49 protein-coding genes (2 of these 49 only partly in view) are annotated in these 57,671 nt (G+C 48.8%); 39 read left to right on the forward strand and 10 right to left on the reverse strand.

The features are described from left to right. Positions 1-1,067: the 3' portion of a GH1 family beta-glucosidase gene (locus GWG06_RS12855; RefSeq protein WP_127043214.1), read on the forward strand. It extends 295 nt beyond the left edge of the window; only the last 1,067 of its 1,362 coding nucleotides appear in the window; its start codon lies off the left edge, out of view; the stop codon is at positions 1,065-1,067. Between the two features lie 16 nt (positions 1,068-1,083). On the opposite strand, the gene bamG is transcribed toward GWG06_RS12855, so the two are convergent. Together bamG and GWG06_RS12865 are read right to left on the reverse strand one after the other, a co-directional pair. Continuing rightward, the gene (bamG, locus tag GWG06_RS12860; RefSeq protein ID WP_160713664.1) at positions 1,084-2,313 is read right to left on the reverse strand and encodes a BamG family beta-barrel-assembly machinery protein; all 1,230 of its coding nucleotides are present in this window, start codon (positions 2,311-2,313) and stop codon (positions 1,084-1,086) included. 9 nt (positions 2,314-2,322) lie between these two features. Further along, the gene (locus GWG06_RS12865) at positions 2,323-3,660 is read right to left on the reverse strand and encodes a DUF4270 family protein (RefSeq protein WP_160713666.1); all 1,338 of its coding nucleotides are present in this window, start codon (positions 3,658-3,660) and stop codon (positions 2,323-2,325) included. Positions 3,661-3,907: 247 nt separating this feature from the next. Between GWG06_RS12865 and GWG06_RS12870 the strand changes: the two genes are divergently transcribed. The 5 genes from GWG06_RS12870 to GWG06_RS12890 all read left to right on the forward strand — a co-directional run bounded on the left by GWG06_RS12870 (position 3,908) and on the right by GWG06_RS12890 (position 8,792). Next, positions 3,908-4,903: a Kelch repeat-containing protein gene (locus tag GWG06_RS12870; RefSeq protein WP_202183009.1), complete on the forward strand. Its 996-nt coding sequence runs from the start codon at positions 3,908-3,910 to the stop codon at positions 4,901-4,903. After that, a complete protein-coding gene (locus GWG06_RS12875; protein ID WP_127043207.1) occupies positions 4,896-5,240 on the forward strand; it encodes a DUF4907 domain-containing protein in 345 nt (114 codons plus the stop codon). The genes GWG06_RS12870 and GWG06_RS12875 overlap by 8 nt, the downstream gene beginning before the upstream one ends. A 401-nt stretch (positions 5,241-5,641) precedes the next feature. Further along, the gene (locus GWG06_RS12880; protein ID WP_160713676.1) at positions 5,642-6,721 is read left to right on the forward strand and encodes a sensor histidine kinase; all 1,080 of its coding nucleotides are present in this window, start codon (positions 5,642-5,644) and stop codon (positions 6,719-6,721) included. After that, the gene (locus GWG06_RS12885; protein WP_127043203.1) at positions 6,718-7,428 is read left to right on the forward strand and encodes a LytR/AlgR family response regulator transcription factor; all 711 of its coding nucleotides are present in this window, start codon (positions 6,718-6,720) and stop codon (positions 7,426-7,428) included. The genes GWG06_RS12880 and GWG06_RS12885 overlap by 4 nt, the downstream gene beginning before the upstream one ends. Positions 7,429-7,664: 236 nt before the next feature. Continuing rightward, positions 7,665-8,792, forward strand: coding sequence for a cysteine desulfurase family protein (locus tag GWG06_RS12890; protein ID WP_127043201.1), 1,128 nt, complete (start codon positions 7,665-7,667; stop codon positions 8,790-8,792). Between the two features lie 153 nt (positions 8,793-8,945). Here the strand turns inward: GWG06_RS12890 and glmM are convergent, their stop codons facing one another. After that, complete coding sequence (gene glmM / locus GWG06_RS12895) at positions 8,946-10,325, reverse strand: phosphoglucosamine mutase (RefSeq protein ID WP_127043199.1); 1,380 nt, start codon at positions 10,323-10,325, stop codon at positions 8,946-8,948. Positions 10,326-10,580: 255 nt separating this feature from the next. Between glmM and GWG06_RS12900 the strand changes: the two genes are divergently transcribed. From GWG06_RS12900 to flxY, 30 genes are all read left to right on the forward strand, one after another. After that, the gene (locus GWG06_RS12900) at positions 10,581-12,599 is read left to right on the forward strand and encodes an LTA synthase family protein (protein WP_160713678.1); all 2,019 of its coding nucleotides are present in this window, start codon (positions 10,581-10,583) and stop codon (positions 12,597-12,599) included. 2 nt (positions 12,600-12,601) lie between these two features. Further along, complete coding sequence (locus GWG06_RS12905) at positions 12,602-13,345, forward strand: class I SAM-dependent methyltransferase (RefSeq protein WP_235938309.1); 744 nt, start codon at positions 12,602-12,604, stop codon at positions 13,343-13,345. Between the two features lie 2 nt (positions 13,346-13,347). Further along, on the forward strand, positions 13,348-13,926 hold the full coding sequence (locus GWG06_RS12910; protein ID WP_127043792.1) for a phosphatase PAP2 family protein: 579 nt from the start codon (positions 13,348-13,350) through the stop codon (positions 13,924-13,926). Beyond that, a complete protein-coding gene (locus tag GWG06_RS12915) occupies positions 13,923-14,654 on the forward strand; it encodes a ZIP family metal transporter (RefSeq protein WP_127043791.1) in 732 nt (243 codons plus the stop codon). The genes GWG06_RS12910 and GWG06_RS12915 overlap by 4 nt, the downstream gene beginning before the upstream one ends. Positions 14,655-14,678: 24 nt before the next feature. Then, the gene (locus GWG06_RS12920; protein ID WP_160713680.1) at positions 14,679-15,962 is read left to right on the forward strand and encodes a hemolysin family protein; all 1,284 of its coding nucleotides are present in this window, start codon (positions 14,679-14,681) and stop codon (positions 15,960-15,962) included. Positions 15,963-16,156: 194 nt separating this feature from the next. Continuing rightward, entirely contained in the window at positions 16,157-17,695 is a 1,539-nt protein-coding gene (gene flxA, locus GWG06_RS12925; RefSeq protein WP_127043789.1) for a flexirubin biosynthesis tyrosine ammonia-lyase FlxA, read from the forward strand. 55 nt (positions 17,696-17,750) lie between these two features. Further along, positions 17,751-18,479 carry a flexirubin biosynthesis SDR family reductase FlxB gene (gene flxB, locus GWG06_RS12930; RefSeq protein WP_127043788.1) on the forward strand — a complete coding sequence of 243 codons (729 nt, stop codon included), beginning with the start codon at positions 17,751-17,753 and terminating at the stop codon, positions 18,477-18,479. Positions 18,480-18,513: 34 nt separating this feature from the next. Beyond that, positions 18,514-19,737 carry a beta-ketoacyl-[acyl-carrier-protein] synthase family protein gene (locus tag GWG06_RS12935; RefSeq protein ID WP_127043787.1) on the forward strand — a complete coding sequence of 408 codons (1,224 nt, stop codon included), beginning with the start codon at positions 18,514-18,516 and terminating at the stop codon, positions 19,735-19,737. A 191-nt stretch (positions 19,738-19,928) separates the two neighbouring features. Next, positions 19,929-20,186, forward strand: a complete 258-nt coding sequence (locus tag GWG06_RS12940) for an acyl carrier protein (protein ID WP_127043786.1) — start codon at positions 19,929-19,931, stop codon at positions 20,184-20,186. After that, positions 20,186-21,061, forward strand: a complete 876-nt coding sequence (locus GWG06_RS12945; protein ID WP_160713682.1) for an LpxL/LpxP family acyltransferase — start codon at positions 20,186-20,188, stop codon at positions 21,059-21,061. Before GWG06_RS12940 ends, GWG06_RS12945 begins: the two co-directional genes overlap by 1 nt. A 75-nt stretch (positions 21,062-21,136) precedes the next feature. Beyond that, positions 21,137-21,562: a hotdog family protein gene (locus GWG06_RS12950; RefSeq protein ID WP_127043784.1), complete on the forward strand. Its 426-nt coding sequence runs from the start codon at positions 21,137-21,139 to the stop codon at positions 21,560-21,562. Positions 21,563-21,569: 7 nt separating this feature from the next. Further along, the gene (locus GWG06_RS12955; RefSeq protein ID WP_127043783.1) at positions 21,570-22,307 is read left to right on the forward strand and encodes a hypothetical protein; all 738 of its coding nucleotides are present in this window, start codon (positions 21,570-21,572) and stop codon (positions 22,305-22,307) included. Between the two features lie 131 nt (positions 22,308-22,438). Further along, positions 22,439-22,861 (forward strand): acyl-CoA thioesterase, encoded by a 423-nt coding sequence (locus GWG06_RS12960; RefSeq protein ID WP_160713684.1) that lies wholly within the window; start codon positions 22,439-22,441, stop codon positions 22,859-22,861. Between the two features lie 18 nt (positions 22,862-22,879). Then, positions 22,880-24,016 carry a beta-ketoacyl-[acyl-carrier-protein] synthase family protein gene (locus tag GWG06_RS12965; RefSeq protein ID WP_160713686.1) on the forward strand — a complete coding sequence of 379 codons (1,137 nt, stop codon included), beginning with the start codon at positions 22,880-22,882 and terminating at the stop codon, positions 24,014-24,016. A gap of 112 nt (positions 24,017-24,128) precedes the next feature. Then, positions 24,129-25,190 (forward strand): class I SAM-dependent methyltransferase, encoded by a 1,062-nt coding sequence (locus GWG06_RS12970; protein WP_235938311.1) that lies wholly within the window; start codon positions 24,129-24,131, stop codon positions 25,188-25,190. A 182-nt stretch (positions 25,191-25,372) separates the two neighbouring features. Then, positions 25,373-26,629, forward strand: coding sequence for an NAD(P)/FAD-dependent oxidoreductase (locus GWG06_RS12975; protein ID WP_127043614.1), 1,257 nt, complete (start codon positions 25,373-25,375; stop codon positions 26,627-26,629). Continuing rightward, the gene (locus GWG06_RS12980) at positions 26,622-27,248 is read left to right on the forward strand and encodes a hypothetical protein (RefSeq protein ID WP_160713688.1); all 627 of its coding nucleotides are present in this window, start codon (positions 26,622-26,624) and stop codon (positions 27,246-27,248) included. Before GWG06_RS12975 ends, GWG06_RS12980 begins: the two co-directional genes overlap by 8 nt. 15 nt (positions 27,249-27,263) lie before the next feature. Then, the gene (locus GWG06_RS12985; protein WP_127043612.1) at positions 27,264-27,527 is read left to right on the forward strand and encodes a phosphopantetheine-binding protein; all 264 of its coding nucleotides are present in this window, start codon (positions 27,264-27,266) and stop codon (positions 27,525-27,527) included. After that, complete coding sequence (locus GWG06_RS12990; protein WP_160713690.1) at positions 27,524-28,720, forward strand: beta-ketoacyl-[acyl-carrier-protein] synthase family protein; 1,197 nt, start codon at positions 27,524-27,526, stop codon at positions 28,718-28,720. The genes GWG06_RS12985 and GWG06_RS12990 overlap by 4 nt, the downstream gene beginning before the upstream one ends. 29 nt (positions 28,721-28,749) lie before the next feature. After that, positions 28,750-29,817 carry a beta-ketoacyl synthase chain length factor gene (locus GWG06_RS12995; protein ID WP_160713692.1) on the forward strand — a complete coding sequence of 356 codons (1,068 nt, stop codon included), beginning with the start codon at positions 28,750-28,752 and terminating at the stop codon, positions 29,815-29,817. Next, entirely contained in the window at positions 29,811-30,590 is a 780-nt protein-coding gene (locus tag GWG06_RS13000; protein WP_160713694.1) for a polysaccharide deacetylase family protein, read from the forward strand. The genes GWG06_RS12995 and GWG06_RS13000 overlap by 7 nt, the downstream gene beginning before the upstream one ends. Then, positions 30,583-31,215: a flexirubin biosynthesis/transport protein LolA2 gene (lolA2, locus tag GWG06_RS13005; protein WP_127043608.1), complete on the forward strand. Its 633-nt coding sequence runs from the start codon at positions 30,583-30,585 to the stop codon at positions 31,213-31,215. The genes GWG06_RS13000 and lolA2 overlap by 8 nt, the downstream gene beginning before the upstream one ends. Beyond that, positions 31,193-31,816 carry a flexirubin biosynthesis protein LolB2 gene (lolB2, locus tag GWG06_RS13010; RefSeq protein WP_160713696.1) on the forward strand — a complete coding sequence of 208 codons (624 nt, stop codon included), beginning with the start codon at positions 31,193-31,195 and terminating at the stop codon, positions 31,814-31,816. The genes lolA2 and lolB2 overlap by 23 nt, the downstream gene beginning before the upstream one ends. A gap of 6 nt (positions 31,817-31,822) precedes the next feature. Beyond that, positions 31,823-32,182 carry an ApeI family dehydratase gene (locus GWG06_RS13015; RefSeq protein WP_160713698.1) on the forward strand — a complete coding sequence of 120 codons (360 nt, stop codon included), beginning with the start codon at positions 31,823-31,825 and terminating at the stop codon, positions 32,180-32,182. After that, positions 32,183-33,370: a DUF2062 domain-containing protein gene (locus GWG06_RS13020; protein ID WP_235938313.1), complete on the forward strand. Its 1,188-nt coding sequence runs from the start codon at positions 32,183-32,185 to the stop codon at positions 33,368-33,370. It abuts the gene before it with no gap. A 129-nt stretch (positions 33,371-33,499) separates the two neighbouring features. Then, positions 33,500-37,369 (forward strand): trifunctional MMPL family transporter/lysophospholipid acyltransferase/class I SAM-dependent methyltransferase, encoded by a 3,870-nt coding sequence (locus GWG06_RS13025; RefSeq protein WP_160713700.1) that lies wholly within the window; start codon positions 33,500-33,502, stop codon positions 37,367-37,369. Beyond that, complete coding sequence (locus GWG06_RS13030; protein ID WP_160713702.1) at positions 37,359-38,876, forward strand: phytoene desaturase family protein; 1,518 nt, start codon at positions 37,359-37,361, stop codon at positions 38,874-38,876. The genes GWG06_RS13025 and GWG06_RS13030 overlap by 11 nt, the downstream gene beginning before the upstream one ends. A 2-nt stretch (positions 38,877-38,878) precedes the next feature. Beyond that, positions 38,879-40,558: a C45 family peptidase gene (locus tag GWG06_RS13035; RefSeq protein WP_202183010.1), complete on the forward strand. Its 1,680-nt coding sequence runs from the start codon at positions 38,879-38,881 to the stop codon at positions 40,556-40,558. Further along, positions 40,555-40,938 carry a holo-ACP synthase gene (locus tag GWG06_RS13040; protein WP_160713704.1) on the forward strand — a complete coding sequence of 128 codons (384 nt, stop codon included), beginning with the start codon at positions 40,555-40,557 and terminating at the stop codon, positions 40,936-40,938. Before GWG06_RS13035 ends, GWG06_RS13040 begins: the two co-directional genes overlap by 4 nt. Positions 40,939-40,957: 19 nt before the next feature. Beyond that, positions 40,958-42,250 (forward strand): flexirubin biosynthesis putative acyl-CoA ligase FlxY, encoded by a 1,293-nt coding sequence (gene flxY, locus GWG06_RS13045; protein ID WP_160713706.1) that lies wholly within the window; start codon positions 40,958-40,960, stop codon positions 42,248-42,250. Here the strand turns inward: flxY and GWG06_RS13050 are convergent. The 3 genes from GWG06_RS13050 to GWG06_RS13060 all read right to left on the reverse strand — a co-directional run bounded on the left by GWG06_RS13050 (position 42,247) and on the right by GWG06_RS13060 (position 44,108). Then, on the reverse strand, positions 42,247-42,918 hold the full coding sequence (locus tag GWG06_RS13050; protein ID WP_160713708.1) for a hypothetical protein: 672 nt from the start codon (positions 42,916-42,918) through the stop codon (positions 42,247-42,249). The genes flxY and GWG06_RS13050 overlap by 4 nt on opposite strands. Before the next feature lie 61 nt (positions 42,919-42,979). Then, the gene (locus GWG06_RS13055; protein WP_160713710.1) at positions 42,980-43,150 is read right to left on the reverse strand and encodes a hypothetical protein; all 171 of its coding nucleotides are present in this window, start codon (positions 43,148-43,150) and stop codon (positions 42,980-42,982) included. A 469-nt stretch (positions 43,151-43,619) separates the two neighbouring features. Further along, positions 43,620-44,108, reverse strand: a complete 489-nt coding sequence (locus GWG06_RS13060; protein ID WP_160713712.1) for a DUF6702 family protein — start codon at positions 44,106-44,108, stop codon at positions 43,620-43,622. 69 nt (positions 44,109-44,177) lie between these two features. Between GWG06_RS13060 and GWG06_RS13065 the strand changes: the two genes are divergently transcribed. The 3 genes from GWG06_RS13065 to GWG06_RS13075 are packed head-to-tail and all read left to right on the forward strand — an operon-like array spanning position 44,178 to position 47,907. Further along, complete coding sequence (locus GWG06_RS13065) at positions 44,178-44,759, forward strand: HupE/UreJ family protein (RefSeq protein WP_127037813.1); 582 nt, start codon at positions 44,178-44,180, stop codon at positions 44,757-44,759. 13 nt (positions 44,760-44,772) lie between these two features. After that, entirely contained in the window at positions 44,773-47,091 is a 2,319-nt protein-coding gene (locus tag GWG06_RS13070) for a M1 family metallopeptidase (protein WP_160713714.1), read from the forward strand. Between the two features lie 3 nt (positions 47,092-47,094). Next, positions 47,095-47,907 carry an alpha/beta hydrolase gene (locus GWG06_RS13075; protein ID WP_127037809.1) on the forward strand — a complete coding sequence of 271 codons (813 nt, stop codon included), beginning with the start codon at positions 47,095-47,097 and terminating at the stop codon, positions 47,905-47,907. Positions 47,908-48,092: 185 nt separating this feature from the next. On the opposite strand, the gene GWG06_RS13080 is transcribed toward GWG06_RS13075, so the two are convergent. The 4 genes from GWG06_RS13080 to GWG06_RS13095 form a co-directional block, all read right to left on the reverse strand. Then, the gene (locus GWG06_RS13080; protein WP_127037807.1) at positions 48,093-49,655 is read right to left on the reverse strand and encodes a SusD/RagB family nutrient-binding outer membrane lipoprotein; all 1,563 of its coding nucleotides are present in this window, start codon (positions 49,653-49,655) and stop codon (positions 48,093-48,095) included. A 32-nt stretch (positions 49,656-49,687) separates the two neighbouring features. Continuing rightward, entirely contained in the window at positions 49,688-52,816 is a 3,129-nt protein-coding gene (locus GWG06_RS13085) for a SusC/RagA family TonB-linked outer membrane protein (RefSeq protein WP_127037805.1), read from the reverse strand. A gap of 363 nt (positions 52,817-53,179) precedes the next feature. Further along, positions 53,180-54,802, reverse strand: coding sequence for a SusD/RagB family nutrient-binding outer membrane lipoprotein (locus GWG06_RS13090; protein WP_127037803.1), 1,623 nt, complete (start codon positions 54,800-54,802; stop codon positions 53,180-53,182). Between the two features lie 26 nt (positions 54,803-54,828). Next, positions 54,829-57,671 carry the 3' portion of a SusC/RagA family TonB-linked outer membrane protein gene (locus GWG06_RS13095; protein ID WP_202183011.1) on the reverse strand. It continues 274 nt past the right edge of the window, so 2,843 of the gene's 3,117 nt are visible here — the last part of the coding sequence; its start codon lies beyond the right edge, outside the window; its stop codon occupies positions 54,829-54,831.

Genomic DNA, 57,671 nt, shown 5'->3' on the forward strand with positions numbered 1-57,671 from the left:
CTGTTAACCAGGCGGGTATTGACTATTATCACCGTATCATTGACGCCTGCCTGGAACTGGGGCTGGAGCCCTATGTGACGCTGTATCACTGGGATCTGCCGCAGGCGCTGGAAAACAAGGGAGGCTGGTGCCACCGCGGCGTGGTCTTCGCCTTTGAAGAGTTTACCCGCATATGTACCCGCGCCTTTGGCAACAAGGTGAAACACTGGATTGTGCTGAACGAGCCTTTCGGCTTCACCGCCCTCGGATATATGCTGGGCGTGCATGCTCCCGGTAAATTCGGACTCTCCTACTTCCTGCCTGCGGTGCATCACGCCGTACTGGCACAGGCGGAATCCGGCCGCGTTATCCGTGATGAAGTTGCCGGTGCTGTTATCGGTACGGCACTGTCCTGCTCGCAGATTATTCCTTTTACCAATAATGAAAATGATATGCGCGCTGCCCGCCGGGCAGATGCACTCTTTAATCGCCTGTTCCTGGAACCTGCACTGGGTATGGGTTATCCGGCAAACGACTTCCCGCTGCTGAAGCGTATTGAACGCAGATATGCCCTGTGGCGCGATTGGGACAAGCTCCCTTTCGACTTCGATTTCATCGGTGTGCAGAACTATTTCCCGCTGGTAGTAAAACACAATGCTTTCATGCCGGTGGTCAATATCTCTGAAGTAAAAGCTAAATCACGTAACGTACCTGTTACCGCCCTGGGATGGGAGATTAACGGGAACGGACTATACGAAATACTGAAACAGTTTGCGGCCTATCCGGCTATCCGTAAACTGATTGTTACGGAAGGCGGCGCCGCTTTCCCTGATCTCCGTGCAGAAAACGGCGCTATTGCTGACCACGACCGTATCGCCTACTACCAGGAATACCTGTCTGCCGTACTGCGCGCAAAAAGCGCCGGTGTGCCGGTGGATGGCTACTTCGCCTGGACGCTCACAGACAATTTCGAATGGGCGGAAGGATACCGCGCCCGCTTCGGACTGGTACACGTGAATTTTGAGACGCAGCAACGAACAATTAAAGACTCCGGCTACTGGTTCCGTAAACTGCTGCTGGAGGAATAACGCTGACGGTTATACGCTATTGTGCCAGCCGCTTCATAAACCAGATATCCCGCAGACTGAAATTAAATACGGCATTTACATAGGTTTCCTTTACCAGGCCTCCGGCATTGCCGCCGCGCCTGCCGCCTTCCACTCCCAGGTAATACCGCAGCTGCCCGCCCCGGTTGGGCAGCGAAACACCCAGGCTCCCCGCTATATCATCGGTACGCAATCCTTTAATCACCAGCGGCGATTTGTTGTAGCTGAATCCCAGCTGAAAGATAGCACCCTCGTAGGCACGGTTGTAGTAATTTTTGGTCAGCGCGTATTCTATTCCTGTGGAATACCGCTCTCCGTCTGCATAAGCATAGTTCAGCCCCTTGTTATTCAGTCCGTTCCATAACTCGTGACGGTAGTCGGCCACCCAGGTAATGGTGCCATTGCTGAGCGATATGCCTGCGCCATATTGCGCGGGCAACGTAAAATAGGAAGGGTCCTGCGGTTTGCTGTAGTAGGATGTCTGATCCTGATTCACGATATCCAGCGTATTACGGATCTTCATCGTCGTCTGAAACCTGTATGTGGCGCCGATTCCCAGCTGCCAGTCTTTGGTAAGGCGCGTAGCATACTGCGCGCCTGCAGTGAAATTGGGTTTGAAGGTATAGCCGTTATGCTGGGTGGAAAGGGAATCGCTGCCCAGCGACTGTGCTGTCTTCAGCGGTCCGAATAAAAAGGCGGTGGACACCCCGGCAGAAAAATGTTTGTTCAGCTGAAATCCGTTGGAGATATATGCGCGGTTAAGCCCGCCGCTGCCGGTAGTGGTAGCAGTTACAGGGTTGCCGGTACCGGTACCGAACTGGTTGTTCAGTATTTTATAATCTATAGTGCTGAAAGGAGTAATACCTGCCCCGATGCCCCACCATTTTTTCACTTTGAATCCGGCTGCCAGCCTCGCAAAATCAATATCTCCGGCGTTTTGTGAAATGTTGGCGCCGGAATAATTTACCTGCTGCGCTTTCAGTGATATATCGAACATAAAGTTCTGCATAGGAAGGGCGCTGTAGGAGGCGGGATTCAGTTCATTGAGATAGCCGGAACTGCGCCGGCCGATACCGCTGCTTCCCAGCCCGTAATTGCGGCTGTAATCCCTGGTTTCCAGGTCGCCGATACCGTAGGCGGAGTAGACGGAGTTGATGCCATGCTGTGCCTTTGCCATAGCGGTATGCAGTAGCAGCAGTATGCAGGGAATATATAGTCTGATGCGCATAGTTCCTTTTTATTTATACAGCAGGTAGTATACCTGCACTTTTATTTTTCCTTTGGAGATGAGCTGATCATTGATGACCAGTCTGTCAAGACTGGTTCTGTAGGCGCCGCCGGGTGTAGTGAGCAGCAGCCCTCTGGTGTTCAGTATATCAGCTGTCAGCTGGCTGTTACAGTAACTGGTGATATCGAAAGTATAACCGGTACGTTCATTGTAAAGATTGTCAACGGTCAGGTTGCCGTACGAAAGCGTATCCGTCACTTCATTGGCTTTGTTAACGGCGCATACGGCCAGGTTGGGCGGCAGCTGTTTGCCGCTGGCATAGGAGCCTGCAGCGGGCGTAACGGTGAGTACCACCTTCATCATCTTAAAGAACTGCCCCAGGTTCAGCATATTTTTCAGGTAGGGAATATCAATTCGTGTAGCCACTCCCGTTACAGACTGTATGAACCCGCCGTTGCCGGTGGCGGCAGAAGGGAGTTCCTTTACAGTCGGGCTGAAACCTGCGATAGGCGTACCGCTGCGGTCGGCCGTTACCTGGTTGAACTGGAGGTCGGCCGCATTGAGTTTGAAATCCGCTGACCTGGCCACCGGAATCATTTCCTGCTGATGATAATACAGGCGCAGTACCAGGCCGGTATCCTGTGCCTGGAAGCCGGTAACAGCCTGACTACCGGGTCCGGGGGCTATTTTGAGTCCTTTGAAGAATTCGAGGAACCGGGTGATATCGGTGATATCCGGATGTTTGGTCCGCAGCATGGTAAAGAGCTGGCTGCCCAGCGCATCCGTCATACGGATACGTATAGTCTTGTCTGTATTAGGCCGGATGATGCCGCTGAAAGTGCCGGCTACCGTGCTTTCTGTGCTGAAGTTGCTGTTGTTGTACAGCGAAGAGAAATTTTTTGCGAACTGTATTTTCTGTGTAACGCGTAACACCTGCAGGTGTTGCGGAATGGTGGAATCGCCTGAGACATAGCCGTTCGGGCGCATGATGAGCAGCAGGGAATCGTATTGTGATCCGTTTACCGGAATATCCCAGGTAGCAGGCTGGCCGATCTGGAAGAAAGAGCTGACGGTATATTTCCCGAAGAGGGGATCTGCCCTGAATCCCGCTAGCAGTGTGCCGGTACCGGAAGTAGGTACGGAGTCGTAGCGGATGGTTTTCATGGTAACAGATAAGGTATCTGTAAGTATATAATCAGTCTGCTGGTTATCTACTACATTTTCATAGGTAAACCCTTGTTTCTGGCAGGAGTATAAAGTGGTCAGCAAGAGTATGCCGGACAGGATGCTGCAGCGTGGGTAGTTTCGTTGCAGTAATGTCAGTAATCGGTAAACGGTGTAGTTCATGGTGCGCAATTTTAGACAGGATCGATACTTACAGCGGGTGTAATATGCCAACGGGCAATATTCATCGATGAAATGTGAAATCGGCTCTGTGTGCCGCCAACTGCGGCATAGCGGGCCTTTGGGATCAGGAATCGCAGCTGGCAGATGAAATAACGGTATCTGTCAGATAAAAACAGGGAAGTATCTATTTCCTGTTTGCCGGAATCCTCCTGCGGATAATTTTGGCAGCAGTTAAAAGAACATGCTGATGCGTTATTTAAAAGGTTATAGTTTATTACTGGTCGCTTCTCTGATGGCCTGTTCCAAAGGCTCCAACGAACCCGATAAAATCGGTAACTGGATTTCCCGCGGACAATACGATGGCGTAGGAAGAAGTGGCGCTGCTTCATTCGTAATCAATGACAAGGCTTACGTAGGCACCGGTTATGACGGAGAAAACAGAAGGCAGGATTTCTGGGTGTACGATCCGGCGCTGAACCTGTGGAAGCAGATAGCCTTGTTTCCCGGAGCAGGCCGCAACGGAGCCGTAGGTATGGCAATGGCCGGCAAAGGATATGTAGGCACCGGCTACGATGGATTAAACAAGCTGAACGATTTCTATCAGTATGACCCTGCTGCCAATACCTGGACAAAGAAAGCCGACTTCGCCGGTACTGCGCGTTATGGCGCTGTGAGCTTCGCCTTGCAGGATAAAGGATACATCGCTACCGGCTACGATGGCAACTGGCTGAAAGATAACTGGCAATACGATCCCGCTACCAATACCTGGAACCAGGCGCAGAGCCTTAACAACGGTAAAAGAACCGACGCTGCTGTTTTCATTATCGGCAACAAGGCGTACGTATGCATGGGCATTGCCAACGGCTCTTTTGTGACGGACTTCTACGCATTCGACGGTACTACACAGACATGGTCCACGCTGCGACCCATCGATAACCTGTCTGACGAAAGCTATGATGATAACTACAACTTCAAGGGCAGCAGCGCCGCCTCCTTTGCTATGCGCGGCCTCGGCTATGTGGTATCCGGCAACAAAGGCAGCCTGTCTTCCGCCACCTGGGAATACAATCCTGGTACAGACACCTGGATACAGCGTACTGATTTTGAAGGCGCAGCCCGTACAGGGGCTACCGGCTTCACTTTGAAAGACCGCGGCTTTGTAGTGCTGGGCACCAGTTCCAGCCAGCCTTTCGATAACATGTTTGAATTTGATCCTACAGCGGCATATAACAAGAATGACTAAACGAAAATTACTGATAAGGCTTACTATCCTGCTGGCAGCGCTGTTACTGCTCATCGTCAGATGGCAGCGGAAAGCGGATTCACCGCGGGATGCGTCCCCGCAGCTGGCGGTGGAAACCTTTCCGGCTCACGACGGATGGGGATACAAGGTGCTGATTAACGGGAAGCCTTATATCTATCAGGATATTATTCCCGGTATGGCAGGCAACCGGGCATTCGTATCCAGAACGGAGGCACTGCGTGCAGGCCATGCCGTCATGGAAAAGATTGCGCAACACAAAAACCCTGCAATAACACAGGAAGACCTAAAGAAATTGCAGATCTCCGGACTGCAATAAAGTACATGATTTGTCTGTTCTGATTCTCATCCGGTTATAGTATATAGCCGGGTGAGAGTCGCTATTGGCGCATGTTTGGAGTCCTGATGCAATTTTAACAATCCCTTATACCCGGATTAACAAACTTTAACAGACGTATAACCCGATACCGTTGTAAGTTTATCGCATCAAAATCTGAGATGCTAAACGTCAAACACATTTTAAAGAACCGTCCCGTCGTAATTTCTCTTCATGTCCTTGGCTGGGCGTGTTTTCTGTTCTTCCCTTTTTTCATTTACCGGATTCAGATTTTACACAAGGGTGTTTTCTTTAAAGAACTGATTGATAATATTTTTCTCATCGCAGTATTTTATCTCAACATCTATGTATTAATTCCGCGTTTCTTCAACGGAAAAAAAATAGTGTTGTATTTCTCCAGTGTTATACTGCTGCTGGTTTTTATTACCATACAACAGGCGGCGCTGGATTATTATTTCTTCCGTAACTACCTGGCCCGTCCGGCGATGGTAGCATTACGGCTGGCGAAAAAGGACATTGAAACAGGTGTAACAAGATCGGTTGTCAATCCGTTTAACCAGCACGCCGGTTTTTATGCCAATGTGATGCCGGTACAACCTGTAACAGCCGGTACAATAGCGATACCAGCCATGCCGTTGAATGAAGTGCGGCTGACTACTTTCACGCCAGCTGAAACAATTTCTGTTCCGGCGCTGCCGCCAGGCCGTATGATGCGCTTTATGCGCACTTACGGAGACAGTCCGTCATTCTGGGAATACCTGCTTTTCCCGGATGTATTGCGGCGATCGGGCTTCTTCGCATTGCTCATGCTGTTTATGAGCGGGTTTATAAAAATTGCGGTAGAATGGTTTGAAAGCGAAAAACAACGGGAAGCCCTGCAGGTGGAAAAACTGAATGCGGAACTAAAATTTTTAAAGTCACAGATTAATCCTCACTTCCTTTTTAATTGTCTGAATACTATCTATTCATTGGCGCATAAACAATCGGTACAAACAGAACACGCTATTCTTAAACTGTCTACCATCATGCGCTATATGATTTATGAGTCCAACGAAACAATGGTGCGGCTGGACAGGGAGTTGAAATATCTGCAGGACTATATCGATATACAGCGGCTGCGGCTGCCAAAAGATATTACCGTAGATTATGCCGTGAGTGGAAATGCCGGCGGATTACAGATAGAACCCATGTTGCTGGTACCTTTTGTAGAGAATGCCTTTAAACATGGGATCAGTTATGCTGAACCATCTTTTATCCATATCAATATAGGGATTACGGAAAACATGATCCGGTTAATGGTAAAGAACAGCCTCTTCAGGGAGCGGGTAGCCGAACGGGGAGGAATAGGCTTACAGAATGTATTAAAGAGACTGGAAATGCTTTACGACCAGGAGCATGAGATAGATATCCGGGAAACGGACAACCAGTTTATTGTTGATCTTAAAATAGTTTTGAAAAGATGATCAAGTGTATTGCAGTGGATGATGAGCCACTGGCGCTGGAAATCATAGAGGACTACATCCGGAAGGTGCCCTTTCTGAATCTTGCCGGCAAATTTGAGAATGCAGCCACAGCATTGCATTTCCTCCGGGAGGAGCCTGTGGACCTGGTATTCCTCGATATCAAAATGCCCGACATCACCGGCATTCAGTTCCTCAAATCGCTGAAATATCCGCCCCTGGTGGTTTTTACAACTGCCTACGGCGAATATGCGCTGGATGGTTTCAACCTGGATGTGGTAGACTACCTGCTGAAGCCCGTTCCCTTCGAACGCTTCCTGAAAGCCGCCACCAAAGCCAGCGAAATACTGGCCGTTACCCAGCAGAAAGGCGCCCCGCTGGAAGCCGCCTGGGTGAATGATTACATCTTTATCAAAACAGAGTATAAAATCATCAAGATCAATCTTGAAGACATTCTTTTCATTGAAGCACTCAAAGACTATACGAAAATCTATACACACAACCTGCCGGTACTTACCCTGCGCAGCCTTAAATCATTTGAAACCCGCCTCCCCGCCGATAAATTTATCCGCGTGCACCGTTCCTATCTCGTTTCCCTCAACAAAATCAATTCCGTTGAGAAAAATACCGTGATGATCGCCAATCAGTCCATCCCCATCAGCGACGGCTACCGGGACCGGTTTTACGACGTGATCAACAAAAACTCTTAATATTTTTTTATTTGGTTATTTGAGATTTGGTTATTTGAAATGCAGCGAAGACATACGCGAAGATCTACACGGCATTAAAAATCCGTAAATCAAATCTCAAATAACCAAATAAAAAAATATATTGGTCTCCGCTGTATTTCAAATGACCAGATCTCAAATAAAAAAATAACCAAATTTTTTCCGAACTTCGCCTGCACCAAACCAATACATGCACCATTCATCAAAAACCACCAACATTGGAAAGAATTTATTTTGACAACGCAGCTACCACTTCCCTGGACCCAGTGGTATTAGAAGCTATGCTGCCGTATATGACGGAAAAGTTCGGAAATCCTTCTTCTATTTATTCCTATGGCAGAGAATCCAGGCTGGGTATTGAAAATGCGAGAAAATCAGTGGCTAAGAACCTGAATGCGCATCCGGGAGAAATATTCTTTACCTCCGGTGGCACTGAGAGCAGCAATACTGCTATCCATGCGGCGGTAAAAGATCTGGGTTGCAGGCATATCATTTCTTCTCCTATTGAGCACCATGCTACCCTGCATACCGTAGAGCACCTGCACCATCATGACGGAATAGCCCTGTCCTTCGTAAGGGTACTGCCTTCCGGACATATCGATATGGCGCACCTCCGCGAGCTGCTGGCAGGATCCACAGAGAAATGCCTGGTTACGCTGATGCATGCCAACAATGAAATCGGCAACCTGCTCGATATTCATGCCGTAGGTACCCTGTGTAAGGAGTTCGATGCCATCTTCCATTCCGATACCGTACAAACGGTAGGACACTATCCTTTTGACCTGCGCAATACGCCGGTACATTTCATCACCGGCGCCGGGCACAAGTTCCACGGTCCTAAAGGAGTAGGGATCCTCTATATCAACGAAAATGTAAAAATTACGCCATATATCCAGGGTGGCAGCCAGGAACGTAATATGCGTGCAGGCACCGAAAACCTGTATGGTATCATCGGTTTTGCCAAAGCGCTGGAACTGGCTACGGCACACCACGAAGAGCACAGCAAATACATCAACGACCTGCGTCAGTATATGGCTAAGCTCCTGCAGGAAAATATTCCTGGCGTAACCTTCAACGGCGACCTCCAGGGACGCAGTCTGTACACCGTACTGAATGTTTCCTTCCCTAAATCCGAGAAAAGTGAAATGATCCTGTTCAACATGGATATCAATGGTATCTGCGCCTCCGGCGGCAGCGCCTGCACTTCCGGCGCCAACGCAGGTTCCCATGTTATCAGAGCCATCAACAGCAATCCTAACCAGATAGCTGTCCGTTTCTCCTTCTCCAAAAACAACACAAAAGAAGAGATTGAGAAGGTGGTGGAGAAAGTGAAGGAACTGATTTAAGAGAATTGCGAATTACGAATTGCGAATTACGAATGTAACTCGAAGATAAAAGCAAAGACCGAAGCGATAATACTACCAAGTATCCGCTTCGGTCTTTGCTTTTATCTTCGAGTTACATTCGTAATTCGTAATTCGCAATTCGTAATTCCTGACTTACATGAATTCCTTTATGTCCTGCATAATACGCTTCGCTATGTTATCTGCGGTTGTTTCATTCTGGCTTTCTGCGTAGATACGGATAATGGGTTCCGTGTTGGAGGTACGCAGGTGTACCCAGTCTTTGTCAAATTCAATTTTCAGGCCGTCTTCTGTGTTGAGGGGCTGATTTTTGTATTTGTCTTTTATTTTTCCGAAGATGGTTTTTACGTCTACGCCTTTATCCAGTTCAATTTTATTTTTGGAGATGAAGTAGTCGGGGTAGCTGTTACGCAGGGCTTTGATGCTTTTTTTGCTGTGAGCCAGGTGGCTGAGGAACAGGCCGATGCCGATGAGGGCGTCGCGGCCGTAGTGCAGGTCCGGTACGATGATGCCGCCATTGCCTTCTCCGCCGATAACGGCGTTGGTTTCCTTCATTTTTTTCACCACATTCACTTCGCCTACGGCAGAAGGAGTGTATTGGCCGCCGTTTTTCAGTGTTACATCTTTCAGCGCCTGGGTGGAAGACATGTTGGAAACGGTATTACCGGGGCGTTTGCCCAGTACATAATCCGCTACGGCTACCAGGGTGTATTCTTCCCCGAACATGCTGCCGTCTTCGCATACGAAGCAGAGGCGGTCTACGTCCGGATCTACAGCGATACCGAGGTCGGCTTTGGATTTATTGACTTCATTGGACAGCGCAGTGAGGTTTTCGGCCAGTGGTTCGGGATTGTGGGCGAACTTACCGGTTACTTCCCCGAACAGTACCTGCACATTTTCTACGCCCAGCGCCTTGAGCAACGGTGGAACGAAGATGGCGCCGGTAGAGTTCACTGCATCAATCACGATGCTGAAGTTGCGTTCTTTAATGGCGTCAACATCTACCAGCGGGTAGTTGACTACCAGGTCGATGTGTTTCTGCAGATAGGAGTCATCCTGGGTGTAGGAACCGAGTTTGTTTACATCCGCGAAGTTGAAGTCTTCCTGCTCCGCGATTTCCAGCAGCAGTGCGCCGTCTTCGCCGGAGATGAATTCACCTTCCGCATTCAGTAATTTCAGTGCGTTCCATTCTTTAGGATTGTGGCTGGCAGTGAGGATAATACCTCCTGCAGCGTTTTCCATCTTAACAGCGATTTCTACAGTTGGCGTGGTGGATAGTCCCAGGTCTACAACGTCGATGCCCAGACCGTTAAGAGTGGATACTACCAGGTTTTTCACCATTTCGCCGGAAATCCGGCCATCGCGGCCAATTACTACTTTTCGGTTTTCGGTTTGCCGGCTAAGCCAGGTTCCGTAAGCGGCGGTAAATTTTACCACATCTACCGGGGAGAGTCCTTCGCCGGGCTTACCGCCAATGGTTCCGCGTATTCCGGATATTGATTTGATCAGTGCCACGAGATTCGATTTTTAAGGAAGGCAAATATAAAAGGAGATTTTTGGATTTTCGGATTTTTTGATTTACGAATTTTACATGGCAGGGGATACGTAACTATTTCTTAATGTGTATATATCAATGATTCGTTTATCTCCGCTGCATTCCAAATACCTGAATCAACAAATCCGTAAATCCGTAAATCCGAATTTCCCTCCCGGCCACTCACTTTTCATTATATTTGCAGCTACGCTTTTAAAAAAACAGCTATACGTTACATGCAATACTCCTGGAAGAATGTACCACGGTATATTCGTTATGTGTTTGTTCAAACGCTTTATCTCTTCCTGCTGATGGTGATGTTCAGGGCTATTTTTTATTTTTTCTTTTTTAAAACTACCATCACCGACAGCGCTGTTATTGCAAAAGCATGGTACCTGGGCCTGAAATTTGATCTGCGCCTGGCACTGATACTCATCATCCCGCTGGCGCTTACCGCCGTCATCGCCCGTAACCGCCTGTTTACGTCAAAGGCTATACGCCGGGGCGTGTTTATCTACCTGTTCCTGGTATTTACCCTGCTGACCTTATTATATATACTCGATCTGGGACATTACGATTACCTCGGCATACGCCTGGACCCTTCCATACTTCGCTTTCTGGCGAAAGGAGAACGGGCCGACAACGCCCGCATGGTATGGCAGAGTTATCCTGTGGTACGTGGTACCCTGGCTATTTTCGTATTCCTGTTCCTGTTACATCGCCTGCAACGCCGCACCTGGAACCATTTTGCGGCACAACCGGTAATCCTGCTGCGCAACTGGCCTTTTACCGGCTATGTGACGGGCCTTACCCTGCTCATCGGTGCCGGTATCTACGCTAATTTCGCCTACTTCCCGCTGCGCTGGAGCCAGGCTATGTTCACCCGCGATAACGGCGTTACCAGCCTGGGACTGAACCCTATCCTGTATTTCTTCTCCAATTTCAGCGTGAAAGGAGATACTTTCGACCTGGAAAAAACAAAACAGTATTATCCATATATCGCACAATACCTGAAGGTAGACCAGCCGGATGCAGCTCAGCTGAACTTTGTACGCAGCTTCCCCGGAGATTCTTCCAGGCCCCGCCTCAACGTGGTACTGGTGATGCTGGAATCTACCGGCGCAGCGCCCACCAGCATGTATAACAATCCCATGCAGGCAACGCCCCATATGCAGCGGCTGGCCGACAGCGGCGTGCTGTTCCGCAATTTTTATGTGCCGGCCATCAGCACTGCCAAAACAGTGTTCGGCGTCACTACCGGACTGCCGGATATAACAGCGGTAAAGACCGCCAGCCGTCATCCCAAAATGCTGGATCAGCGGATTGTCATGGATCAGTTCAAAGGATATGAAAAAATGTATCTCCTCGGCGGAAATACCAACTGGGCCAATATCCGCGCGGTATTCACCAATAATGTGGAAGGCATCCGCATCTACGAGGAAGGCATGTATAAATCGCCCAAGGCCGATGTATGGGGGATCTCGGACTATGACCTCATCACCGAAGCCAGCGGAATGTTCAAAGCTGAGAACGATCAGAAAAAGCCTTTCATCGCCTTCCTGCAGCTGGCAGACAATCACCCGCCGTATACTACTACCAGCGGCGCGGGCGACTTTAAAAAGCTGACGGAAAAAGATATTGACATGGAGAAGTTCAAAAAGTCAGGCTTCGTGTCCATCGATCAGTTCAATGCACTGCGGTATGAAGATTATAATGTGGGACACCTGATCGATATGGCCCGCAAGGATGGCTATCTTGATAACACCGTATTTGTATTTTTCGGAGATCATAACTGTATCCTGAATCCGTACACCTTTATGCCGCTGCCAGAATATCAGCTGGCCACCGGCGGGGTGCATGTAACCGCCTTCATGTATGCGCCCGGTCACCTGCAGCCGCAGGTAGTGAACACTCCGGGCAGCCTGCTGGATATTTACCCGACAGTAGCAGGTATGGTAGGAATGCCATACAAAAACTATACGCTGGGCGTAAATTTGTTTGATACTGCCTACGCAAGCAACAAATATGTATTTATGACGTACATCCGTAATCAGCAGCCGTATTATGCAGTAATAGGCGACCGTTACCTGTACGAGATAAATTTCAGTACCAATACACCTGCCTTATACGATCTGCAGGGCGACCCGCTGAAGAATGTGCAGGCACAGCAACCTGATACTGCAAAAAATCTGGATAATTTAACACGTGCCTTCTACGAAAGCACGCGATATTTGATGTTTAATAATAAAAAATAGCCGTGGATATAGATAAATGCTGGTTTAAAGATTGGTTTAATTCTCCTTATTATCATCTCCTGTATAACAACCGGGATGAAAAGGAGGCTGCTGCTTTCATTGATAAGCTGCTGGCATACCTGCAGCCCCCTGCCGGTGCGGAAATGCTGGATGTGGCATGCGGAAAGGGACGTCATGCCCGGTACCTGGCCGATAAAGGCTACGATGTAACCGGTATCGACCTGTCCATCGAAAGCATCAATATCGCCAGGAAGATGGAGAATGAACACCTGAGCTTCTTTCAGCATGATATGCGTTTACCTTTCCGGGTGAATTATTTCGATATCGTCTTCAATTTCTTCACCAGCTTCGGCTATTTTGAATCGCAGCGCGACAATGACAATGCGCTCCGTACGCTCACCAACGCACTGAAACATGGCGGCCGCCTGGTACTCGATTACCTGAACAGCAACTATGTAGCCTCCCACCTGGTATACGACGAGGTAAAGGAGAAAGATAATGTGGTGTTTGATATCCGGCGGGAGATAAAAGACAAAAAATTTCTGAAGAAGATCAGCATACTGGATAAGACGCTGATGCGCCGCGCTACTTTTGCGGAAAGTGTAAATGCCTTCACCCGTGCGGATTTTGAACAGATGTTCGCCAAACAGGGGCTGGTGATCCAGGAAGTTTTCGGCGATTATCATTTTAACAGCTATGATGAAGTGCGGTCGCCGCGGCTGATTATCATTGCAACAAAACCATAGCCATGCTTGAACGTATTTTAAAAGAAGACCTGCGGTTGTTCTTTCATATCAACGGGCAATGGCATAATGCCTTTCTGGATGTAATCCTGCCCTTTGTACGGGAACCCTATGTCTGGGCGCCGCTGTATTTGTTCCTGGGGCTGTTTGTCATTATCAATTACCGCTGGAAGGGACTTTTCTGGATCATGTTCTTTCTGCTGTGCTTCGGGCTGGCAGATCAGAGCAGCCTGTACATCAAGGAGGCGCTGGGGCGGTTGCGGCCCTGCAGGGACCCGCTGGTGTCGCACTATGCCAGGGTGCTGGTGGTACATTGCCCTATGAGCGGCAGTTTCACTTCTAATCATGCGGCCAATCATTTTGCGCTGGCTACATTTTGTTTCTTAACTTTAAAATCAGCTTTTGGCCGGTATACCTGGTTGTTTTTTGCATGGGCAGCTATTATTGCCTATGCGCAGGTATATGTAGGCGTGCATTACCCGCTGGATGTAACCGGCGGCGCACTGCTGGGCCTTTTTATCGGGTTGCTGAGCGGTAGTTTCTTTCAACGCCGCATAAGACTGGAATCCGAATTTGCGTCATGAACTGGAACTATCTGATACTTATTTTTTTGGCAACACTGGCCGGTGGAATCATTCCCATGACTATCAGGCGGGTGAATGCCAATTTTACCATCTATCTGCTGGCATTTACCGGCGCTTTCCTTTTCGGTATCACCATCATGCACCTCCTGCCGGAAGTGTATCATGAGCTGGGCCATACCGCCGGCATCTACATTGCCCTGGGCTTTTTTCTGCAGGTATTCCTGCAGCAGCTGTCCCACGGTATGGAACATGGTCACACGCACCTGCCGGGGGAACACCATCATCATATTGCGGTCACACCGCTGCTGCTGGGGCTTTCCATCCATGCGTTCATGGAAGGTATACCGCTGGGCTTCCAATACGAGGACCAGTCCGCCTTACCTTCGTTGATGCTGGGTGTGGCGGCGCATAAAATACCGGAGGCCCTGACCCTCATTACCGTAATGATGCATGCACACAAGCAGAAACCGGAATTATGGCGCATATTGCTCTTCTTTGCCGTGGTCACCCCGGTGGCTGCACTGCTGGCAGGGTGGATGGGCAGCCGCTTCAATATTGTGTCGCATTACCTGTTATATGTGGTGGCGCTGGTTATCGGGGCTTTCCTGCATATTTCCACCACTATCTTTTACGAAAGTGGCACCAAACATCATGAACTCAGCAGCCGAAAGGTGCTGGCAATAGGAGCAGGGCTCCTGCTGGCATTTCTTACCCTGATATTTGAATAATTTTTTATTTTTAGACTTTGAATCATGGAAGTCGTCATTATCCTCATCCTTATTTTAGTGAATGGCATATTTTCGATGTCGGAAATTGCCCTGGTCTCGGCCCGCAAAGTCCGGCTGGAGCACCTGGCTAATAAAGGGGATGAAAAAGCAAAAGCCGCATTAAAGCTGGCTAACAATCCGGACACCTTTCTCTCTACTGTCCAAATCGGTATTACCCTGATCGGCATCCTGACGGGTATTTACTCCGGCGAAAATATCAAAACCGATGTTATCGCCTGGCTGAATCAGTTTCCTGCCTTACAAGCATACAGCAACCTCATTGCTACTGTAATCATTGTAGTGGTTATCACCTATTTCTCCATGGTACTGGGAGAGCTGGTGCCCAAACGCATCGGCATGTCCAGGCCGGAAACCATCGCCAAAACCATGGCGAAGCCCATGTACCTCCTGTCATGGCTTACCTACCCGTTTATCCTGTTGTTAAGCGCCTCCACCAACCTCCTGGTAAAAATATTCAACCTGCAGCCGAAAGATTCGCAGGTGACGGAAGAAGAAATCAAAGCGATCATCAGCGAAGGCACCACCTCCGGCGCCATCGAGGAAACAGAACAGGAAATCATTGAACGTGTATTTCACCTGGGCGACAGGAACATCACCTCGCTCATGACCTACAGGAATGATATTACCTGGCTGGATATCAATGAAACCCCGGCAGATTACCAGCAGAAGATCCATAGCAGCCTGCATTCTGTATACCCCGTCTGCGACGGCCAGATAGACAGTATAAAAGGCGTTATCTCCATCAAGGATCTCTATGCCGTGGCCGGAAAAGGTACTCCGCTGGCACAGATTATCAAGAAGCCGCTGTTCGTACCCGAAAACAATACCGCCTACCAGGTACTTGAAAAGTTTAAGGAAACGCATATCCATGCCGCTTTTATTGTGGATGAGTATGGCACCTTCCTGGGGATGATTACCCTGAACGACATACTGGAAGCAATTGTGGGAGATATGCCAGAGACGGAGGAAAGCGACGATTACGAAATGGTACTGCGCGATGACGGCTCCTGGCTGGTAGACGCCCAGATTCCGTTCTACGATTTCCTGGCAGAATTTGATAAAGAAGACTGGATGGCGGAATTTGATCAGGATTTTGATACCTTAGCCGGATTTATATTACATCATCTCGAACATATTCCGAAAACAGGCGAGAAATTTTCCTGGAGAGGATTTGAATTCGAAATCATGGACATGGATGCGCACCGTATTGATAAAGTGCTTGTAACACCTTCTCCGGAAGTGGTTTAAGCCGAAAAACCTGGTAATAAGTATTCAGATTCAAAGATACCCCAACGCCAATAAGAGTATCGAAGAGTGCAACGACTGTCATGCCGCCTGTAATGCCAGGCCGGATAACTGGTACTAATTGCTTTTGAATAAATCCATCTTTGTACTATTTTTGAGCACTTTTTTTAATAAATAAATATTTAATTTAATATAAAATGGTTGTATTAGGAAGTAAGTCGCTGACGCTGGATCAAGTGTACAGAGTTCTTTTTGCAGGAGAAGAGCTGTCTTTGGAAGCAGCGGCATTACAGCAGGTGGAAACCAGCTTTTCGTTTCTGAAAAAATTCTCTGCGAAAAAGCTTATTTATGGTATCAACACAGGTTTTGGACCTATGGCACAATACCGGATATCCGATACTGATACCTTCCAGCTCCAGTATAACCTGATCCGCAGCCACAGCACCGGCGCAGGCAAATGCCTGTCACCACTGCACACCAAAGCGCTGATGATTGCGCGTCTGAGCAGCTTTATGCAGGCGCATTCCGGCATACACCCGGAAGTAGTGCACCTCCTGACAGATCTTATCAACAAAAACGTATATCCCTGTGTGTTTGAACACGGCGGCGTGGGCGCCAGCGGCGACCTCGTACAGCTGGCACATCTGGCGCTGGTACTGATCGGCGAAGGAGAAGTATTATATGAAGATAAAATTCAGCCTACGGCAGAAGTATTTGCACGCCTGGGGCTGAAACCTATCGGTATTCACATCCGCGAGGGCCTGGCCATCATCAACGGTACTTCCGCCATGACCGGCGTAGGGCTGGTAAACCTGATAGAAGCCAAGCAGCTGCTGGGATGGTCCGTGACGCTGTCTGCCATGATTAATGAAATCGTGGAAGCATTCGACGATCACCTGTCTGCCGAACTGAATGCCGTGAAGAGCCACACCGGCCAGAACGCGGTGGCGGCGAAAATGCGCGAAGTGCTGCAGGGCAGCAGAATGGTGCGTCACCGCCCTGAACATCTTTACAAAGAACTGGAAGAAGAAATATTCAAGGATAAAGTACAGGAATACTACTCCCTGCGCTGTGTTCCGCAGATCCTGGGACCTGTTTTTGATACGCTTGTCCACGCGGAAAAACTGGTTGTGGAAGAGCTGAACTCTGTCAGCGATAACCCGGTAGTGGATCATGAGCTGGAGAATGTGTTCCATGGCGGCAACTTCCACGGAGATTATGTTTCCCTGGAAATGGATAAGGTGAAGATTGCCATCACCCGCCTGTCTATGCTGGCAGAACGCCAGCTGAATTATCTGCTGAATGAAAAACTCAATCACAAATTCCCGCCGTTCATGAACCTCGGTAAGCTGGGTTTCAACTTCGGTATGCAGGGAGCGCAGTTTACGGCTACATCTACCGTAGCAGAAAACCAGACCCTGTCTTTCCCGATGTATGTGCACAGTATCCCGAATAATAACGACAACCAGGATATTGTGAGTATGGGCTGCAATGCCGCGATCATCACACATAAAGTGATTGAGAATGCATTTCAGGTACTGGCCATTCATATGCTGACTGTGCTGCAGGCCGTAGATTACCTGAATTGCCAGGACAGGCTGGCGGGCTTCTCCCATAAGATATACAGCGAAGTAAGGGCAATTTTCCCTAAATTTATTGAGGACAGTCCCATGTACCAGGACCTCAGGAAAATTAAGGAATACCTGATGAGTCATGAGCCGGTAAAGATGTATTAATACCGGTCAATCATCTTGCAAGAACGGAATTCGTAACCCATAATCTGGAATTCATATGAAATGTGCCTTAATCACAGGAGGTTCCCGCGGCATTGGAAGAGCGATTTGTATAAAGATGGCCGAACTGGGATACCATGTGCTGATCAACTATAAAGGCAATGAAGCAGCCGCACAGGAAACACTGGAGGCAGTAAAGGCCAAAGGCAGTACCGGCGAACTTTTACAGTTTAATGTAGGCGATGCCGCCGAAGTACAGCAGGTGCTGGGCAGCTGGGTAGAAAATAACAAAGAGCAACAGATAGAAGTACTGGTCAACAATGCCGGTATCAGGGAAGATTCCCTGATGTTCTGGATGACCGATACGCAGTGGAATAATGTGCTGAACATCAGTCTGAATGGTTTCTATCATGTTACCAAGCAGGTGTTGAACGGTATGCTGCTGAAACGTTACGGAAGAATTATCAACATGGTGTCTCTTTCCGGGATAAAGGGATTGCCGGGGCAGACCAACTACTCCGCCGCCAAGGCCGGCGTTATTGGCGCTACCAAAGCGCTGGCGCAGGAAGTGGCTAAACGGGGTGTTACCGTAAATGCCATCGCTCCCGGATTTATCAAAACTGATATGACCGCAGCGCTCAATGAAAAGGAGCTGGCAGCGCAGGTGCCGATGAACCGCTTCGGTACTGCCGAAGAGGTGGCTGATGCCGTAGCCTTCTTCGTTTCCAGGTCTGCAGGTTATATTACCGGTGAAGTGCTGAATATCAACGGAGGCCTTCACACCTGATTATACAAGCTATAACAGCTAAAAGCCGCAACACATGATGAATCGTGTAGTGATCACTGGAATGGGAATCTACTCCTGCATCGGAAAGGACATGCAGGAAGTGAGAGATTCGTTGTATAAAGGGAAATCCGGTATTGTGCTGGATCCCGAAAGAAAAGTATTCGGTTACCGTTCCGGCCTGACTGGTTACATCCAACGTCCGGAGCTGAAAGGCATGCTGGACCGCCGTGCCAGGCTGATGATGCCGGAGCAGGCCGAGTTTGCGTACATGGCCACCCGCGAGGCGTTAGCCCAGGCGGGCATGGATCAGGACTATATAGACAAAACTCCCGTAGGGCTTTTATACGGCAACGATAGTTCCGCCAGACCTGTAGTGGAAGCTACAGATATTATGCGGGAGAAGAAAGATACCATGCTGGTAGGCTCCGGATCTGTGTTTCAGACCATGAACTCTACCGTGAATATGAACCTGGCCACCATTTTCAAGCTGCGCGGCGTGAATTTCACCGTAAGTGCCGCCTGCGCCAGTGGTTCCCATGCCATCGGGCTGGGATACATGTTTATCCGCAATGGTATGCAGGACGCCGTTATATGTGGCGGCGCGCAGGAAGTGAATATCTATGCGATGGGTAACTTTGATGCTATCGCCGCTTTTTCCGTGAGAGAAGGTGATCCGGAAAGGGCTTCCCGTCCGTTTGACCGCGACCGCGATGGCCTGGTGCCCAGTGGCGGCGCTGCCACCGTGATCCTGGAAAGCCTGGAATCAGCTCAGCGCAGAGGCGCTACCATCCTGGGGGAGGTGCTGGGTTACGGCTTCTCTTCCAACGGCGGCCATATCTCCAACCCTACCGTAGAGGGACCGGTGCGCTCTCTGCAGATCGCCCTGCAGGACGCAGGCCTGAGTGCAGCCGATATCCAGTATATCAATGCGCACGCCACCTCCACGCCAGCCGGCGACGCCAGCGAAGCCCGTGCCATCAACGAAGTGTTCGGAAGCTCCCGGCCCTATGTCAGCTCCACCAAATCCATGACCGGCCATGAATGCTGGATGGCCGGCGCCAGTGAAATCGTTTACTCCATGCTCATGATGCAGCACGATTTTATTGCGCCGAATATCAACCTGGAGAATCCGGACGACGATGCCGCCAAACTGAATATTGCGACCAAAACGATTGATAAAAAATTTAATATATTCTTATCCAACTCTTTCGGATTTGGAGGAACCAATTCTTCCCTGATTGTAAAAAAGTGGGAGTAAACCAGCGATACCGGCGATAGTGAACAGACAACTGAGAAAATGCGTAGTTATACGCTGCCCGGCAAATGCGTAAATTCACAAATCGTTTAAATCCGTAAATATTTTAACTTTGGAACTGAAATCAGGATCGGTTAGAATATGACTGTAATCGCAACTTATTGTAAAACGACCTATATCTGATTATACTTTTTATGGACATTAAGGAAATTATAACTGTTACGAACAAATTTCTGGTGGAGGAGTTTGAAGCAAACCCTGAAGAGATCACACCGGAAGCAAACCTGAAATCCACGCTTGATCTGGATAGTCTGGATTACATTGACATGGTGGTAGTAATTGAAGATAACTTCGGATTTAAGGTAAAACCGGAAGATTTTCAGGCTATTGTTACCTTCCAGGACTTTTACGATTATGTAACTGCTCGTGTTCAGCAAAAAGAACTTGTATAATGCCTTCCTGGGAAGGAAAGTCTAAGGGAAATAAGCTCGGATACGGCATTTTCATTTTTATTCTCCGCTATGGAGGCGTTTATCCGGCTTATTTTCTGTTGAGATTTGTGGCCTGCTATTATTTTATTTTCTCCTGGAGTTCTTCCAGACCGATCTATCAATATTTTCATACAAGAATAGGTTATGGCAGATGGCGCTCGTTAGTCAATCTGTACCGCAACTATTATATTTTTGGCCAGACGCTGATAGACAAGATTGTGGTGATGGCGGATATGGCCAATAAATTCACTTTCGATTTTGACGGTGAGCATCATCTCCGGGAGATGGTAAGCGGCGGGCGCGGAGGGATACTCCTCAGCGCGCACCTGGGGAACTGGGAAGTAGCCGGGCACCTGTTCAAGCGGCTGCAGACACGCATTAATATTGTCATGTTCGATGGAGAACATCAGCGTATCAAGGAGTATCTGGCCGCTGTTACGGGCGACAGAAATGTGAATATCATCGTGATTAAAGATGATCTGTCACATATCTATGCCATCAACGAAGCCCTGAGCAACAGGGAGCTGGTGTGTATGCATGCCGACCGCTTTCTGCCCGGAAATAAAACGGTAACAGCGCCCCTGCTGGGCCTTGATGCCCGCTTTCCGATGGGCCCTTTCCTGCTGGCGGCTACTTTCAGGGTGCCTGTATGCGTAGTTTTTGCGTTTAAGGAATCAGCCACGCACTACCATTTTTACGCCACAGAACCCCGTCAGTACCACGGAAGACGCAATCAGGGTGTGGAAACCGCTTTACACGACTTTGTGTCCCTTCTGGAAGAAAAGATTCACCGGTACCCGGCCCAATGGTTCAATTATTACGATTTTTGGGAATAATCCGTGTTTTTACTGTGAATAATGTCGTATAATTCGGTTTATTTCGTATTTAATTCTTAATCATAACTTGTGACGATGTTTATTCATTCAGATGATATTACTGCGTATATACCACAACGTACCCCGATCGTTATGATCAGCGGCATACTGGAAGTGGATGGGCCTCTTACCCGCACCGGGCTTCATATTGCGCCGGATAACATCTTCGTGGAAAATGGCGTGCTGACCCCTCCGGGACTCATGGAAAACATAGCACAGACCGCCGCCGCCCGTATCGGCTATATTGCCCGGCAGGAAAATACGCCGGTACCACTGGGTTTCATCGGTGCAGTAAAAGACCTGGAAATATTTGAACTGCCGCCGGCAGGTCAGATGATAGAAACCACCACCGTCATCGGCAGCGAAGTTTTCAACGCCACCATGGTCACCGGTAAGGTCATGTATGAGGGCAGAGTGATGGCACAATGTGAAATGAAAATATTCATCAATCCCCTAACATAAATTTGTTATGCACACCAGAAAATTTTTAACGCTGACAGTAATCGCCTGCAGCTTGTTTCTCACCAACGCCAGGGCGCAGAAACTGAAAAATTTCCTCGACAATTCCGATTCTTCCTTTACCTGGCTGGGTGTGGATTTCACACAGGCGCGCCTCATCGGCGATGCCGGCGCTAATACCGCTGATGCGGTAGACCGCCACTTCGCAGGTATCAATCAGGTGGTTGTCAACGAACCTAAAAAATATGATGTTCCGGGCAACCTGCATCATGAAAAAGTTACCTATGATATCAGCCTCGTCAACAAACGCAACGCCGCTATCAACAAGGATAACATTAAAACTGACAACGTATCTGACGGCAGCCGCCTCAAACCGGAAGATATCAGCACACTCGTGAAAGGCTTCGACTTTGGCGGTAAAAGCGGTATCGGCGCCCTCGTGGTAATGGAAGGCCTCAATAAAACAGCCAACGAAGCTTCCATGTACATCACCCTGATAGATATGGACCGCCGCCGTGTACTGCTCACCGAGCGCTACACCGGTAAAGCCAAAGGCTTCGGCTTCCGTAACTACTGGGCCTACTCCGTATACAAAGCCCTGGAAGACTTCGACGATGACTACAAAAAACTGAAGGAAAAATACGCTGACGCCAAAGATCCGGTAGAAGAAACACCAAAGAAAGAAGGCAAAACAGCTATTGCACAGGATGGAGCTAAAGCGGCAAAGAAGCCAAAGAAGAAAAGCTAATCAGGTGAAATTTTATTATTTTATTATTTGAGATGTAAAATGCAGCAAAGATAATAGCGGAATATCTGCAACAACCTTTGCTGCATTTTACATCTCAAATAATAAAATAATAAAATTTTCAAATAAAGAATATGGTATTAACCGAATGCACCGAATTTCCGGTGAAGTTTAATGAAGCAGATTCGCTGGGCATAGTATGGCACGGCCACTATGTACGGTATTTTGAAGACGGAAGAGAGGCTTTCGGAGAGAAATACGGGTTGCGTTACCTGGATATTGCCGGACACGGATATACGGTGCCGGTGGTTAATATACAGTGTGATTACAAGCGTCCACTGCGTTACGGCGACCGTGTAAAGGTAGCAACTACCTTCGTGGATGACCTGGCTGCAAAAATCAAGTTTGAATACCTGCTTACCAATGCCGGCACGGGAGAAGTAATTGCGAAAGGATCTTCGATCCAGGTTTTCCTTGACAGGGAAACTTCTACGCTGCAACTGACTACGCCGGCTTTCTTCAGTGAATGGAAAAGAAAATATCTTAACAACTTGTAGTCAAACGCAGACCGACTTATGGTATTTGTAGTAGCTGATAATATTGTGGGACCGCTGGGCAATACTACCCGGGAGAATTTCGGGCAGGTGCTGAAAGGCAGCAGTGGTATCGGATTGCATGATGATGCTGCATTCGGATCATCGCCTTTTTACGGGGCTATGATGTCTGATGCACAGCTGCAGACCGCCATTGCCGGTCATAACATCCATGACTACACGAAATTTGAACAGCTGATCATCGCATCCGTTTCGGAAGCGCTGCAGCATACATCCATCCACCTGTCTGACCCCCGCACCGGCTTTCTCCTCTCCACCACCAAAGGAAACATTGCTTTGCTGGAGCAGGCGCCGGAAGGCAGCAGGCCCCCGTTGCAGGAGCTGGAGTTATCCGCTGCTGCCAGAAAGATAGCCGCGTATTTTAACGCCGTCAATACCCCCATTGTCATCAGCAGCGCCTGCATATCAGGTCTGGTAGCCATTCTTACCGGTCAGCGCCTGATTGCTGCCGGGAAGTATGACCATGTGGTGGTAGCCGGCGCCGATGTGCTGACACGTTTTGTATTATCAGGATTTCAATCGTTTCAGGCTGTAAGCCCTGTACCCTGTAAGCCTTTTGATGCCGGCCGCACCGGCGTCAGCCTGGGGGAATGCGCCGCCACAGTAGTCCTCACCAAGGACCCGGCAGGCGCTTCTTTTGTATTGGGAGCAGGCGCTGTCAGCAACGACGCCAATCATATTTCCGGCCCGTCCCGCACCGGCATTGAGCTGGCAACAGCCATGCAGCAAGCCATGCAGGGCAGCGGCCTCACGCCATCGGATATAGGTTTTGTATCCTCTCACGGCACGGCCACCCTCTATAATGATGAAATGGAAGCTAAAGCACTGCACCACGCAGGCCTCGCCGACGTACCCATGAACAGCCTCAAAGGCTTCTACGGACACACGCTGGGCGCTGCCGGCCTGGTAGAAACCATCATCAGCATGCAGGCGGCCAGCGCCGGCGTAATACTACCCACCAAAGGCTTCGAAACCCCCGGTGTCAGTATGCCAGTCAACATCAGCAACACCCTGCGCCACCAGCCCTCCAGGCATTTCCTGAAAACCGTATCAGGATTTGGAGGCTGTAACGCAGCTATGATACTAAGCAAACTATGAATTACGAATTACGAATTGCGAATTACGAATGTAGCATTCGTAATTCGCAATTCGTAATTCGTAATTAAATCCCCCCAAACGGGGCATTCCAAATAGAGAAAATCATTTATTCGTGTTTAATAAAGAAACTAAAACAGCATTACAGGCCAAGGAAGCCGCATTATGGCTGGCTTTTGCTCCGGTAGCCTTTCAGGCCACCAGGGCGCTGCGTGATATGGGTATTTTGACTGCAGTAAGCGAAAGCGGATCGGCAGGTATTACCATAGAAGAGGTGATGGAGAAAACCAACATGAACCGCTATGCAGTAAGAGTATTGCTGGAAGCTGGTTTGGGGATGGAGCTGGTAATCGTAAATGATAAAAAGTATACCCTCACCAAAACCGGTTATTTCATTCTGCACGATCAGCTGACCCGCATCAACATGGACTTTACACAGGATATCTGTTATAAAGGCATGTATCATCTGCAGGACAGCCTCAAGGAAGGTAAACCCGAAGGATTGAAGGAACTGGGCCCCTGGGATACAATCTATCCCGGACTGTCACTACTGCCGCCGGCTGTAGGTAAAAGCTGGTTCGACTTCGACCACTATTATTCTGATCTCGCTACTCCCGGCGCGTTGGATATTGTTTTCGAAAACAACCCCAAACGTTTGCTGGATATAGGCGGTAACACCGGAAAGTGGGCGCTGGCCTGCACTGCCAAAGACCCGGAAGTGGAAGTAACCATCTTCGATATTCCCGGTCAGGCAAATATTGCACAACAGAAAATGAAAGAGGCGGGCGTTGAAAACAGGGTGCACTTCCATATCGCCAACATCCTGCATGAGGAAATCCCTTTCCCTACAGGTTTTGACGCTATCTGGATGAGCCAGTTCCTGGACTGCTTCTCGGAAGCAGAAATAGTTTCCATCCTCTCCCGTTGCCGCGAAGCATTGAACGACAATGGTACCATCTACATCCTGGAACCTTTCTGGAACCGCCAGCAGTTCAAGTCTGCCGCCTTCTGCCTGCAGCAGACATCCCTGTATTTTACCGCCATGGCAAACGGCAACAGCCAGATGTACCATACCGACGATTTCTTCCAGTGCATCGATAACGCCGCACTGGTGGTAACAGAAGAGAATAACAAGATGGGACTGAATTATACGCTTTTAAAAGTCAAAAAGAAATAAAACCTATTTAAGATGTGGTTATTTGGTTATTTGAGATTTGATTATTTGAAATGCAGCGAAGACAGCAGCGGATACACAAGCTAAATATTCCGCTACTGTCTTCGCTGCATTTCAAATAATCAAATCTCAAATAACCAAATAACCACATCTTAAATAATTAATTCCCCTAAAAATTTTTCCGTATGAAAACTGAACAAGTTGATGTGTTAGTCATTGGTGCGGGACCTGCCGGAACAGTTGCGGCTTCTATTATTCATCAGGCGGGCTACAAGGTGAAAATTGTAGAGAAGATGAAGTTTCCCCGTTTTGTTATCGGGGAAAGTCTCCTGCCACGTAGTATGGATGCGCTGGAAGAGGCAGGGTTTATTGATGCTATCAAAGCCAAAGGCTTTCAACAGAAGTACGGAGCCAAGTTCGTAAAAGGTGATGCACTGTGTGATTTCACCTTTCAGGAACAGTATACCCCCGGATGGACATGGACCTGGCAGGTGACCCGGGCAGACTTCGATAAAACGCTGGCCGATGCCGTAGAAGCAATGGGCGTACCGGTTTCCTATGAAACAACGGTAACGGATATACGCTTTAATGGCAGCGATTCTGTCACAACTATTGAAGATACCGCCGGTAATAAATCTACGATCGAAGCCCGCTTTATTGTAGACGGCAGCGGCTATGGCCGCGTTATTCCACGCCTCTTCAACCTGGAAAAAAATTCTAACCTGCAACCGCGCAAAGCCCTGTTTGCACATACCGTAGACGAACGCCGCTCTATGGCAGACGAGCCTAACCGCATTACCGCAGTAGTACATAAAAAAGGCGTCTGGATCTGGATCATTCCATTCTCCACCGGCGTTACCTCTGTGGGCTTCGTGGGTGATCCCGAATTTTTTGACGCCTATCCCGGTACGGATGAAGAAAAATACCGCGCCCTGCTGGAAGCAGAACCCTATACCAGGGAGCGTTTCCGCGATGTGGAACTGGTATTTGAACCCCGTATCCTGCAGTCATGGTCCGCTACCACCGATAAATTCTATGGCGACGGATTTGTGCTGACAGGTAACGTAACAGAATTTTTGGACCCTATTTTCTCTTCTGGCGTAACTTTGGCCTGCGTTTCCAGCCAGACAGCCGCAAAGCTCGTTATCCGGAAACTGCGCGGAGAAGACGTAGACTGGGAAAAAGAATATATGGAGCCTACCATGCAGGGCGTGAATACCTTCCGCTCTTATGTAATGGCCTGGTATGAAGGGACCCTGGATACCATCTTCTTCAAAAAAGATGCGGATCCGGTGATCAAAGGCCAGATCTGCTCCGTACTCGCCGGTTACGTATGGGATATGTCAAACCCGTTCGTGAAAAACCACGATACTGCGCTGAAAAGACTGGCCAGAACGATAGAATTAACAGAAAAATTAAAAAGCAGTTCAGAGATTGAATAGCGCGGAAGCATATATTACAGGCAGTTGTATCATACGCCACAACAGCATTTACCTGAACGGAGAACTGCGCTGGAAAGCGGAAGGGACACCGGAATTGCAGGAATGGCTGCGGGCAGCTTACGACCGGTTTTCCGGACAGTATCCCAAATTTCATAAAATGGATGCTCTCGGTAAGCTGGGATGGCTGGCAGCAGAAATATTACTGCAGGATAATCCGGTGAAAACATTGCCGCCGGAAGCGGTGGGCATGGTACTCGCCAACAGAAGCTCCAGCCTGGATACTGATTTCCGCTACTATGCCACTGTAAAGGATATCCCCAGCCCGGCGCTGTTTGTATATACGCTTCCCAACATTGTAATGGGAGAAATATGCATCCGGCACGGTTTTAAAGGAGAGAATACTTTTTTTGTGACAGATGCCTTTGATGTGGAGCTGATGAGCGCCTATCCTGCGCAGCTGCTGACAACCACGCCTTTACAGGCTTGCCTGACGGGCTGGGTAGAAGTGCTGGACAATCAGTATGAAGTGGCCCTGTTCCTCACAGAATGGACACCTGCAGGCCCGGCACTGCCGCTCACAGCGGCGAACCTGGCTGCATTGTATGACAAGAACAAATAATTAAAATATACCATTTTGGAAAAGTTGATGGAGGATCTGAAGAAACAGATCATTGAACAATTAAACCTGCAGGAAGTAACACCTGAAAGCATCAGTAACGATCAGCCCCTGTTCAAGGAAGGACTGGGCCTGGATTCTATTGATGCGCTGGAACTTATCGTATTGCTGCAGCAACATTACAACATCCGTATTGCCAACCCGGAACAGGGACCTGAAATATTCTATTCTATCCGTTCCATGGCAGAATTTATTACGGCTCAACAAACTGCGAAAGCATGAGTGAAAAAGTGTGGATAGCGGGCGGCGGCGTCATCTGCGGTATAGGTCTGAATCTGCGGGAATGCCTGCAGTCATTCCGGACTATGCAGCCGGGCATGACCACCATGCAATACCTGTCGTCCGTACATCGTAACACATTTCCGGTAGCGGAAGTGAAAGCAGATAACGACGCGCTGGCAGACATGGCACGTATGCCCGAAAACATCAGCCGTACTGCCTTACTGAGTCTCATCGCTGCCAGGGAAGCCTGGCAGTCGTCCGGCCTGCAGGATATCTCTGCCTACCGGGTGGGTTTTGTTTCAGGCAATACCGTTGGCGGTATGGATAAAACCGAAGACTTCTTTACGCAGTTCCTGCCGGATACGGCCAGGGGCGGACGTTTGCAGCAGGTGGTACATCACGAGTGCGGCAGCGTTACCGAACTGGTAGCCGATGCACTGGGAGTGCGCCATCATGTGTCTACCATCAGCACGGCATGCTCTTCGGGCGCCAATGCGCTGATGTATGGCGCCAGGCTTATCCGCAACAACATCGTGGATGTAGTCATTGCCGGCGGTACTGATGCGCTGACACGCTTTACCCTCAACGGTTTCAATACCCTCATGATCCTGGATCAGGCAGCCTGCCGCCCGTTCGATAATACCCGTACCGGGCTGAATCTCGGCGAAGGCGCAGGGTATGTGGTGCTGGTATCAGACAGCCTGGCGGCGCAGCTGCATCCCTGGTGCAGGCTCAGCGGCTTTGCCAATGCCAACGACGCCTATCATCAGACAGCCTCCTCGCCCGATGGCACCGGTAATTACCTGGCCATGAAAGGCGCGCTGGATATGAGCGGACTGCAACCGCAGCAGATTGGTTATATCAACCTGCACGGCACCGGTACCCAGAACAATGATGTTTCCGAAGGTATTGCCATCAACCGGCTCTTTGCGCCGCATTTCCCGGCCATGAGCTCCACAAAATCATTTACCGGTCATACGCTGGGCGCCAGCGGCGGTATTGAAGCGGTTTTCTCCGCCTTATCCGTGAAGGAAGGGATCATTTATCCCAATGCGCGCTTTGAGCACCAGATGAAAGAATTACCATTTGCGCCGGCAACAGCTTATTCCGAACATAATGACATACATCACGTGATGTCTAACTCATTCGGTTTCGGCGGTAACTGTTCCAGCCTGGTATTCTCCGGATATTAACAAAGAGCTTTAAAAAGATAAAACCTGATATGTCACCCATCTATATAAACGGCTCTGGTTGTATTTCTCCGCAGGAAACTGCGACAGGCGGGCTTTTGCTGGCCAGCCTGCGGGAATACGAACAGGTGCGGCTGGCTACCGTAGATCCTGACTACAAGCAATGGATCGATGTAAAGCAGATCCGCAGAATGAGCCGGGTAGTGAAAATGGGAGTAGGCGCAGCGAATCTCAGCCTCGAAGAAGCTGGTGTAGCCATGCCCGACGCCATTATCACCGGTACCGCTTACGGTTGCCTGGACGATACAGGCGTATTTCTCACCAAAATGGTGAACCAGCAGGAGGAAATGCTGACGCCCACTGCGTTTATACAATCCACGCACAATACTGTAGGCGGACAGATCTCGTTGCTGCTGGGATGCAACGCCTATAACAATACCTTCGTTCACCGCGGTTTCTCTTTTGAAAACAGCCTGCTCGATGCTATCATGATATTGAAGGAAGGCAGCGCAAAGCATGTGCTGGCAGGTGGTCTGGACGAAATTACCAACTACAGCCACGATATTTTAACCCGTTTCGGCCTCTATAAAAAAGCGCCGGTGAAAACCATGGAGCTGCTCAACAGCCCTACCCGCGGTACTATCGCCGGGGAAGGCGCCGCTTTTTTTACACTCAGTATGGAAAAAGGAGATCATGCCGCTGCGGCTGTCACCGGACTGAGCACGCTCTACAAGCCCATGTGGGAAGGAGAGGTGATTGGCCATATCGTTAAATTCCTGGAAGATAACGACTGTACTCCTGCAGATATAGACCTGCTGCTCACCGGCAGAAACGGAGATATAGATCAGGATGAAATGTATGAAGAAGTAGCTGCCGCGCTGTTCCCGGACCATGCGGAAGCCAGCTTCAAGCACCTGTGCGGCGAATATCCTACTGCCACTGCTTTCGGGCTGTGGATGGCCAACCGCATGATGGCTGAACAGGCAGTACCCGCTGCTGCTGCCTTCTACGGCAAAGCGCCGGAACGTCTCCGGAAAATATTATTGTATAACCATCATCAGGGTACCCACCATTCCCTGATTTTACTCACGGCATGCTGAATAACAGAACAGGAAATATCATCATCATCGGTAGCATAGCTATGTTGCTGGCCCTGATGCTCTCAGGTCTGTATGCAGTGCCGTGGTGGAGTTTTGCAGTGCCGGTATTACTGCTGCTGCCCTTTTATGTAAGAGGCGCGATGAACATCCGCTCCGACTTCTTCATAAAAACCATCTGCGCAGCAGATATCCGTGAAAAAATAGTAGCGCTTTCCTTTGATGACGGCCCGTCGGAACAATATACCTCCCGCGTGCTGGACATCCTGAAGGAGCAACAGGTGAAGGCGGCTTTCTTCTGTATAGGGAAAAATATAGAAGGAAATGTCCACTTACTCCAACGCATACACGCAGAAGGACATGTCATAGGTAACCATACCTATTCGCATCACTTCTGGTTTGATATGTACGGCAGCAAAAGCATGGGAGCAGATATGGAAAGGATGGATACGCTGACGATCAACGCTACCGGCCTGCAGCCGCGCCTGTTTCGTCCGCCGTACGGCGTCACCAATCCCAACCTGGCCCGCGCTATCAAAGCCAACAACTATCTGCCGGTAGGCTGGAGCATCCGCTCCATGGATACCGTGGCAAAAGATGAAAATACTTTATTGCAGAAGATCCTGGATCAGCTGCATCCCGGTGCGGTCATACTGCTGCATGATACCATGAAGATTACTTCCGATATACTGCCACAGCTCATTGCAGGCATCCGGGAAAAAGGATACCAACTGGAAAGAATGGATAAAATGTTAAATGTGCCAGCTTATGTTTAAATGGATCATATTATTTTCAGGTATGTTGCTGACGTTGCAGCTGCAGGCACAGTCAGGGTTTAAGCCGGTGGCTGACCTGGCTCCCGTAAAGCAGCAGTTTGCAAAGGCTGCACAGCAGACGCAAACCATCCAGTGCGATTTTGTCCAGGAGAAAAACCTGAGCATGTTATCCGATAAGATCACGTCCAAAGGGAAATTCTGGTTTAAGAAAGATAATAAAGTGCGGATGGAATACCTGCAGCCTTCCTACTATCTGCTGGTGATCAACGGAAAAGATATACGCATTAAAGATGCGCAGAAAGAAAGCAAAGTATCCGGAAAGAATAATAAACTGTTTGAACAGATCAACAGAATTACGGTTGACTGTGTGCGGGGTACGGTGCTGGATAATGCTGATTTTACGGTAAAAGCGGCTGAAAGCAGCCAGCAGTACCGGCTGGAGATGACACCTGTGAACAAGGTGATGAAAGAATATTTTAAAACTATTGTACTGCTCGTAGATAAACAGGATTATGGCGTGGCAAAAATCATTATGCAGGAGGCTTCCGGCGATGATACTTCCATCAGCTTTCTGCACAGGCAATTGAATATAAACATTCCGGATGCGGTATTTGTGGCTAAATAGCATACTGGCCGTGCTGCTGTTCGGCAGCTGCACGTCTGTATACAAAGGATTACGGCCGGTTTCCGGTGATGTAAACTGCATTCAGCAGTTCCGGCCACAGTTTGCCTCCACGCTGTACAGCACGCAGGTAAATGTGTTGCGGCATCATCTGAGCGGACTGCTGTTTTTTAAGCAGATGCCGGATAGCAGCCTGCGGGTAGTATTCGCCAATGAGATGGGTTTTAAATTCTTCGATTTTGAATTTGACCGGCAGGGAAACTTTACCAAACACTACCTGCTGCCGAAGATGGATAAAAAGGCAGTAGTGAAAACACTGCGCCAGGATTTTGCACTGGTACTGCTGCAGCAGCCCATGCAACAGGCGTACCTGGCTGCGGATAGCCATTACCGTTATGTAGTGATACCTACTGAAAAGGGAAATAACTACTATATAACGGATAGCGGTTGTACGAAGCTGGAACGTATTGAAAAATCATCCGTCCGCAAGCCTGTGGTAAAGGTATGGATGATGGATTACAAAGATGGCGTACCGGACAGTATCCGGATTGCGCATCAGAATTTTACATTTAATATCTCCATGAAACGTGTGGAGAAAAAATAATATCTTATGTTGAAAGGAAACTTCTATAACAGCGCCAATACTACACAGGATGCAGGACAGATCAGCGCCACCATTGCACTGAATGCTGCGCATCCCGTGTTCCAGGGGCATTTTCCGGATCAGCCCGTAGTACCCGGTGTATGTATGATGCAGATCATTACTGAAACACTGGAAGAAGCTGTACAGAAAAAAGTACAGCTGCAGAAAGCCAGCCAGATGAAATTCCTGAATATGATAGATCCGGTGAAACAGCCACAGGTAGATATTACTGTGAACTACAAGGAAGACGAAGGCGGCTTGAAAGTCAACGCCGTACTGAAGCACGAGGCGACCACATTCATGAAATTCCAGGGGATCTTTAAGTAAGTGACAACGAAAGGTACACATAACGAACATTTTGAACAGCACCGCGCGGCGGTGCTGATACCTACCTACAACAACGCCTCCACGCTGGAAGGCGTGCTGCAGGACGCTTTGTCCTACACCTCCCATGTGATTGTAGTGAACGACGGGGCTACTGATAGTACCCAGGATATTCTGGAGAAGTATCCCCAGCTGCAGCGCGTTTCGTATAACCCTAACCGTGGTAAGGGAATTGCGTTGCGCCGTGGCTTCCGGTACGCTATGGATCAGGGATATGACTATGTTATCACGATGGACGCAGATGGACAGCACTTCGCCACCGATCTGCCCGGAATGCTGCAGATGATCGGCACCCATCCGGAAACCCTGGTAATTGGCGCACGCAACCTGCAGGAAGAGAATATGCCCGGCAAAAATACTTTTGCCAACAAATTCTCCAACTTCTGGTTCTATGTAGAAACCGGCCTGAAAGGCCCGGATACACAATCGGGCTACCGCCTGTATCCGCTGCGCCGCATGGGTAACATGCGCTTCTGGTGTACAAAGTATGAATTTGAAATAGAGGTGCTGGTACGCAGCGCGTGGAAAGGCGTTAAAATAGAATGGACGCCGGTGAAAGTTTACTACCCGCCGGCAGAAGAGCGGGTATCGCACTTCCGGCCGTTCCGCGATTTTTCACGTATCAGTGTGCTGAACACTGTACTGGTACTCATCACCTTATTATATATCAAACCGCGCGATCTTCTCCTGTTCCTCCTGAAGAAAGAAAACTGGAAGAAGATGTGGCGGGAAGAAGTATTGAAATCCGGAGAATCCAATGCCAGAAAGGCGGCAGCCATCGGCTTCGGCGTTTTCATGGGTATTGTTCCCATCTGGGGGGCACAGCTGCTGGTAGCCATGGTGCTGTCCATCCGGCTGAAGCTCAATAAAGCCCTGGTATTTTTAGCTGCACACATCAGTACGCCGCCACTAACTCCTTTCATCCTGTTCGCCAGCTTCCTCACCGGGAAAATATGGATGGGACAATCAGCCAAAGACCTGGTATTTGCAGACGGGCTGACACCCGCCACTTTCCGGGATAACATCCTGCAATATATTCTTGGCAGCATAACATTAGCTATAACGGCAGGTGTGGCAGCATGGATGATAAGTTATGTATTACTGAGCATTTTTAGGAAGGAAAATAAATAAAGTAATTACGAATTACGAATTGCGAATTACGAATGAAGAGCGAAGATCAGCAGGAATATTAATACCTGATTCGCTTTGCTCTTCGCTCCTCATTCGTAATTCGCAATTCGTAATTCGTAATTAAATAATATGGGTAATTTTTTCATTGCGATTTACAATTTTTTCAACCGGCACAAAATACTGCTGTGGTCCGTTACCATAGTGTGTTTTGCGCTGATTACCCTTTTGGCTTCCCGCATACGGCTGGAAGAAGATATCACCAAAATACTGCCGCAGGATAAGAAGCTGGATAAACTGCAACAGGTGTTCCAGGATTCCAAGTTTGCTGATAAACTGGTAATTACCGTGTCGCAGAAAGATACTGCCGGTGAAGCCATACCGGATAGCCTTACCGCCTGTGCCGGAGAGCTGGTCAGCAGTGTGCAGGAGCGGCTGTCGCCCTATATCCGGCAGATACAGGGACAGGCTGGCGATAGCATGGTGATGGGCCTGATGCAGGTGATACAGCAGCACCTGCCGGTATTCCTGGAGCCGGAAGATTACAGTAAAATTGATAGCCTCCTCACTCCGCAACAGCTGCAGGCATCGCTGCAATACGATTACAATACCCTGATTTCCCCTGCGGGGCTGGTGCTGAAGAAGATGATCCAGGCCGATCCGGTAGGTATTTCCTGGATTGGGGTAAAGAAGCTGCAGCACCTGCAATACGACGATCAGTTTGAATTATACGATAACTATGTGATGACGAAAAACCATCGTCATCTGCTGATATTTATTACACCTGCCAATCCGCCGGGAGCCACCAAAGTAAATGCAGCCTTCCTGAAAGGACTGGACCAGGTGAAAGATAGCCTGTCAAAACGTTTTCCGGCAGCGGATATCAGCTACTTTGGCGCTACCGCCGTATCTGCGGGGAACGCTGTGCAGCTGCGGCAGGATACCTTTCTCACACAAGGTATTGCCGTATTACTGCTGGTGGTGCTGATAGCGTTGTTTTTCCGGAAGAAGCGTGCGCCGTTGCTGGTGATGCTGCCGGTAGTATTCGGCGGACTGTTCTCACTGGCATGCATATACGTTATCAAGGGGCATATTGCCGTGATGGCCCTGGGCGCCGGCGCAGTAGTGCTGGGCATCGCCGTTAATTACTCTTTACATGTTTTCAATCATTACCGGCATGCCTCGGATATACGTGAAGTAATCGGCGACCTGGCCACTCCCATGACGCTGGGCAGCTTCACTACCGTAGGCGGGTTCCTGTGCCTACAGTTTGTGCACTCGCCCATGCTGAAAGATGTAGGACTCTTCGCTGCCTGCAGCCTGATCGGCGCAGCGCTGTTCTCCCTGGTATTCCTGCCACACTGGATTGTGCTGGGTAAACAGCCCGCCGCACCTGTACATCACAACAACTGGCTGGATAAATTATCCGCCCTGCAACCGGAACGGAACAAATACCTGGTAGGCGCTATCCTGTTGCTGACGGTGGTTTTTTACTTCACGGCCAGGAATGTATCTTTTGAAAGCGATATGATGCGTATGAATTTTATGTCGCCCGAACTGAAGGCGGCAGAAACGCATCTCAATAAAATAAATTCCTACACCGCACAGTCCGTATACGTAGTATCCGAAGGCACAAACCTGGAAACGGCCCTGGAAAATGGCGAGCAGCTGATGCCCGCTATCAGGCAGCTACAGCAGCAAGGCGTTGTGAAAAAGTATGCCGGCGTACAGGCGTTACTGTTATCCCGCAAAGAGCAGCAGGCACGCATTGCCCGCTGGAATGCCTACTGGACGGAAACAAAGCGGCAGCAACTTATGCAGTGGCTGCGTACCAACGGAACAGCTGCTGGCTTCAGCGCTACCGCCTTTGATAATTTTGATAAGCTCCTGCACAAAGACTTTCAGCCTTTATCCGGCGAAACATTGCAGACACTGCGCCAGGGCACGCTGGGAGACTTTATCATAGAGAAAAACGGACGCACCTCCCTGGTAACCCTGCTGAAAGCAGATCCGGCCCAGAAAAAACAGTTGTATGCCGCACTGGAGCATTTACCCAACACCACCGTGCTGGATAAACAGTATGCTGCCAATAGACTGGTAGAAGTGATCCGGGAAGAATTCAACAGCATTGCCTGGATGACCTCACTGCTGGTATTTACCGCGCTGCTGATCTCGTACGGCCGCATAGAACTGGCGCTGATTACCTTTATCCCCATGGCGTTAAGCTGGGTGTGGATACTGGGCATAATGGGGCTTTTCGGTATTAAATTCAATATCGTTAATATCATCCTTTCCACCTTTATTTTTGGTCTGGGAGATGATTACAGCATCTTTATGATGGATGGACTGCTGCAGGAATACAAGACAGGTAAGAAGACATTATCTTCCTATAAATCCTCTATCTTTTTATCGGCCATCACCACCATACTCGGACTGGGCGTGCTGATATTCGCCAAACACCCTTCCCTGCAATCTATCGCGCTCATCTCTATCATCGGTATCGGCACCGTTGTATTGATTTCACAGGTGATGATTCCGGTATTGTTCAACTGGTTGATCACCAACCGCGTGAAAAAGGGGTATGCACCCTGGACCATGAAGGGCTGGGTATTATCCGTGTTTTCCTTCCTGTATTTTACAGTCGGATGTTTACTGTTAACCGCGATCGGTACCGTGTTAATACGTATCAATCCTTTCAATAAAGAGAAAGGAAAGCTGCTGTATCACCGGATTTTGTCTTCCTATACGCACAGCGTGCTGTATATCATGACTAATGTGAAGAAGCGGATTATTAACCCGGATAACGAGCAGCTGAAGAAACCGGCAGTCATCGTCAGCAACCACCAGTCTTTCCTGGATATACTGGTATCTACCATGCTGCATTCCAAAGTGATACTGCTCACTAACCAGTGGGTGTGGCGTTCGCCGGTGTTCGGGGCAGTGGTAAGGCTGGCAGATTATTACCCGGTAGCCGACGGAGCAGAAGGCGCTATAGAAAAGCTGCGTGACCGGGTAAAAGAAGGCTATTCCATTGTAGTATATCCCGAAGGTACCCGATCTCCTGACCCTGTCATCAAGCGTTTCCATAAAGGCGCCTTTTATATTGCAGAGCAGCTCGGACTGGATATACTGCCGGTTGTTATTCACGGTACCGCCTATACGATGACGAAAGGCGATTTCCTGCTGAAAGACGGGCTGGTGACCGTAAAATACCTGCCACGCATTACGCAGGAGGATAAAAGCTGGGGAGATAACTACAGCGCACGTACGAAAAGTATCAGCCGGTATTTCAAGCAGGAGTACGAATCGCTTACCCGGGAAACAGAGGTACCTGGCTATTTCCGTGAGCAGCTCAAATATAACTTTATCTACAAGGGGCCTGTGCTGGAATGGTATATGAAAATAAAAACCCGGCTGGAAGGCAATTATGAATTGTTCCATCAGCTGTTGCCGCTGCAGGGGCGTATACTGGATATCGGCTGTGGTTACGGGTTTATGGACTATGTGCTGAGCTATACTGCCCCCGGCAGAGAAATTACAGGTATAGACTATGATGAAGAGAAGATAGCCACCGCACAGCATTGCTATGCACGGCCCGGCAATCTGCAGTTCATACACGGTGATATAGCTGCCACACCATTTGAAAAATATGATGCCTTTATATTAAGCGATGTCCTGCATTATCTGCAACCGGATGAACAGGAAGCGCTGATCCGTCAGTGTATAGACAGGCTGACGCCCGATGGTGTGATTGTCATCCGGGATGGGGACAGCGATAAGGCCCGCCGTCATGAGGGCACCAGGTTTACCGAATTTTTATCGACCAGGGTAATAGGATTTAATAAGACGAAAGACAAGCAGTTATCGTTCTTTTCAGCTTCGCATGTACGAAGTCTGATCAGCAAATATGGCGCAGTAGCGGAAGAAATAGACAATACCCGGTACACATCCAACGTAATATTTGTTATCAAAAAACATCCCCAAAAAAACTATGCAACATGATGAGGTGATTATAATAGGCAGTGGCCTCGGAGGTTTGGTTTGTGGTGCTATCCTGAGCCGTAACGGATACCGGGTACGTATATACGAAAAAAACCGTCAGCCGGGAGGCTGCCTGCAAACCTTTTCCCGTGAGAAAGTAATATTTGATTCAGGTGTTCACTATATCGGCGGCCTTGCCCCGGGAGAGAACCTGTACAAGGTATTCAGCTATGCCGGCATACAGGACAAGCTCCGTTTACGCCGTATGGATACAGACGGATTTGACCATATTCATTTTAAAGAAGAAGAAAAAGTATACCGTATCGCGCAGGGCAGGGAAAACTTTATCAACATCCTGCTGAAGGACTTTCCCGGAGAGCGGAAAGCACTTACAGCGTATTGTGATATGATCAGCGAAGTATGCAGCAAGTTCCCGCTGTACAACCTGCGTACCGGCGACTATGAAGAGAAGCGCAGCGTGCTGCAGCTCAACGCCGCCGATTTCCTCAGCAGTATTACCAGCAACGACAGGCTGCAGCAGGTGCTGGCAGGTAACAACCTGCTATATGCAGGCGTAAAGGAAAAAACACCATTCTACGTACATGCGTTGGTGTTAAATAGTTACATGAACAGTTCCTGGAAGTGCGTGGACGGTGGCTCGCAGATCGCCAAGTGGCTGTGCCGCCGGATCACAGAAAACGGCGGTGAAGTAATCCGGCACACCGGTGTGAGAAGCATACAGGGTAACGGGGACCGCGTAGACCACATTGTGCTGGAAAACGGGCAGAAGGTATACGGGGATCACTTCATCTCCAACCTGCATCCGGCGCAGACTACCGCCATGACAGAAAGCGATCTGCTCCGGACGGCCTACCGCAACCGGATGCAGCAGCTGGAGAATTCTCCCGGTGCTTTCGTACTCAACGTAGCCTTGAAGCCCGGTACTTTTCCTTATCTCAACTACAATTATTACCACCATGCCGGCGACGATGCATGGGCCGGTATTAACTATTCGCCGGAGCAGTGGCCCGGAACATATGCTATATATGTGTCTGCCGGTTCCCGTAGCGAAACATATGCCGACAGCCTTTCCATCATGACGTATATGCGTTACGAAGAAATGGCGCCCTGGCAACACACCTTCAATACCACCAGCCGGGAAGCCAGCAGGGGAGAAGATTACGAAGCATTTAAAACAGAAAAGGCCGAAAGGCTGCTGGATAGCGTTGAGAAGCAGTTCCCCGGATTCAGGAATTGCGTACAGGCTTACTGCGTAGCCACACCGCTGTCGTACCGGGATTATATCGGCACCGGCGACGGCAGCATGTACGGAGTGCAGAAAGACAGTAATGATCCCCTGCGGACCATGGTTTCGGCACGTACCAAACTATCCAATTTGTATCTTACCGGGCAAAACCTGAACTTGCATGGAATTCTGGGGGTATCTATCAGTAGTGTGATTACCTCGGCAGAGCTGCTGGGAATGGAATTCCTGGTAGATGAAATTAATCAGTCAATACTCAAATAAAAGTGGAAAAAAAGAAACGAAGCGGGTGGCGTAAGTTCGGTCGCGTTTTACTTTACATCTTCGGCAGCATCCTGCTGCTATTTATTGCACTGGCTATATACCTGGTGTCCGTCAGCCGTATGACGCCGCCGGCAGTAACAGACCAGCAGGCCTTGTCATTGCAGCGCACGCAGCTGGACAGTAATGCCTACACGATAGGCAACAGCTGGTTCCGTAAAAGTAACAGCGGATTGTATGAGATGTATGTAGAAGGTGCGCCTTTTGAGCGGGGAGTCATCAACGGTAAATTGTCCGGGGAGCTGATCCGCCGCCAGGAAGATGTGTTTGTAGAACAGATTAAGAAGATGATTCCATCTACCTTCTATCTGCATTTCCTGAAATATTTCATCGGCTGGTTTAACAGGGATCTCAGCAATCATGTAGCGCCGGAATTTAAAGAAGAGATTTACGGAGAATCGTTTTCTGCCGCAGCAGGATATGATTATATCGGCAGTAATTACGAACGGCTGATGAACTACCATGCCGCCCATGATATAGGACATGCCCTGCAAGGTATGATGCTGGTAGGGTGTACCTCTTTCGCCACCTGGGACGATCATTCTGCAGACAGCAACCTGATTATCGGGAGGAACTTTGATTTTTATATGGGAGATAAGTTTGCCGAAGATAAAATGGTTGTCTTCTATCATCCCGACAAAGGCAATAACTTTATGTTTGTTACGTGGGGCGGCTTTACAGGGGTGGTTTCCGGGATGAATGACAAGGGACTTACCGTAACCATCAACGCAGCCAGAACAGATGTGCCTTCCGGCGCCGCCACGCCCGTATCGCTGGTAGCCAGGGAAATATTACAGTATGCAGGAAATATTCAGCAGGCGTGGGATATCGCGAAGAAACGGAAGATGTTCGTATCTGAATCCTTCCTGATAGGTTCCGCCGCAGATAACAAGGCGGTGGTGATAGAGAAAACGCCGCAGGGTATGGATATCTATGATCCCAGACAACATTTTATCACCTGCACCAACCATTTTCAGGGAGATACGCTGGGTAACCTGGCATCCAATAAATTACAGATCCGGGAAAGCGCTTCCGCCTACCGCTACCGCAGGCTCACAGAGCTGATGCAGGAAGGTGGGCCGAATACCGTTCAGAAAACAATTAATATCCTGCGCGACCGTAAAGGATTACATAATACAGATATCGGTATGGGTAATGAGAAAGCGGTGAACCAGTTTATAGCCCACCATGGTATTGTGTTTGAGCCGAAGAAAAAGATGGTATGGGTATCCGCCGCGCCGTGGCAGATGGGCCGTTTCATAGCCTACAACCTGGATAGTATTTTCAGTATGCATGGATTGCGAACCAATCATGAAGTGTATGACAGCGCGCAGAGCATAGCTGCAGATCCTTTTCTGCAGACAAAAGAGTTCACTGCTTTTCAGCAATACAGGCAGCTGAAAGAGCAGCTGCTGGAAGGAAAAATCATAGATGTGCAGGCGCTGATAGCAACAAATCCGCAGTATTATCATACCTATGTACTGGCAGGCGATTATCTTTTCAAACGAAAAGATTTTGCACAAGCAGCGAAATATTATGAGACAGCGCTGACCAAAGAAATTGCTACACAGGGAGAAGAGCAGCACATCCGCAGGCAGCTGGAAAAATGTAAACCGAAGCAATGATTATCGGAATTGGTACAGATATCGTCAATGTAGCGCGTATAGCGCAGAAGCTCAGCAAAAGTGCAGGCTTCCGGACGCTGGTGTTTACGCCACACGAAATTACCTATTGTGAGCAACAGGCAGCGCCCGCGGAAAGTTATGCCGCCCGCTTCGCCGCCAAGGAAGCCTTACTTAAAGCATTCGGCACTGGTTGGGGAAATGGTGGCGTGAACTTCAACGAAATAGAAATACGCAATGACGCCGCGGGAAAACCGGCGTTGTTCCTTATTGGCAATGCCACTGCCAGATACGCTTCCATGGGAATTACAAGAATATGGGTGTCCTTATCGCACGAAAAGGAGGCCGCCGTTGCCATGGTGATACTGGAGGGAAACGATTAATTATCAGAACAGACTTATTATGTACATACCGGATATAGAACTACAGTCGAACGATGCCATCAGGGCATTCCAGGAAAAAGAAGTGATGCGCCTGCTGGGTTATCTGCGGGAGTTTTCGCCATTCTACAAGGCATGGTTTAAGCGGCATGATATTCAGGCCGACAAGGTACGTTCGCTGGAGGCATTCTCACAGATTCCGCCGGTAACAAAGGAAGATCTGCAGGAGCATAACTGGGAGTTTCTTTGTGTAGATAAAAGTAAGATAGCAGAATATACCACTACCTCCGGTACGCTGGGACGGCCGGTGATTATAGCATTGACAGAAAAGGACCTGCAGCGGCTCAGTTATAATGAGTATATCTCTTTCTGCTGCGCAGACGGTACCGGCAGCGATATTTACCAGCTGATGCTGACACTTGACCGGCAGTTTATGGCGGGTATGGCGTATTACAACGGTATCCGCAGGCTGGGAGCGGGGGTGCTGCGCGTAGGGCCGGGAGTGCCCAGTATGCAATGGGAAAACATTCAGCGGATTAAGCCCACCACTATTGTGGGGGTGCCTTCGTTTATTGTAAAGCTCATTGCCTATGCGAAAGAGCATCATATAGATATCAATGCCACCTCTGTAAAGAAGGCGGTATGTATCGGGGAAAATATACGTAACACGGATTTTTCGCTGAATGTACTCGGCAAGAAAATTACAGAGCAGTGGAATATTCAGTTGTATTCCACGTATGCGTCAACGGAGATGCAGACGGCTTTTACAGAGTGTAAAGCCGGACGGGGAGGGCATCATCATCCGGAGCTGCTGTATGTGGAGTTGCTGGATGATAATAATCAGCCGGTGGCGCCGGGAGAAGAGGGCGAGGTAACTATTACCACGCTGGGAGTGGAAGGTATGCCGTTGTTGCGTTACAAGACCGGAGATATTTGTCAGTATCACGAAGACATCTGCAGCTGCGGCCGTCATACCCTGCGATTATCGCCGGTAATCGGCCGCAGGAAGCAGATGATTAAATATAAGGGCACCACGCTTTATCCGCCTGCGCTTTTTGATTTGCTGAATGATATGGAAGCGGTTAAAGAGTTTGTGGTAGAGGTGTATTCCAATGAACTGGGAACAGATGAAATACTGCTGCATCTGTGGCCGGTGGAGGAGTCCGAGGAAATGGACCGTAAGATCAAGTCTTACCTGCAGGCCAAGTTGCGGGTCATACCACAGGTGCGGTATTGCGGGCAGCCGGAAATTATGCGTATGCAGTTCCCGGAAAACAGCCGTAAACCGGTGAAGTTTGTGGATAACAGGAGTTAATTATCGCTGACACTGTAAGTGCGCAAAATTTCCTCCTGTTGCCTGGTATCTTCACGAGGTTTGAAAAATCCCTTGATACATTCTGTATTACGTATACAAATCTGTACATGGGTTTTGTCATAGAAGCTGGAACCCTTTATAACAGGCTCTCCTTCCATAAAAGCAGCTCTGGCAGAATCGAATGTTCTGATGTTGGAAAAAGTGTAGTGCGCTATTTGTGCTTTCTGTTGAATGTCAAGCATTTTGTGCATGTATTCAATCAACGAATAATCAAACTTTCGCAATACTTTATCATTGCCTGGCATTCCTTCCGGATTTTTATTTTGAGCAATCGGAATTTTCGCGTTTATATTTTCAGAGGCAAACATTTTGCAATATGTCGCAAACATGGTAATAAATCTGGAATCCATTAAGTCCAGGCAGTGTTGGAGGTTTAGCACTGCTCCGATTACACAAGGCTCCTTAATAAGTCCTCTTTTTTGTTTTTCCTGGGCCCACATCAATGCACGTTTAGGGTCGTTTTCCCAGAAGTAAACGCCATTGCCCAGCCAATTATATGGTTTTCGACTTAGCCTGACGTTATCAGGATTTAGTAGTAAAGCTTGAAATGTTTGCAGGTCACATCCGTGGTAACCTACTACCAGATTTGATTTAAAGCTACTTATCATGGGATAACATTGTTGTTTTAATATGAAGGGATAACATTGATAACAGTGTTGTTACTGTTATCTAAATATTCAGTTTAGGAATTCTCAAATCCTCGAATTCGGGTGTCAACTTGCCTTGCGCATCGAGGATGCCCAGTTCCCTGAATATCTGAATGGATTCTTCCGGAGTTCTCGGACTGTTTTTAATCTTTTCAGTTACCTGCATTAATACTTTGAAATCTTCGTTTGTCATGGTAATTGGTTTTTGTAATAGTGGATAATTGAATGGCTCGCGACAAATTATGTTCCCCTGCTCCGGCGGCTTCCACCGTTTCTCTTCCATCATGGTCATCACTATGTTGCATGATCTTACTTTCATCGCTTTAGCATTTTAAGAGTAATAAAAATCCCTATCCATGGCGGCATGGACGCTTAAAAAAGGTTAACAGTAAAATGCGATTGATTCAGCTAAAGACAAGAAAGCAGCCACAGCTGCCGGTTTTCCTGATGATGGTGTCAGCCTGATCTCTCAGGCCCTTTCAATTTCTTATTGGTTATTTACTGACGTAAAATTACAGCATTACTTTATTGTACCATCATTTTATAACTTATATTTATTTTCATAAATTATTTTTATAAAATATATGGTATAATGAAAATCAATTTGTTGTGAAGTTTTTCTTTTTGAGAAAGTTTGTATCAATCTGTAAGCATCACGATGGTTAAAAGTGCAGCAACGCATCAGATTTCGGGTTATCCAGCTTCACACTTTTACGCACTCCCCCCACAATTATATGCATCATATTAATCTGTGACGGGTGTTGTGTATATAACAGGTCATTCTTTACCGCCACCTGCCGCGGAGCCGCTATATGCTCCGCCTCCAGGAAACTCCAGACAGCGTCTTCCTCAATTTTATATCCCAGGAAATGCAGCGCCACCGGCTTCCCGTCCAGCGTAAGCTGCAGGTGCTTCGACAGGTAATCAGCTATAAACCCCTCTACCTGCGCACGGTTGGCCGGCCGGGTGATATCAAATGTTGTCTTGTACTGCGCCTTCAGCGTATTTTCCAGGTCGTCCGTGAAAATACGGCAGCTCACTTCCAGCTCCCGCTTCGCCGCATTATGCGTCACCTCTGTAACACTCACGTAAAATGGGTGCAATGCCGCCATCCACAAGGTTATCCACCATTTACATAATAATAAACCCACTAGACTATTTTTTTTGGGAAAATTAATTTTTACTTTTTATAATTACCAAATTTAGTTAATTAAGGGGCAATGGAACTGATGTATTTCGAGCTGGGCTGGCAACATATATTGAACTGGGAAGGTTATGATCATATTCTCTTTGTAATTGCCCTGAGCGCTATTTACCTGTTACGCGAATGGAAAAAAGTACTGGTACTGGTCACCGCCTTTACCATCGGGCATTCTGTCACACTGGCACTGAGCGTACTGCATATTGTGAAGATACCGGCAGCGCTGATCGAATTCCTCATACCTGTGACCATCTGTATCACCGCGCTGTCCAACATACTGCGGAGAGACAGAGAACCGCAGAACCTGCAGCTGAACTATGGCTATGCCCTCTTTTTCGGACTCATTCACGGGCTGGGATTCTCCAACTACCTGAAAAGTTTACTCGGCAGCCAGGCAAATATTGTGAAGCCGCTGCTGGGATTTAACCTGGGCCTGGAATTCGGACAGATTATTATTGTGGCTGCAGTGATGCTCATCTCCGGCCTCATCGTGCAGATCGGCCACGTAAAACGCCGCGACTGGAATATGTTTCTCTCTTCTGCCGTATTCGGTATCGCTTTCTTAATGGTGATAGAAGGCATCAGAGGGATGATTATATAAATCTAAATCGTTTATGAGAAAAAGTATTTACCTCCTGGGAATGCTTTGCTGCAGCGTAACAGCGCTGTACGCGCAAAACCCGGGCTCCAACCATGGTAACCGTTTTGAACAGCTGGGTACTATGCTGCAGACGCCCAACATGTATCGCTCGGCATCCGGAGCACCCGGCCCGAAATACTGGCAGCAGCGTGCTGACTATGATATCGCCGCAGAACTCGACGATGCAAAGCAAAAACTTACCGGCGCGGAAACAATTACCTATTATAACAATTCTCCCGATCCGCTTACCTACCTCTGGCTGCAGCTGGATGAAAATGAGCATGATCCGAAAAGCGATAACCGCAGCTTCGACGGCAGCCGGATGTCTGATAAAATGACCCTGCAGGAAATCAATAAAATCCTCCCGCCAACCGGCGACCTGGGTGTGAAAATTGTGAAAGTGACAGACGCTGACGGAAAATCACTGCCCTACACCATCAACCAGACCATGATGCGCATAGATCTGCCTGCCACTCTCATGCCGGGCGAGAAATACCGCTTTAAGGTGGAATGGTGGTATAACCTGTCTAACCGCATGGAAACAGGCGGCCGCGGCGGATATGAGTATTTCCCGGAAGATAAGAACTACCTGTATACGATCACTCAGTGGTATCCCAGGCTGGCGGTATATTCCGATTTCCAGGGATGGCAGAACAAGCAATTCACCGGCCGGGGCGAATTTGCCCTCACCTTCGGCAACTACCGGGTAAGCATGAACGTACCTGCCGATCACATCGTTGGCGCTACCGGCGAATGCCAGAACTATAAGGATGTGCTGACGCCCGCACAATACCAGCGCTGGCAGCAGGCACAAAGCAGCAAGGAGCCGGTAGAAGTGGTGACGCTGGACGAAGCAAAGAAAGCGCTGAAAAACAATGCAGCTGCCCGTAAAACATGGGTGTATGAAGCGCAGAACGTGCGCGACTTCGCCCTGGTGTCTTCCCGCAGACTGGTATGGGATGCCATGGCTACGCCGGTGGAAGGCAACAAGGTAATGGCGATGTCGTACTACGGTCCGGAAGCCTATCCGCTCTATCGCCGCTATTCTACCAAGGTGGTAGCACATACGCTGCAATCCTATTCAAAGCATACCATCCCTTATCCATACCCGGTGGCTATCTCCGTAGAAGCAGCCAATGGCATGGAATATCCGATGATCTGCTTTAACTACGGCCGCGCAGATAAAGACGGTACCTACTCCGAATCTACCAAAAACGGTATGATCGGCGTCATCATCCATGAAGTAGGACACAACTTCTTCCCGATGATCGTCAACTCCGATGAACGCCAGTGGTCATGGATGGACGAAGGCCTCAATACCTTCTGCCAGTTTATGGCGGAAATGGAATGGGACAGCAACTTCCCGGCGGGCCGTGGCCCGGCCCACAAGATTGTGGATTACATGAAAATGCCGAAAGATCAGCTGGAACCTATTATGGTCAACTCGGAAAATATTATCCAGTTCGGACCTAACGCCTATGCAAAACCCGCTACTGCCCTGAATATTCTCCGGGAAACCGTGATGGGCCGCGAGCTGTTTGACTTCGCTTTCCGTGAGTATGCACGCCGCTGGGCTTTCAAACATCCTACACCGGCAGACTTCTTCCGTACCATGGAAGATGCTTCCGCTGTAGACCTGGACTGGTTCTGGCGTGGCTGGTTCTTCACCATTGAGCCGGTAGACATCTCCCTGGACACGGTGAAATGGTATACCATGAATGGTAAGAACCCCGCAGAAAATAACAAAGCCGCCAAAACGGATTACGATAAAAATATCGATCATGTGGCCCGTCAGCGTAATATCGCTGCCGGTACTAAATTCGCGGTTGATCAGGATACAAGTCTGCAGGACTTCTACAGCAAATGGAACCGTTTCGGTGTCACCGCAGAAGATAAGGCAGCCTACGATCAGTTCTACCGCAATCTGTCTCCGGAAGAAAAAAGATTGTACGACAGTAAAAAGAATTTCTATGAACTGACATTCTCCAATAAAGGCGGCCTGGTGATGCCGCTGATTGTTGAGTGGACATTTGCTGACGGAACAAAGGAAACAGACCGTATTTCCGCATATATCTGGCGTAAGAATGAAAACCAGGTGACGAAAGTATTTGCGAAAGATAAACAGGTGGTTGCCATTCAGCTGGACCCACTCCGCGAAACAGCCGATATTGACGAAAGCAATAACAGCTGGCCACGGGCAGCAGCGCCTTCCCGTTTTGAGCTGTTCAAAAACAGCAGCGGTCCGCGTGGCGCTTCCAGCGGTGATAATCCGATGAAGAAAGCAAAAAGATAAACCATGAAAAAACTGGTACTTTTTTTTCTCCTGGCAGGCAGCCTCGCTACGGCGAAGGCAGCAGATGCGGATACCATCAGCATTCCCAGTGCTGCCATGGGCCGCAGTTACAGGTGTGTGATCATTACGCCGGCGTCTTACAAAAGCGGTACGCAGCGTTATCCGGTGATCTACCTGCTGCACGGCCATGGTGGCAATTACGCCAACTGGATAACGAAAGTGCCTTCCCTGCGGGAGCTGGCAGATGCCTATCAGCTGATGATCGTATGCCCTGACGGCGCTACCGGCAGCTGGTATCTGGACAGTCCCGTGGATAGCTCCATGCGTTTTGAAACCTACGTGGGAAAAGAAGTACCGGCATATATAGATCAGCATTACCAGACTTTGCCGGAGCCGCGGTACCGCGCCATTACCGGCCTGAGTATGGGCGGGCACGGCGCCCTGTTCCTGGCAGTACGCCATCCGGAAACGTTCGGCGCTGCCGGCAGTATCAGCGGTGGCGTGGATTTCAGAATGTTCCCTAAAAGCTGGGACCTGATAAGGCGCCTGGGAGAACCCGGAAAAAATGGCACTAACTGGACCGGCTATACGGTAATAGGGCAGGCAGAACGGTTTACTTCACGGAACATGCCATTGATAATTGATTGCGGCGTGAAGGACTTCTTCATTGATGTGAACCGCGCCCTGCACCAGAAACTGCTGGAGCTGGGTGTGCCGCACGACTATACAGAACGCCCGGGAGAGCATAACTGGACTTACTGGAGTAATTCGATACAGTACCAGTGCCTGTTTTTCCATCGTTTCTTTGAGCAGTAAATTTTAACAGCAGATATAAACAGAAAGGCGTTCCGGGACCGGAACGCCTTTTTTGCTTGCTAATATGTCCTGTTGATCTATATTAAAAAAAATCGTTGTTATTGTCTTAAAAAATTGGCCTTTAGTAAGATTACAAATGGCCGTCTCATTCTCATGTGACCTTAGTTGAATGCTAAGCGAAATCTTTATTGTTTATCCCACCAAACGCGGGTGTTGAATGTGTTCGGTCCCTGTTTGCCGATAGCATCACTGTAGCTGGCAGCATTGGAGCTGGCTTCAGCAGCAGGATACAGCATTCTTCTCGGGATAACACCACCGTTGTTGTCGCCGGGATATACGATAGGTTTCAGTTTCGGGAAATCTGTTCTTCTCCAGTTGCTCCAGGCTTCGTACCAGTCGAGGAAGCAGTTGGCCCAGTACTGGGTGTTGATCTGCTCCAGGCCTTTAGCCGGATTGTAAGGGAAGGCAGCGAGGTAAGCGGTAACTTCACCGTCGGTGATAGCAGCGCTCTTATCATACTGTGCCAGCTGTTTGAAGGCAGCAGTTACACCATTGTTATAGTGGCTGGCAGCGTCTCCGCCGGGTATGTTCCATCCCAGTTGCTTGGCTTCGGCGAGCAGTAATTCAGTCTGCGCGGCAGTAACCAGGAACGTAGGACCATCCAGTTTCAGCCAGATGTTTTTCTGGATGTTGGAATATTTCAGGATGTCGCCGGGGTAGTTCGGCTCTTTCTTAATATCAGTAGCGCCTGCGTTGCTTTCATCGTAACCGTTAGGCATACCGATCTGTACGGAAGTATCCTTGGAACCGCCGGCTGTTACCTGCGCCAGGTATTTCAGTCTTGGATCCTTGTGCGATTTCAGGTAGTCGATGAAAGTTTTACCCAGGTAGATATTTCCTTTGCCGATGGCATCCCATTCTCCGGCCAGGATGTTGCTGTTCCTGTTCAGAGTGATTCTACCGCCGGAAACATCATGGATAATATAGGCGTTGTCGTCATTGCTGAGGATGGGACCGCCGGCAGCGCCTTTCTCCACCCAGGTGCGGGCATCGCCGGGAGCCACTTTGGACATACGCATACCAAGACGGATCATCAGCGAGTAGGCGAGTTTTTTCCATTGCGCTACTGCATTGTCGCCGCCACGGTAAATCAGGTCGCTTTTATCAATTTTATCTTTGGAATCATTCAGCGCTTTCGCAGCTTCATCCAGTTCTTTCAGCATGTCTGCATAGATAGCCTGCTGTGAATCGTAGGCAGGCGTATCGTTATCGCCGGTACCGGCCTGGAAGTAAGGCACGTAGCCATACAGGTCAGTAAGACGATGATAGATCAGCACACGGGCAATTCTGCCTACCTGATACAGGTTGGCATAGTTGGGCTTATCCTTTGTGGTTTTCAGCATGTCGTTCACATACTTGATCTGGTTGCCGTAAGCCAGCGTAAAGTAGCTGCTCGCAAAACCATCGTTCCTGCCGTATTTATCGCCGGAATACCAGCCGGTGGTAGAAGCCATCTGTTGGGTCATCAGACTCAGGTAGATGATATTCACACGCCATGTTTCAAAGCTGAAGTCATGATTCCCGGTATATTCCAGTTCTGCACGGGTGAGGTTGTACGTTGGATTATTGTTTTCCGGTAATACCCTGTTGGTATCCTTGTTCATGGACTCGAAATTCTTGGTACAGGAGCTCAGGAAAGACGCTGCAGGTACCGCCATTAGCATGATATATCTGGATAATGATTTCATGTGGTGTTGTTTAGATGTTCAGCAATTTCACTTTAGAATTTAACATTCAGATTCAGACCCAGCTGTCTGGTAGGTGGTACCACAGCGTATTCCAGACCTTGTGCGTTTCCACTGGTGTAGGAAGATTCAGGATCGATGTTCGGCGTATGTTTGGAGATATAGAAGAGATTTCTTCCTACCAGTGACAGGCTCAGACCACCGATTTTGTTGTTGAAAGCGCTGGCCGGGAAATTGTAGGTCAGGCTGATAGAACGGAATTTGATGAAATCAGCATTGTATACATGTACTGCGGAAATACCTGCTACTGCATTGTAATAGTTCTGGGCAGTTACATTTTTGCTTACTGGTTTACCATCTGCATCAACGCCTGTAACATTCACACCGCCTTCTCTGCCTGCCAGGGTTTCCTTATGCAGACCTACGCCATAGGCAGTTGAGTTGGTGGCAGAATAGATCACAGCACCGCTTTTGAAGTCGATCAGGAAGGAAAGGCCGAAACGTTTGTAGTTGAATTCGTTGTTCCATCCACCGGAAGTAGGCGCTACACCTGTACCGAAAGCTGACAGGGTATTAGCGCGCTGTGGTAAGCCGTCGCCATTCAGGATGAGGTTACCGTTACCGTCTTTCATATAGTCAAATGCTACCACCTGAGATACCGGTTTGCCTACTACGTGTTTGATATAGGCTGCTTCAGTTCTGGATTCGTCGATCTGCATGTCTGTCTGACCAGGAGCGAGTTCCAGCACCTTGTTGTTGTTTTTGGTATAGTTGAAGCTGGTGGTCCAGGTGAAGTCACGGGTTTTTACCGGTACTACTGTGAGCAACAGTTCAATACCCTTGTTTTCGATTTTACCTACGTTTACCAGTCTTCTTTCATAACCGGATGTGATAGATACAGTACCCGCAACGATGTCGTTCAGCGTTTGTTTTTTATACCACGCGAAGTCCAGGGAGATACGGTTCTTCAGGAATCCGAGTTGTGCGCCTACTTCTGTTTCCTTTACTTTCAGCGGTTGCAGGTTAGCGTTCGGGATTTCAACAGGCAGATCGGAGATCGGTGCGTTGTTGATAGTTCCCTGAGCGTTGTAGTACAGGTCTGTAGAGAAGATAGGAGCATCGCCACCTACCTGTGAGTAACCAGCTCTGATTTTACCGAAATTCAGCCAGGGCAGATTCAGTGTTTCAGAGAATACGTATGCCGCGTTGATGGAAGGATAGTTATACGAGTTGTTTTTTATCGGCAGGGTGCTGGACCAGTCGTTACGGTCTGTTACGTTCAGGAATATGGTGCTTTTGTAAGACAGCTCCAGTGATCCGTAAACAGAGTGTACTTCCTTGAGCGGTGTCTGAACATTCACAACGCGGTTAGCAGCAGTGCTGGGGTTGTAAATATCCCTGTATGCCAGACCATCCGCATTCATATCAATGCTCTTACCGTTGGTGCGCATGAAGTTACCACCGGCAGTGAAACCGAGGTTGAAATCTTTAGCCAGTTTTTTATTGATACCCACCATGATGTCCGTATTCAGCTCGTTCATGTTGCGGGTAAGATCCTGTACCAGTTTACCGGTTGGTTTGAAAGCGATACCTGAAGGCCAGATGCTGTTTGCGTTGAAGGCAAAGAAGTCATTGGTTACACGGCCCTGGATATATAACCATTCCAGTGCCTGATAGCGCAGACTGGCCATACCCATTACCCTGTCCTTATCGGTGAGGTTTTTCACTTTTCCGGCAGCGAAGTAAGGGTTGGTGTTATACTGGTTGTTGTTGTATTCTGTTTCTATGCCGGTATTCGGATCCCAGGCCGGATTGTCGAGCATATTGGCTCTTACGTTCGGAGGCAGGAACATGATACCGAAGTTACCGTTTGCCGGTGCATCGCTCACATTGGTACGGTTGGCGCGTTCTTTTATATAGGTAACGTTAGCCTGGCCGGACCATTTGTCATTCAGTTTAAAACTGAGGTCGATGTTGGCGTTGGTACGCTTGTAGTAAGCATTGGGATAAACAGACTGGTTACGCAGGTCACCCAGGGACACGCGGAAGGTAGTGTTTTCATTACCGCCGGAGAAGGCCACTGTGTTGGAGAGCGTAGTACCTGTTTTATAGAAGTCCTTGAAGTTGTGCTGGCTCTGGTCAACGTAAGGATGCTCCTTACCGTCAAAGAAAAAGGCATTCTGGCCATCCAGTTTTTCGCCCCATGACTGCAGACCGGTAGCTTTGCCGGAAGCTGCATTGGTAGGGCGTTTACCCAGCGTTCCCTGGCCGTACTCGCGCTGGAAGTCGCGGAAGTCCTGTACCTTGTCGATAGTGATGTTGCTGTTAACTTCTATACCAAGACCTTTACGGGATTTGCCTGATTTGGTAGTGATGAGGATAACGCCGTTGATACCACGTTGTCCGTACAGGGCAGCAGCAGCGCCACCTTTCAGTACGGTCATATCTTCGATGTCGTCGGGGTTGATGCTGGAGATACCATCACCATAATCCGCACCGCCGAATTTACTGGGGTTACCCTGGTTGTCGTTGCTGATGGGAATACCATTCACCACATACAGCGGCTGGTTGTTATAGGAGAGAGAGGAGTTACCACGGATAGTTACGCGGGAAGAGCCACCTGCGCCTGTTGCTGGCGCGGAGCTGTTGACGCCGGCAATTTTACCCACGAGCGCATTGGCCACGTTGATCTCACGTGCCTGTGTGAACTCGCTGCCTTTTACTTTGGTCATGGCATAACCGATACTTTTCTCTTCTTTCTTGATACCGAGTGCGGTTACTACCAGTTCATTCAGTCCGGTAGCTGATTCTTCCAGCACTACCTGCAAATGATCTGAAGAACCTACCGTTACTTCTTTAGGAGCATAGCCTACAAAGCGGAATACCAGTACGTCTCCCGGTTTTGCTGCAATGCTGAATTTACCGTCAGCACCTACAGATGTTCCTTTAGTGCTGCCTTTAATAAGGACGGTCACTCCCGGAAGAACAGCGCCGGACTTATCTTTCACGGTGCCTTGTACATCCTTCTGCTGAAAGTTTGCATGCCAGACACTGGAGTTAGCGGCGCTGGCAGCCGTGGCTGCGAAAGCGTTCAGCGTCAGCGCAGTGCTGAGTGCCATTCCGGTGGCAACGCATGCTTTCATGAGGCGTAGGTTTTTTTTCATACTTGCCTTTTTTGATTTTGGATGATTTTATGAAATAGAATGCCCGGATGTTGCACAAGTGAACATCAGTTGTTATTAGTGAACCGCCGGGAATTATCGTAGAATTCCTCTCTAATATGAATACTGGCTACATGTCAGGAGTTGTTCTTCATTACGTGTTATTAAAAAATTCAGATCACAGCAGAGAGGTCGTATGATGATCTGACTGGTACTATCGCAAAATGAAATTTTTGCAAATTTTTTCTGCAAAAATTTCTCATCGTGTATCGTGTACACATAGCCGCTATAAAAAAAATATGCCGGTCCTCGATAGGACCGGCGTTTTTTTTATGCACGCGATTCAAAATAAGACGTTTGTTGTAATCATGGCTTATCCCACCAGAGGCGCGTTCCTCCGTTGTCTCCGCCGGTTCCGAGTAACTGAACGGCTTTCTCTACTTCAGCCTTGTTGGCAGTATATTCTGACGATGGGAATGGTATTCTTCTGATCTGAACATCGCTGTTAATTGTTCCGCCACTCATATTATTTACAACCGGGAACAGTTTGGGATAACCTGTTCTGCGGTATTCACTCCAGGCTTCCTGCCCCTCAGGATAAATTGCAATCCATTTCTGCGTGATGATACGTTCCAGTTTAACTGCTTCTGAAGCTGCATCATCCCATTTGATACTTAATTTACCCATCGCAGCAATGTTGTTATCCTTGTTCTGCGGATCTACATAATCAATCGGCTTGCTGGTATTATCTGCCAGGTAACTGGTTTGTGTGAGCGGATCCACATCCCACTGATTCAGCGAGGTACGTACGCCTTTTTCATACAGTTCGGCAGGAGTACCGCCGGCATTGGCAAAGCTATAAAGCGATGCTTCTGCCCGGAGGAACCATACTTCTGCTGCTGTCATCAGCTGAATGGGCGTATTGTTGCGGAAAGTTTTGGTTTCATTCACCGCCGGGATGGAATAACCGGTGTATCCTGGTTTGGACGTTACAAGGCTGCCGATGCGGATACCTTTATAAGTGCCGGGATATTTGGTGGAATGATCGTAATATTTAGGCAGGCGCGGATCTTTATAACCTACCAGGTAAGATTCCATGGAGGCGTTCATGGCATTGTCCGTCCAGGCAGTAAGAATAGTATACAGCGGATGTTTCAGACCGAAACCGGAAACGTTGGCATTGTCTTTCGGAATCTCCATTACACCACCCCTGGAAGGATCCAGTGCTTTTTCTGCTTCTGCTTTAGCCATGGCGCGGTTAACTTTACTTACACGCATAGCCAGGCGGAGCCGCAGGGAGTTGCCGAATTTAATCCATTGTTTGTAGTCGCCGGCATACAGCATATCAAATTTGCTGAACAGGTTCACACCCGGATGCTCTGCTACATATTTATTCAGGGAATTTACAGCGGAGTCCAGTTCCAGGAAGAAGCGTTTGTAAACATCTTCCTGTTTGTCGTAGGAAGAAGAGGTACCACCGCTGCCGAAGCTGCTGTAAGGAATAGGACCGTAGATGTCTGTTACACGGTGCATGGCCTCCACTTTCAGGATCAGCGCAATAGCCCAGAACTCAGGCGCTGCCTGCGGTGCGCCCCTGCGCCTTACTTCTGCGATAGGCGCCATCACATTTACATATGCCAGGTTGAAGGCAGACTGGTTCCAGCCGTCTACCAGCGAATAGGTCATGTTGTTGATGTTACCGCGGAAGTTATTCGGCGGCATCATATAACCGGAGTATACATCTCCCATCAGGTTCTGCTGTAACTGGTAATCACCGGTAGTATTACCAAAGTTAAAGTAGATAGATGACTGTATCTGGGGAAAGAAACCGCCGATATACATGAAATCGGGTACCAGCATATCATCCGTCAGACCTGTATTATCGGTATTGTATTCTTCAAAGTTTTTTGTACAGGAGCTGCTCAGCATAGCCATCATCAGGGTAATGACGGCAAGCGGCGTATATAGTTTGAATCTGATCTTTTTCATCTGCTTTGAATTAAAGGTGAACATCATTAGAATCCAACATTCAGGTTAAGACCAAAGCTGCGGGTAGCAGGCAGGCCGAACATATCCACACCGGCAAGTCCGTTGTTTGTTGACATGGTCACTTCCGGATCATACGGCGCTTTTTTGGAGATATACCACAGGTTTCTGCCGATGAGCGATAAACGCAGGCTTCTTACAAAACCTTTTCCCAATACTTTGGAAGGAACGGCATAACCCAGGGATAATTCACGCAGCCTTACTACGGTGGCATCGTAGAGATATTCGCCGGAAACGCCGTCACGGCCGCCGAGCGCGCCATACCACGTAGCGGCATCTATCTTGTTAACCGGTTGTTTGTTGGCTTCGTATACACCATCAATGGTTACGCCGCCGTTCTTACGGGCTTCGCCGCTTCTTTCAGATACGCCATATTTGTCCAGTACGGCTTCTGTCATAGACATTACCTTGCCGCCGAATTTACCGTCTACCAGGAAGCTCAGGGTAAAGTCCTTGTAGCTGAGCGTATTGCTCCAGCCGCCCTGCCATTTAGGGTTAGGGTTGCCTACAAATACCTGGTCAGAAGTTACCAGTGGCTTGTTATCTGCATCGATGAGGATACGGCCGTTTTCATCACGTTTCAGCGCCTTGCCGTAGATATCGCCATAGGAACCGCCTTTGGCGAGTACAGAGGAGAAGGTGTTGGAGCCCGGAGGTGTCAGGATGAACTGATCTACGTTGTCTGCCAGCTCCAGCACGGTATTTTTGTTATGGGAATAGTTCAGTGAAGTATTCCATCTGAAATCATTTGTTTTGATGACATCATATCCTACCAATACTTCAATACCGGTGTTCTGGATATTACCACCGTTGATGAAGGCCTGGCTTTTACCGGTACCCGGCGCAATGGCGATCTGGAAGAACTGGTTGATGGTATTGGTTTTATAGTAGGTGAAGTCGAAGTTCAGCCTGTTATTCAGGAAACGCCATTCCGTACCGATTTCAAACGATTTTGTTTTTTCAGGTTTCAGATCCCTGAAGGCACGCACGGAGTTGAAGGCGATGGTACCGCCTACTACGCCCAGGGTGTTAACAGGGTTGGTTACATAAACAGGTACTGCGTTACCCACGATGGCGTAGGAGCCGCGGAGTTTTGCGTAGCTTACCGGTTCGCCCAGGTTCAGCAACTGGTGTAACATGAATGAGAGGCCGGCAGAGGGATAAAAGTAGGAGCCGTTGGGGGTAAAGGATAAAGTAGATGCCCAGTCGTTACGGCCGCTCAGATCAAGGAATACGAGGTCTTTATAAGACAGGTTCACACTGGCGAATAAAGCCTGCAGCTGGCTGTGTGCTTCTCTGGCAGTCTGTATCTGGCTGCCCGGAGCCATGTTCTGCAGCGTAAAGGAGTTCGCCACATACAGGTCGCCCAGGAAGCTGTCGCCGGACATGCCTTTGGTTTTGTTATCCAGGATGCTGCTACCAGCCAGCGCATTCAGCTTGAAGCTGCCGAGCTGTTTGTTGAAGTTCAGGATAACGTCGCCGTAAGACTGTGTATTGGTCAGGTTGTTCATGAGGTAACGACCGTTCGGGCCAGCCAGCACTCCGTTGGTGCCTGCATAGAAACGGGCATCGTAGGTGTCGTTGGTGCGGTCTATGTTACCACGTACCTGTAAGTATAACCAGTCAGCGAAATCATATTTGAGAGAGAGACTTAACAGCGTTCTGTTACGAACGGTGGTACTTGGATTTTTGTTTACAATCCAGTATGGGTTTTGTTGAACATCTTCATTGAAAGGCCAGTTCTGTAAGTCTATCTTTCTGGTATTATCGAACTGGGTATATTGATTTTTGTAGGGAGATAAATCTTTTCCTCTTGGAAACAGGTACAAACCGGTGAGCGGGTTAAAGTACAAACCGCTGGAGGGGCCGTTTTCCAGGTTTTGTTTCACGATGTTGGCACTACCATCCACCGTGAGTTTATCGTTCAGGAATTTGGCGGTTTCCCGGATGGTGAAGTTATGTCTGTTCAGTTCGTTGCCGGGCATTATGCCGGTAGCATGTGTGTTAGCATAGGAGAAAAACGTTTGTGCTTTCTCGTTACCACCGGTGAAGTTGATGGAATTGATCCAGGTATTTCCGGTGCGGAAGAAATCGGATATATTATCAGGCGCATTGCTGATTTCTTTGCCCCAGCTGTTGGTGGAACCCGGTTCTGTTTCGCCGTAGGAGTTCTGCAGCTTTGGTTTGTAGGCAACTTTGTCCAGGGTAAAACCGCTGGAGAATTCTATTTTGGCAATACCGGATTTACCTTTTTTGGTAGTGATGAGGATAACGCCGTTGGCAGCCTGGCTGCCATAGAGTGCGGAAGCGGAAGCGCCTTTCAGCACCTGGATGCTTTCCACATCGTCGGGGTTCAGGTTGGAGATACCATCGCCGCCGTCGCGGCCGGGAGAGAAGGTAGTGTTACCATCGCCGCCCCAGGTACTGTTAGGCTGCTGGGTGGTGTAGTTGGTAACGGGAATACCATCAATAACATACAATGGCTGGTTAGTGCTTTGTGCTGATTTATTACCGCGCAGTGTCACTTTTACGGAACCGCCTACGCCGGAACTGCTTCTGCTGATGGTTACACCGGCGGCTTTACCGTTGATGGAGTTCATCAGGTTCGCATCCTTTGCGGTGGTGAGTTCTTCGCCGCCTATTCTTTGTGTGGCATAGGTAAGGGATTTGGCGGTCTTCTTTACACCGAGTGCGGTAACTACCAATTCATTTAATCCTTTTACATTGTCGTCCATTTTTACACTGACAGTTGTGCCGGCTCCCACGGTTACTTCCTGTGGGGCAAAGCCGATGGAGCTGAATACCAATACAT

This window comes from Chitinophaga solisilvae, from assembly GCF_009928525.1.
In the GTDB taxonomy this organism is placed as follows: Bacteria; Bacteroidota; Bacteroidia; order Chitinophagales; family Chitinophagaceae; genus Chitinophaga; species Chitinophaga solisilvae.

Coding starts and splice junctions, on each gene's coding strand:
- bamG (WP_160713664.1), bottom strand. CDS start 2,313: ATGCGCATCAGACTATATATTCCCTGCATACTGCTGCTACTGCATACC.
- GWG06_RS12865 (WP_160713666.1), bottom strand. CDS start 3,660: ATGAACTACACCGTTTACCGATTACTGACATTACTGCAACGAAACTAC.
- GWG06_RS12870 (WP_202183009.1), top strand. CDS start 3,908: ATGCGTTATTTAAAAGGTTATAGTTTATTACTGGTCGCTTCTCTGATG.
- GWG06_RS12875 (WP_127043207.1), top strand. CDS start 4,896: ATGACTAAACGAAAATTACTGATAAGGCTTACTATCCTGCTGGCAGCG.
- GWG06_RS12885 (WP_127043203.1), top strand. CDS start 6,718: ATGATCAAGTGTATTGCAGTGGATGATGAGCCACTGGCGCTGGAAATC.
- GWG06_RS12900 (WP_160713678.1), top strand. CDS start 10,581: ATGCAATACTCCTGGAAGAATGTACCACGGTATATTCGTTATGTGTTT.
- GWG06_RS12910 (WP_127043792.1), top strand. CDS start 13,348: ATGCTTGAACGTATTTTAAAAGAAGACCTGCGGTTGTTCTTTCATATC.
- GWG06_RS12915 (WP_127043791.1), top strand. CDS start 13,923: ATGAACTGGAACTATCTGATACTTATTTTTTTGGCAACACTGGCCGGT.
- GWG06_RS12920 (WP_160713680.1), top strand. CDS start 14,679: ATGGAAGTCGTCATTATCCTCATCCTTATTTTAGTGAATGGCATATTT.
- flxA (WP_127043789.1), top strand. CDS start 16,157: ATGGTTGTATTAGGAAGTAAGTCGCTGACGCTGGATCAAGTGTACAGA.
- flxB (WP_127043788.1), top strand. CDS start 17,751: ATGAAATGTGCCTTAATCACAGGAGGTTCCCGCGGCATTGGAAGAGCG.
- GWG06_RS12935 (WP_127043787.1), top strand. CDS start 18,514: ATGATGAATCGTGTAGTGATCACTGGAATGGGAATCTACTCCTGCATC.
- GWG06_RS12940 (WP_127043786.1), top strand. CDS start 19,929: ATGGACATTAAGGAAATTATAACTGTTACGAACAAATTTCTGGTGGAG.
- GWG06_RS12945 (WP_160713682.1), top strand. CDS start 20,186: ATGCCTTCCTGGGAAGGAAAGTCTAAGGGAAATAAGCTCGGATACGGC.
- GWG06_RS12950 (WP_127043784.1), top strand. CDS start 21,137: ATGTTTATTCATTCAGATGATATTACTGCGTATATACCACAACGTACC.
- GWG06_RS12955 (WP_127043783.1), top strand. CDS start 21,570: ATGCACACCAGAAAATTTTTAACGCTGACAGTAATCGCCTGCAGCTTG.
- GWG06_RS12960 (WP_160713684.1), top strand. CDS start 22,439: ATGGTATTAACCGAATGCACCGAATTTCCGGTGAAGTTTAATGAAGCA.
- GWG06_RS12965 (WP_160713686.1), top strand. CDS start 22,880: ATGGTATTTGTAGTAGCTGATAATATTGTGGGACCGCTGGGCAATACT.
- GWG06_RS12975 (WP_127043614.1), top strand. CDS start 25,373: ATGAAAACTGAACAAGTTGATGTGTTAGTCATTGGTGCGGGACCTGCC.
- GWG06_RS12990 (WP_160713690.1), top strand. CDS start 27,524: ATGAGTGAAAAAGTGTGGATAGCGGGCGGCGGCGTCATCTGCGGTATA.
- GWG06_RS12995 (WP_160713692.1), top strand. CDS start 28,750: ATGTCACCCATCTATATAAACGGCTCTGGTTGTATTTCTCCGCAGGAA.
- GWG06_RS13000 (WP_160713694.1), top strand. CDS start 29,811: ATGCTGAATAACAGAACAGGAAATATCATCATCATCGGTAGCATAGCT.
- lolA2 (WP_127043608.1), top strand. CDS start 30,583: ATGTTTAAATGGATCATATTATTTTCAGGTATGTTGCTGACGTTGCAG.
- lolB2 (WP_160713696.1), top strand. CDS start 31,193: ATGCGGTATTTGTGGCTAAATAGCATACTGGCCGTGCTGCTGTTCGGC.
- GWG06_RS13015 (WP_160713698.1), top strand. CDS start 31,823: ATGTTGAAAGGAAACTTCTATAACAGCGCCAATACTACACAGGATGCA.
- GWG06_RS13025 (WP_160713700.1), top strand. CDS start 33,500: ATGGGTAATTTTTTCATTGCGATTTACAATTTTTTCAACCGGCACAAA.
- GWG06_RS13030 (WP_160713702.1), top strand. CDS start 37,359: ATGCAACATGATGAGGTGATTATAATAGGCAGTGGCCTCGGAGGTTTG.
- GWG06_RS13040 (WP_160713704.1), top strand. CDS start 40,555: ATGATTATCGGAATTGGTACAGATATCGTCAATGTAGCGCGTATAGCG.
- flxY (WP_160713706.1), top strand. CDS start 40,958: ATGTACATACCGGATATAGAACTACAGTCGAACGATGCCATCAGGGCA.
- GWG06_RS13050 (WP_160713708.1), bottom strand. CDS start 42,918: ATGATAAGTAGCTTTAAATCAAATCTGGTAGTAGGTTACCACGGATGT.
- GWG06_RS13055 (WP_160713710.1), bottom strand. CDS start 43,150: ATGACAAACGAAGATTTCAAAGTATTAATGCAGGTAACTGAAAAGATT.
- GWG06_RS13065 (WP_127037813.1), top strand. CDS start 44,178: ATGGAACTGATGTATTTCGAGCTGGGCTGGCAACATATATTGAACTGG.
- GWG06_RS13070 (WP_160713714.1), top strand. CDS start 44,773: ATGAGAAAAAGTATTTACCTCCTGGGAATGCTTTGCTGCAGCGTAACA.
- GWG06_RS13075 (WP_127037809.1), top strand. CDS start 47,095: ATGAAAAAACTGGTACTTTTTTTTCTCCTGGCAGGCAGCCTCGCTACG.
- GWG06_RS13080 (WP_127037807.1), bottom strand. CDS start 49,655: ATGAAATCATTATCCAGATATATCATGCTAATGGCGGTACCTGCAGCG.
- GWG06_RS13085 (WP_127037805.1), bottom strand. CDS start 52,816: ATGAAAAAAAACCTACGCCTCATGAAAGCATGCGTTGCCACCGGAATG.
- GWG06_RS13090 (WP_127037803.1), bottom strand. CDS start 54,802: ATGAAAAAGATCAGATTCAAACTATATACGCCGCTTGCCGTCATTACC.